50 protein-coding genes (1 of these 50 running past the window's edge) are annotated in these 56333 nt (G+C 66.5%); 15 read left to right on the top strand and 35 right to left on the bottom strand.

Going from position 1 to position 56333, the window contains the following annotated elements; translation table 11 throughout:
* Positions 1–264 precede the first annotated feature (264 nt).
* Positions 265–2685: a penicillin-binding protein 1A gene (locus AB5S05_RS04830; protein WP_369286352.1), complete on the bottom strand. Its 2421-nt coding sequence runs from the start codon at positions 2683–2685 to the stop codon at positions 265–267.
* A 181-nt stretch (positions 2686–2866) separates the two neighbouring features.
* On the opposite strand from AB5S05_RS04830, the gene AB5S05_RS04835 reads away from it, so the two are divergent.
* The 11 genes from AB5S05_RS04835 (at position 2867) to hemE (ending at position 18491) form a co-directional block, all read left to right on the top strand.
* Complete coding sequence (locus AB5S05_RS04835; protein ID WP_369286353.1) at positions 2867–3931, top strand: pilus assembly protein PilM; 1065 nt, start codon at positions 2867–2869, stop codon at positions 3929–3931.
* Complete coding sequence (pilN, locus tag AB5S05_RS04840; RefSeq protein WP_369286354.1) at positions 3931–4506, top strand: type 4a pilus biogenesis protein PilN; 576 nt, start codon at positions 3931–3933, stop codon at positions 4504–4506. The genes AB5S05_RS04835 and pilN overlap by 1 nt, the downstream gene beginning before the upstream one ends.
* The gene (gene pilO, locus AB5S05_RS04845) at positions 4503–5126 is read left to right on the top strand and encodes a type 4a pilus biogenesis protein PilO (RefSeq protein ID WP_369286355.1); all 624 of its coding nucleotides are present in this window, start codon (positions 4503–4505) and stop codon (positions 5124–5126) included. Before pilN ends, pilO begins: the two co-directional genes overlap by 4 nt.
* Complete coding sequence (pilP, locus tag AB5S05_RS04850) at positions 5123–5650, top strand: type 4a pilus biogenesis lipoprotein PilP (protein ID WP_369286356.1); 528 nt, start codon at positions 5123–5125, stop codon at positions 5648–5650. The genes pilO and pilP overlap by 4 nt, the downstream gene beginning before the upstream one ends.
* A 54-nt stretch (positions 5651–5704) precedes the next feature.
* On the top strand, positions 5705–7816 hold the full coding sequence (locus tag AB5S05_RS04855; RefSeq protein ID WP_369286357.1) for a type IV pilus secretin PilQ: 2112 nt from the start codon (positions 5705–5707) through the stop codon (positions 7814–7816).
* Positions 7817–7820: 4 nt separating this feature from the next.
* Positions 7821–8339, top strand: a complete 519-nt coding sequence (gene aroK / locus AB5S05_RS04860) for a shikimate kinase AroK (protein ID WP_369286358.1) — start codon at positions 7821–7823, stop codon at positions 8337–8339.
* Between the two features lie 51 nt (positions 8340–8390).
* Complete coding sequence (gene aroB / locus AB5S05_RS04865) at positions 8391–9497, top strand: 3-dehydroquinate synthase (protein WP_369286359.1); 1107 nt, start codon at positions 8391–8393, stop codon at positions 9495–9497.
* Positions 9498–9504: 7 nt separating this feature from the next.
* The gene (locus AB5S05_RS04870) at positions 9505–11043 is read left to right on the top strand and encodes an AAA family ATPase (protein ID WP_369286360.1); all 1539 of its coding nucleotides are present in this window, start codon (positions 9505–9507) and stop codon (positions 11041–11043) included.
* 235 nt (positions 11044–11278) lie between these two features.
* The gene (gene gltB / locus AB5S05_RS04875; RefSeq protein WP_369286361.1) at positions 11279–15727 is read left to right on the top strand and encodes a glutamate synthase large subunit; all 4449 of its coding nucleotides are present in this window, start codon (positions 11279–11281) and stop codon (positions 15725–15727) included.
* Positions 15728–15843: 116 nt separating this feature from the next.
* Complete coding sequence (locus tag AB5S05_RS04880; protein WP_369286362.1) at positions 15844–17262, top strand: FAD-dependent oxidoreductase; 1419 nt, start codon at positions 15844–15846, stop codon at positions 17260–17262.
* A 155-nt stretch (positions 17263–17417) separates the two neighbouring features.
* On the top strand, positions 17418–18491 hold the full coding sequence (gene hemE, locus AB5S05_RS04885) for a uroporphyrinogen decarboxylase (RefSeq protein ID WP_369286363.1): 1074 nt from the start codon (positions 17418–17420) through the stop codon (positions 18489–18491).
* 57 nt (positions 18492–18548) lie between these two features.
* Here the strand turns inward: hemE and AB5S05_RS04890 are convergent, their stop codons facing one another.
* Genes AB5S05_RS04890 through AB5S05_RS04995 form a run of 22 tightly spaced genes read right to left on the bottom strand, consistent with a single transcriptional unit; the run spans position 18549 to position 36815 of the window.
* Complete coding sequence (locus AB5S05_RS04890; RefSeq protein ID WP_369286364.1) at positions 18549–18875, bottom strand: c-type cytochrome; 327 nt, start codon at positions 18873–18875, stop codon at positions 18549–18551.
* Entirely contained in the window at positions 18865–19305 is a 441-nt protein-coding gene (locus tag AB5S05_RS04895) for an excinuclease (protein WP_369286365.1), read from the bottom strand. The genes AB5S05_RS04890 and AB5S05_RS04895 overlap by 11 nt, the downstream gene beginning before the upstream one ends.
* Positions 19306–19331: 26 nt before the next feature.
* The gene (locus AB5S05_RS04900) at positions 19332–19733 is read right to left on the bottom strand and encodes a hypothetical protein (protein WP_369286366.1); all 402 of its coding nucleotides are present in this window, start codon (positions 19731–19733) and stop codon (positions 19332–19334) included.
* Positions 19734–19750: 17 nt separating this feature from the next.
* Complete coding sequence (locus tag AB5S05_RS04905) at positions 19751–20977, bottom strand: beta-ketoacyl-ACP synthase (RefSeq protein ID WP_369286367.1); 1227 nt, start codon at positions 20975–20977, stop codon at positions 19751–19753.
* Positions 20977–21705: a 3-oxoacyl-ACP reductase FabG gene (fabG, locus tag AB5S05_RS04910; RefSeq protein ID WP_369286368.1), complete on the bottom strand. Its 729-nt coding sequence runs from the start codon at positions 21703–21705 to the stop codon at positions 20977–20979. The genes AB5S05_RS04905 and fabG overlap by 1 nt, the downstream gene beginning before the upstream one ends.
* Positions 21702–22166, bottom strand: a complete 465-nt coding sequence (locus tag AB5S05_RS04915; protein WP_369286369.1) for a hotdog family protein — start codon at positions 22164–22166, stop codon at positions 21702–21704. The genes fabG and AB5S05_RS04915 overlap by 4 nt, the downstream gene beginning before the upstream one ends.
* Positions 22163–23440 carry a beta-ketoacyl-ACP synthase gene (locus AB5S05_RS04920; protein ID WP_369286770.1) on the bottom strand — a complete coding sequence of 426 codons (1278 nt, stop codon included), beginning with the start codon at positions 23438–23440 and terminating at the stop codon, positions 22163–22165. The genes AB5S05_RS04915 and AB5S05_RS04920 overlap by 4 nt, the downstream gene beginning before the upstream one ends.
* Entirely contained in the window at positions 23440–23940 is a 501-nt protein-coding gene (locus AB5S05_RS04925; protein ID WP_369286371.1) for a DUF3261 domain-containing protein, read from the bottom strand. The genes AB5S05_RS04920 and AB5S05_RS04925 overlap by 1 nt, the downstream gene beginning before the upstream one ends.
* The gene (locus tag AB5S05_RS04930; RefSeq protein WP_369286372.1) at positions 23937–24659 is read right to left on the bottom strand and encodes a class I SAM-dependent methyltransferase; all 723 of its coding nucleotides are present in this window, start codon (positions 24657–24659) and stop codon (positions 23937–23939) included. Before AB5S05_RS04930 ends, AB5S05_RS04925 begins: the two co-directional genes overlap by 4 nt.
* Positions 24660–24668: 9 nt before the next feature.
* On the bottom strand, positions 24669–25931 hold the full coding sequence (locus AB5S05_RS04935; protein WP_369286373.1) for an NAD(P)/FAD-dependent oxidoreductase: 1263 nt from the start codon (positions 25929–25931) through the stop codon (positions 24669–24671).
* Entirely contained in the window at positions 25918–28272 is a 2355-nt protein-coding gene (locus tag AB5S05_RS04940; protein ID WP_369286374.1) for an MMPL family transporter, read from the bottom strand. The genes AB5S05_RS04935 and AB5S05_RS04940 overlap by 14 nt, the downstream gene beginning before the upstream one ends.
* Positions 28262–28855, bottom strand: a complete 594-nt coding sequence (locus tag AB5S05_RS04945; protein WP_369286375.1) for an outer membrane lipoprotein carrier protein LolA — start codon at positions 28853–28855, stop codon at positions 28262–28264. Before AB5S05_RS04945 ends, AB5S05_RS04940 begins: the two co-directional genes overlap by 11 nt.
* Positions 28852–29277: an acyl-CoA thioesterase gene (locus AB5S05_RS04950; RefSeq protein ID WP_369286376.1), complete on the bottom strand. Its 426-nt coding sequence runs from the start codon at positions 29275–29277 to the stop codon at positions 28852–28854. The genes AB5S05_RS04945 and AB5S05_RS04950 overlap by 4 nt, the downstream gene beginning before the upstream one ends.
* The gene (locus AB5S05_RS04955) at positions 29270–30811 is read right to left on the bottom strand and encodes an HAL/PAL/TAL family ammonia-lyase (RefSeq protein ID WP_369286377.1); all 1542 of its coding nucleotides are present in this window, start codon (positions 30809–30811) and stop codon (positions 29270–29272) included. The genes AB5S05_RS04950 and AB5S05_RS04955 overlap by 8 nt, the downstream gene beginning before the upstream one ends.
* Positions 30792–31736 carry a lysophospholipid acyltransferase family protein gene (locus AB5S05_RS04960; protein WP_369286378.1) on the bottom strand — a complete coding sequence of 315 codons (945 nt, stop codon included), beginning with the start codon at positions 31734–31736 and terminating at the stop codon, positions 30792–30794. The genes AB5S05_RS04955 and AB5S05_RS04960 overlap by 20 nt, the downstream gene beginning before the upstream one ends.
* Positions 31733–32467: a glycosyltransferase family 2 protein gene (locus AB5S05_RS04965; protein ID WP_369286379.1), complete on the bottom strand. Its 735-nt coding sequence runs from the start codon at positions 32465–32467 to the stop codon at positions 31733–31735. The genes AB5S05_RS04960 and AB5S05_RS04965 overlap by 4 nt, the downstream gene beginning before the upstream one ends.
* Complete coding sequence (locus AB5S05_RS04970; RefSeq protein ID WP_369286380.1) at positions 32460–34259, bottom strand: ApeI family dehydratase; 1800 nt, start codon at positions 34257–34259, stop codon at positions 32460–32462. The genes AB5S05_RS04965 and AB5S05_RS04970 overlap by 8 nt, the downstream gene beginning before the upstream one ends.
* A complete protein-coding gene (locus AB5S05_RS04975; RefSeq protein WP_369286381.1) occupies positions 34256–34801 on the bottom strand; it encodes a COG4648 family protein in 546 nt (181 codons plus the stop codon). Before AB5S05_RS04975 ends, AB5S05_RS04970 begins: the two co-directional genes overlap by 4 nt.
* Positions 34802–34811: 10 nt before the next feature.
* The gene (locus tag AB5S05_RS04980) at positions 34812–35069 is read right to left on the bottom strand and encodes an acyl carrier protein (protein WP_369286382.1); all 258 of its coding nucleotides are present in this window, start codon (positions 35067–35069) and stop codon (positions 34812–34814) included.
* A 12-nt stretch (positions 35070–35081) separates the two neighbouring features.
* Positions 35082–35342 carry a phosphopantetheine-binding protein gene (locus AB5S05_RS04985; RefSeq protein WP_369286383.1) on the bottom strand — a complete coding sequence of 87 codons (261 nt, stop codon included), beginning with the start codon at positions 35340–35342 and terminating at the stop codon, positions 35082–35084.
* The gene (locus tag AB5S05_RS04990; protein ID WP_369286384.1) at positions 35317–36129 is read right to left on the bottom strand and encodes a lysophospholipid acyltransferase family protein; all 813 of its coding nucleotides are present in this window, start codon (positions 36127–36129) and stop codon (positions 35317–35319) included. The genes AB5S05_RS04985 and AB5S05_RS04990 overlap by 26 nt, the downstream gene beginning before the upstream one ends.
* Complete coding sequence (locus AB5S05_RS04995) at positions 36099–36815, bottom strand: beta-ketoacyl synthase chain length factor (RefSeq protein WP_369286771.1); 717 nt, start codon at positions 36813–36815, stop codon at positions 36099–36101. Before AB5S05_RS04995 ends, AB5S05_RS04990 begins: the two co-directional genes overlap by 31 nt.
* Positions 36816–37054: 239 nt before the next feature.
* On the opposite strand from AB5S05_RS04995, the gene AB5S05_RS05000 reads away from it, so the two are divergent.
* Positions 37055–37828: a ParA family protein gene (locus tag AB5S05_RS05000; protein ID WP_369286385.1), complete on the top strand. Its 774-nt coding sequence runs from the start codon at positions 37055–37057 to the stop codon at positions 37826–37828.
* A 73-nt stretch (positions 37829–37901) separates the two neighbouring features.
* Here AB5S05_RS05000 and AB5S05_RS05005 read toward each other — a convergent pair whose 3' ends face one another.
* The 5 genes from AB5S05_RS05005 to AB5S05_RS05025 all read right to left on the bottom strand — a co-directional run bounded on the left by AB5S05_RS05005 (position 37902) and on the right by AB5S05_RS05025 (position 42987).
* Positions 37902–38699 carry a universal stress protein gene (locus tag AB5S05_RS05005; RefSeq protein ID WP_369286386.1) on the bottom strand — a complete coding sequence of 266 codons (798 nt, stop codon included), beginning with the start codon at positions 38697–38699 and terminating at the stop codon, positions 37902–37904.
* An 84-nt stretch (positions 38700–38783) separates the two neighbouring features.
* Positions 38784–39227, bottom strand: a complete 444-nt coding sequence (locus AB5S05_RS05010) for a YiiD C-terminal domain-containing protein (protein ID WP_369286387.1) — start codon at positions 39225–39227, stop codon at positions 38784–38786.
* A gap of 94 nt (positions 39228–39321) precedes the next feature.
* Complete coding sequence (trxC, locus tag AB5S05_RS05015) at positions 39322–39756, bottom strand: thioredoxin TrxC (protein WP_369286388.1); 435 nt, start codon at positions 39754–39756, stop codon at positions 39322–39324.
* 55 nt (positions 39757–39811) lie between these two features.
* Entirely contained in the window at positions 39812–41089 is a 1278-nt protein-coding gene (locus AB5S05_RS05020; protein WP_369286389.1) for a bifunctional O-acetylhomoserine aminocarboxypropyltransferase/cysteine synthase, read from the bottom strand.
* 107 nt (positions 41090–41196) lie between these two features.
* Positions 41197–42987, bottom strand: a complete 1791-nt coding sequence (locus tag AB5S05_RS05025; RefSeq protein WP_369286390.1) for an SLC13 family permease — start codon at positions 42985–42987, stop codon at positions 41197–41199.
* Between the two features lie 242 nt (positions 42988–43229).
* Between AB5S05_RS05025 and AB5S05_RS05030 the strand changes: the two genes are divergently transcribed.
* A complete protein-coding gene (locus AB5S05_RS05030) occupies positions 43230–43928 on the top strand; it encodes an aspartate/glutamate racemase family protein (protein WP_369286391.1) in 699 nt (232 codons plus the stop codon).
* A gap of 48 nt (positions 43929–43976) precedes the next feature.
* Here the strand turns inward: AB5S05_RS05030 and selO are convergent, their stop codons facing one another.
* The 6 genes from selO to AB5S05_RS05060 all read right to left on the bottom strand — a co-directional run bounded on the left by selO (position 43977) and on the right by AB5S05_RS05060 (position 54099).
* Positions 43977–45437, bottom strand: coding sequence for a protein adenylyltransferase SelO (selO, locus tag AB5S05_RS05035; protein ID WP_369286392.1), 1461 nt, complete (start codon positions 45435–45437; stop codon positions 43977–43979).
* Positions 45438–45509: 72 nt separating this feature from the next.
* On the bottom strand, positions 45510–48860 hold the full coding sequence (gene mscK, locus AB5S05_RS05040; protein WP_369286393.1) for a mechanosensitive channel MscK: 3351 nt from the start codon (positions 48858–48860) through the stop codon (positions 45510–45512).
* Positions 48861–48893: 33 nt separating this feature from the next.
* Positions 48894–50639: a potassium/proton antiporter gene (locus tag AB5S05_RS05045; RefSeq protein WP_369286394.1), complete on the bottom strand. Its 1746-nt coding sequence runs from the start codon at positions 50637–50639 to the stop codon at positions 48894–48896.
* A 131-nt stretch (positions 50640–50770) separates the two neighbouring features.
* Positions 50771–52588, bottom strand: coding sequence for an acyl-CoA dehydrogenase (locus AB5S05_RS05050; protein WP_369286395.1), 1818 nt, complete (start codon positions 52586–52588; stop codon positions 50771–50773).
* Between the two features lie 111 nt (positions 52589–52699).
* Positions 52700–52915, bottom strand: a complete 216-nt coding sequence (locus AB5S05_RS05055; protein WP_369286396.1) for a 2-hydroxymuconate tautomerase family protein — start codon at positions 52913–52915, stop codon at positions 52700–52702.
* A complete protein-coding gene (locus AB5S05_RS05060) occupies positions 52903–54099 on the bottom strand; it encodes a YbfB/YjiJ family MFS transporter (protein WP_369286397.1) in 1197 nt (398 codons plus the stop codon). Before AB5S05_RS05060 ends, AB5S05_RS05055 begins: the two co-directional genes overlap by 13 nt.
* A 123-nt stretch (positions 54100–54222) precedes the next feature.
* Here AB5S05_RS05060 and AB5S05_RS05065 point away from each other — a divergent pair, with 123 nt between their 5' ends.
* Together AB5S05_RS05065 and AB5S05_RS05070 are read left to right on the top strand one after the other, a co-directional pair.
* Positions 54223–55101, top strand: a complete 879-nt coding sequence (locus AB5S05_RS05065; protein ID WP_369286398.1) for a LysR substrate-binding domain-containing protein — start codon at positions 54223–54225, stop codon at positions 55099–55101.
* Positions 55102–55155: 54 nt separating this feature from the next.
* Entirely contained in the window at positions 55156–55992 is an 837-nt protein-coding gene (locus AB5S05_RS05070) for a 23S rRNA (adenine(2030)-N(6))-methyltransferase RlmJ (protein WP_369286399.1), read from the top strand.
* Positions 55993–56001: 9 nt separating this feature from the next.
* On the opposite strand, the gene AB5S05_RS05075 is transcribed toward AB5S05_RS05070, so the two are convergent.
* Positions 56002–56333 carry the 3' portion of an HD-GYP domain-containing protein gene (locus AB5S05_RS05075; protein ID WP_369286400.1) on the bottom strand. The gene runs 919 nt beyond the window's last position, so 332 of the gene's 1251 nt are visible here — the last part of the coding sequence; the start codon falls outside the window, past its right edge; its stop codon occupies positions 56002–56004.

The following is a 56333-nucleotide window of genomic DNA, read 5'->3' on the forward strand; positions in this document are numbered from 1 at the left end:
GTCGGCAGGTCATCAAGCACCGCTGTTGTGGGTGGGCTCTGCAGGGCTTGATGAAGCGTGGATTTCTGCTGGGGGCTGAGCTGGCCTAGTTGAGCCAGCCAGTGGTGAAAGGCTTGAGTATCCATGAGCGGCAGACCTCCCGAGCGGATGCCTGCCTTTCAGATTAGTTCTTGCAACACATCATTGGGACATAGCCTAAAAAAACCCGCTTCGGCGGGTTTTTTTTGGGCTTAGCACTGGCTGCTTTTTGCTCTGGTCGTCGCTCTAGAACAGGTCGATTGGCGCGGCTTCGTCGACGGGCAGAGGGCTGCCAGGAATTGCCAGGCTGGGGTCCAGCTCGCTCATTGGCGGCGGCGAGTCTTCGCTCTTGAACAGCTCGAAATAGGCATCCGCTGTGCCCGGGGTTGCGATGCGGCCGCTGTACGGGTCGATACGCAGGGTCAAGAGTCCTGGCGGCTCCGAAGGCGGATGGCTGGCCTTGCCGTTCAGGGCGCTGGCCATGAACTTCATCCAGATCGGGAGTGCTACTGTGCCGCCATATTCATGGCGACCCAGGCTTTCCGGTTGATCGAAACCGGCCCACACCGTGGTGACATAGTCGGCGTTATAGCCCGAGAACCAGCTGTCCTTGGAGTCGTTGGTGGTGCCGGTTTTGCCGGCCAGGTCGTCACGTCCCAGGGCAAGTGCGCGGCGGCCGGTTCCGCGCTTGATAACGTCCTGCAGCATGCTGGTCATGATGTAGGCGGTGCGTTCGTCGATGATGCGCTCGGCGGCGATTGGGCCGGCGGCCTGGGCGCCGGCTTGCTCGCTGCTGGCAAGCAGCGAGCCGTTTGCACTCACGGGCGAGGCCCCGTCGGTGGGGACGGTGGGCGGGTTGGCGACGTACAACGGCTCGCCGTGGCGGCTGTCGATTCGTTCGATCAGGTAGGGTTGGGTCTTGTAGCCGCCGTTGGCGAATGCGGTCCAGCCGGTCGCCACTTCCAGTGGGGTCAGGTTGGCGGTGCCCAGGGCGAGGGACAGGTTGCGCGGCAGTTCCTGCTTGTCGAATCCGAAGCGGCTGACATAGTCCAGCGCATACTCGATGCCGATGGCTTGCAGCAGGCGGATGGACACCAGGTTGCGCGATTTGTACAAGGCTTCGCGCAGGCGGATGGGGCCGAGGAAGGTATTGTTGTCATTCTTCGGGCGCCAGACCTGATCGAGGTAATCGTCGACGAAGACGATCGGCGCATCGTTGACCAGGGTCGCGGCGGTGTAGCCGCTGTCCAGGGCAGCGCTGTAAATGAAGGGCTTGAAGCTTGAGCCTGGCTGCCTTTTCGCCTGGGCGGCGCGGTTGTAGTTACTCTGCTCGAAGGAAAAACCACCGACCAGGGCGCGGATAGCGCCGTTTTGCGGGTCGAGAGAAATCAGGGCGCTCTGAGCCATGGGGCGCTGGGAGAAGTGCAGGCTGCCATCGTCCTGGCGCTGGACACGGATCAGATCGCCGACCTGCGCCACATCGGCCGGTTTCTGTGGGCGAGGCCCAAGGCTGTTGGTATTGAGGAAGGGGCGCGCCCACTTCATGCTGTCCCAGGCGATGGCCTGTTCTTCACCGTTGCGGGTCAAGGCGAGGATGCCGCTCTTCTCGACCTGGGTGACTATCGCAGGCTCCAGTCCGCCGAGGGATTGCCGCTTGCTTAGCTCGCTGAGCCAGGCTTCGCGGTTCAGCCCGGGCAGTCGGCTCTCGGGGCCGCGGTAGCCATGGCGCTGGTCGTAGGCGATGAGTCCCTCGCGCACGGCATTGTTGGCCGCGTCCTGCAGGTCGCTGGGCACCGTGGTGGTAACGTTGAAACCTTCCGTGTAGGCGTCGCTGCCGTAGCGTCCCACCATCTCGGCGCGGACCATTTCCGCGACATAGGGGGCGACGACCTCCGGGCTGGGTACGTGGTAGCTGGCGTCAACCGGCTCTGCCAGGGCGGTTTCATAGCGCTGGCGGTCGATCCGGCCCAGCAGGTGCATGCGCCCTAGAATCCAGTCACGTCGCTCCTTGGCACGGGTCGGATTGATCAGCGGATTGAAGCGCGATGGCGCCTTGGGCAGGCCGGCGATCATGGCCATCTGCGCCAGGCTGAGCTCTGCGATTGGCTTGCCGTAGTAGACCTGCGAGGCGGCCTCGATGCCGTAGGCGCGGTTGCCGAGGTAGATCTTGTTGACGTAGAGCTCAAGGATTTCATTCTTGCTGAGCTCGCGCTCGATCTGCAGGGCAAGCAGGATTTCGTTGATCTTGCGGGAGAAGCTTCGTTCGTTGGAGAGAAAGAAATTCTTCGCCACCTGCATGGTGATGGTGCTGCCGCCCGACTGGATCTGCCCGCTTTTCAATATTTGCGTGGCAGCGCGCATCAGGCTGCTAAGGTCGACGCCATAATGGTGAGCAAAATTGTCGTCTTCGGCCGCCAGCAGGGCGTTGATGAAGTCGTCCGGAATGTCGCTGAAGGCGATCGGCGAACGGCGCATCTCGCCAAACTCGGCAATGAGCTTGGCGTCATTGCTGTAGACGCGCAGGGGGATTTGCAGCTGAATGCTGCGAAGTGACTCGACGGAGGGTAGGCTGGGGCTGAGGTAGAGAAATGCGCCGCTGAAACTGAGTAGCAGCCCGCAAAAAACAGCGACACAAGACCAGCAGAAAAACTTCAGCAGACGCATCAAGATGTTTGGATTTCCAAGTAAAAGAATGAGTTAAGCGGAAGGCAAAGCCGAAAGATAAAAGCTGATCACATTATAAGCGTTTTTTTTCCCGGGGAGCCATTTGCGCTTCTGTCAAGACTGTTATTTAATGTGAAAAAACATAAATAGTCCGTAAGTCGCGGATGCCAATAGGAAATCGGTCGTGCTAGGGCTCTTCAACAAGAAAGCGAATACGCTGCTGGGGATCGATATCAGTTCGACCTCCGTCAAGCTCCTCGAATTGAGTCGCTCAGGAAGCCGCTACCGGGTAGAGGCTTACGCTGTCGAGCCGCTCCCAGCCAACGCAGTGGTGGAGAAGAATATTGCCGAGCTCGAAGGCGTCGGGCAGGCCCTGTCGCGCGTCCTGGCCAAGGCCAAGACCGGCGTCAAGGCGGCCTCCGTTGCAGTAGCCGGTTCTGCAGTGATTACCAAGACCATAGAGATGGAGGCTGGCCTTTCTGACGATGAGCTTGAGAATCAGCTGAAGATCGAGGCCGATCAATACATTCCCTATCCGCTGGAAGAGGTCGCCATCGACTTCGAGGTGCAGGGTCCATCATCGCGAAATCCGGAGCGTGTCGAGGTGCTGCTTGCTGCCTGTCGCAAGGAAAACGTCGAGGTGCGCGAAGCTGCGTTGGCGTTGGCCGGACTGACAGCCAAGGTGGTCGATGTCGAGGCCTATGCGCTGGAGCGTGCCTACGGCTTGCTCGGCGAACAGCTGGCGGGTGGGCAGGACGAGCTGACCGTGGCAGTGGTCGATATCGGTGCGACCATGACCACGCTCAGTGTTTTGCACAACGGGCGCACCATCTACACGCGCGAACAGTTGTTCGGTGGCAGGCAGTTGACCGAGGAAATCCAGCGGCGGTATGGGTTGTCCGTGGAGGAAGCCGGTCTGGCCAAGAAGCAGGGGGGGCTCCCGGATGACTACGAGAGCGAGGTCCTGCTGCCGTTCAAGGAGGCCGTCGTTCAGCAGGTCTCCCGTTCCCTGCAGTTCTTCTTTGCCGCGGGGCAGTTCAACGATGTCGACTACATCCTTCTCGCCGGTGGCACGGCGTCCATTCCCGACCTCGACCGCCTGATCCAGCAGAAGATTGGCACGCAAACCCTGGTGGCCAATCCTTTTGCAGACATGGCCTTGAGTAGCAAGGTCAATGCCGGGGCGCTGGCCAGCGATGCTCCTGCCTTGATGATTGCCTGTGGTCTGGCGATGAGGAGTTTCGACTAATGGCGCGGATTAACCTTCTTCCCTGGCGCGAACAGCTGCGCGAGGAGCGTAAGCAGCGCTTCTTGGTCACCCTTGCCGGTGTTCTGGTGGTCGCAGCCGGCACGGTGTTCCTCGGTGATCAGTACCTGAGCGGGGCGATCGAGCATCAGGATGCGCGCAACGGCTTTGTGCGCAAGGAGATAGCCCTGCTGGACGCGCGTATCAAGGAGATCAGCGAGCTCAAGACTCGTCGTCAGCAGCTTCTGGAGCGGATGAAGATCATCCAGGATCTGCAGGGCAACCGGCCGATCATCGGCAGGGTCTTCGATCAATTGGTCAGAACCTTGCCGGACGGCGTCTATTTCACCAGCGTGAAAATGAAGGGAAAGAGCATCGCGATCGTGGGGGCGGCCGAGTCCAACAACCGGGTGTCGAACCTGATGCGTAATCTGGATGCATCCGATTGGCTCGAGGCGCCTAACCTGACCCAGGTCAAGGCGACTACGGCCGGTGCTCTGGATCAGGCGAACGTGTTTCAGTTGACCGTTCAACAAACGCAGCCTGCTGCCGAGCCGGAAGAGGGTGGTAAAAAATGAGTCTGGCCGAATCCATTGAAAACTTGCGCAAGGTTGACCTGAGCGATCTGGACCTGAACAACATCGGCTCATGGCCGGCGATCATCAAGGGCATTGTCTTTGTGTTGTTCTTCATAATAGTGCTAGCGCTCGGCTACAACTTTCACCTGAAGGATTTGCAGGCCAGTTTGGAGCGCTCCGAGGCTGAAGAGCAAACGCTCAAGCAGCAGTTCACATCCAAGGCATTTCAGGCGGCCAACCTGGAGGCCTATAAGGAACAGATGAAGGAAATGGAAGTTTCCTTCGGTGCGTTGTTGCGACAGCTGCCAAGTGATACTGAGGTGCCTGGCCTGCTTGAGGATGTAACGCGCACTGGGTTGGGTAGCGGTCTGGAATTTGAAGAGATCAAGTTGCTGCCGGAGGTCGCTCAGCAGTTTTATATCGAGTTGCCGATCCAGATTAGTGTTGTGGGCGGCTACCATGATCTGGCTACCTTTGTCAGTGGTGTGGCCAGTCTTCCACGTATTGTCACATTGCACGATTTCGAACTTAAACCTGTCGATGCTGAGAACTCTTCCGTTATCCGCATGAGCGTTATGGCGAAGACATATCGGTATAACGATAAAGGGTTGGAAAAATGAAGTCTGTTCGTTGGCTGGTAGCCGCTTGTTCACTGGTGGTTTTGCAGGGCTGTAGTTCGGACAGCGACTTTTCCGACTTGCAGGCGTTTATGGACGAGGTGCGTGCTCGGCCCAAGGGGGCGATAGAGCCGCTGCCGAAGTTCATGCCCTATGAGGCCTTTACCTATGGGGCATCTTCGCTGCGCAGCCCCTTCCAGCCGCCAATCAAGATCGAGGTGGCCGGCCGACAAAAGGGCTCTAAGGAAATAAAGCCGGATGAAACCCGGGTGAAACAGTTCCTCGAGGGCTTCAATATCGAAGCCTTCGAGATGGTCGGCACGCTGGCCAACAAAGACGGCGTGTTCGCCCTGGTTAGCGGGGCGGGCGGTGTGCATCGCGTCAAGGTGGGCGACTACCTGGGGCGCAACTATGGTCGTATCCAGGCCATCGATGAATCCAAGATCGATGTGATTGAAATCGTTCCAGATGGTGAAGGTGGCTGGCTCGAGCGTCCGCGTAGCCTCTCTCTCAAGGAGCGCTCTTAAGAGAGCGGAGTGAAGATGAAAAAAAATAACCGGTCTGCCCAACGGAACCCAAGCATGAACAGCTCCTCGTCGCGTCTAGGTGTCTCTCTGTTAGCGCTGCTGCTGTCGCCAGCACTCCTGGCGGCTAACCTGCAGAAGCTCGACGTCGCCGCCTTGCCGGGTGACCGGGTTGAGTTGAAATTGTCCTTTGATGAGCCTGTGCTGGCACCGCGCGGCTACACCATCGAGCAGCCGGCACGCATTGCCCTCGACTTTCCAGGGGTGTCCAGTGAGCTGGGGGAGAAGAATCGCGAGCTGGGTGTCGGAAATGCCCGTAGCGTCACGGTCGTCGAGGCAAAGGACCGGACTCGGCTGATCATTAATTTGACCAATCTGGCGCCCTACAACACCCGGGTAGAAGGCAATAACCTGTATGTGGTCGTAGGCGAGAATGCAGGAGCTGCCGCGCCTGTGCGCTCAGCGGCGGCCGTTGCGCCTGCTGCGCCGGCTCAGGCGAAGCCCAAGGTTTATGGCGCGAGCAGTCGCGCTATCAGTGCTGTCGATTTTCAGCGCGGCGAGCAGGGTGAGGGTAACGTTGTGATTACCCTGTCCGATTCGTCGGTTAGCCCCAATATCCAGGAGCAGGGCGGCAAGATTCGCCTGGACTTTGCCAAGACGCAGTTGCCCGAGGCGCTGCGTGTTCGCCTGGACGTGAAGGATTTCGCCACGCCCGTGCAGTTTGTCAGTGCAACTGGCTCGGCGGACAAGGCGAGCATCGTGATTGAGCCCACGGGCTTTTATGACTACCTCGCCTATCAGACCGATAATAAGCTGACCTTGAGCATCAAACCGCTGGCTGAAAGCGAGGTCGAGAAGCGCAAAGCTGAGCGTTTCGCTTACACGGGGGAGAAACTGTCGCTAAATTTCCAGGATATCGATGTCCGTTCGGTGTTGCAGTTGATCGCGGACTTTACCGACTTGAATCTGGTGGCCAGCGATACCGTGAGTGGCAACATCACCCTGCGGTTGCAGAACGTACCTTGGGACCAAGCCCTTGATTTGGTGCTGAAGACCAAGGGCTTGGACAAGCGCAAGGTCGGTAACGTGTTGCTCGTGGCTCCGGCCGATGAAATCGCCGCGCGCGAGCGGCAGGAGCTTGAGTCGCAGAAACAGATTGCCGAATTGGCGCCGTTGCGCCGTGAACTGATTCAGGTCAACTATGCCAAGGCCGCCGACATGGCCAAACTATTTCAGTCAGTCACGAGCGCCGAGGGCGGCGGCGATGAACGCGGGTCCATCACCGTCGACGATCGGACCAATAGCATCATTGCCTACCAGACCCAGGTTCGCCTCGACGAGTTGCGTCGAATAGTGGCGCAGTTGGATGTGGCGGTGCGTCAGGTCATGATCGAGGCGCGCATCGTCGAGGCCAACGTCGACTACGATAAGGCGCTGGGTGTTCGCTGGGGGGGGAACTTCTGGTCAGGTGATAAGTGGAATGCCTGGGGTAAAAATGGGAACCTTGGTGTTGAAGATGGGGATGAGGGAAATGTTGGGCGTTTTCCCGGCCTTCGAACCTCGCCAGTAAACTCTCCGTTTGTGGACCTCGGTGTCGCCGGTACTTCGGGGATCGGTATTGGCTTTGTAACGGACAACGTAATTCTCGATTTGCAATTGAGTGCAATGGAGAAAACGGGCGCTGGCGAGGTGGTCTCTCAGCCGAAAGTGGTGACCGCTGACAAGGAAACCGCGAAAATCCTGAAGGGTACTGAGGTGCCTTATCAAGAGGCGAGTTCCAGTGGTGCGACCACCACTTCCTTCAAGGAGGCAGCGCTATCTTTGGAAGTGACACCGCAGATCACTCCTGATAACCGGATCATCATGGAGGTGAAGGTGACCAAGGATGCCCCGGATTTCTCGGTCACGGCCTCGACTGGCGGGGTCCCTGCGATTCAGAAGAATGAAGTCAACGCCAAGGTGCTGGTAGCCGATGGAGAAACCATCGTAATCGGTGGTGTGTTCACCAATACTCAGTCTAAGTCGGTAGATAAGGTTCCCTTCCTGGGTGACTTGCCTTTCTTGGGGCGCGTGTTTAGACGTGACGTGGTGCAGGACAAGAAGTCGGAGCTGCTGATCTTCCTCACCCCGCGTATCATGAACAACCAGGCCATTGCTGTGAGCCGTTGATTCTGTGCGTAACGTGATCCTCGTGGGCCCGATGGGAGCTGGCAAGAGCACCATCGGGCGCTTGCTTGCCAAAGAGTTGCACCTGCCGTTCAGGGACTCCGACAAGGAGATCGAGCATCGGACAGGGGCGGATATCCCTTGGATCTTCGATGTCGAGGGCGAGCAAGGCTTTCGCGAGCGCGAGCAGGCGGTGATTGCCGAGCTGTGCGAAGCGGCAGGCATGGTTCTGGCTACGGGTGGCGGAGCGGTCATGCGCTCCGAGAATCGCGCGGCGCTCAGGCGTGGTGGTCGAGTCGTGTACCTGCATGCTTCAGTCGAGCAGCAGATCGACCGCACCTCCCGAGACCGTAATCGTCCTCTGCTGCAGACTGCTGACCCGGGCAAGGTGCTCGCCGAGTTGCTGGCCGTTCGCGACCCTCTCTATCGCGAGATCGCCGATGTTGTGGTGGAGACCGATGAGCGCCCGCCTCGGCTGGTCGTTCAGGAAATACTAGAGCGTCTCGAGGCGCTGCCTTCCCGTTAAAGCGTGAGCTGAACTGCGCTATCCTAGGGCCCTTTTGAATTCGGGGGCTTCATGCAAACTCTTCAGGTCGATCTCGGCGAGCGTAGCTATCCCATTTACATCGGTGCCGGCCTGTTCGGACGTCCCGAATTGTTGGTGCCACATATCGTTGGGCGCCAGGTGGCCATTGTTACCAACGAGACCATTGCGCCGCTGTACCTGGAGGAGGTCAAGGCGGCGCTTGCCGGCTATGCCGTGACCTCAATCGTCTTGCCGGATGGCGAGTCTTTCAAGAATTGGCAGACCCTGCAGCAGATATTCGATGGTTTGCTCGAGGCGCGTCATGATCGCAAGACCACGGTCATCGCGCTGGGGGGAGGCGTTGTTGGCGATATGGCTGGCTTCGCCGCCGCCTGTTACCAGCGCGGTGTCAACTTTATTCAGGTGCCCACCACGCTCTTGTCGCAGGTCGACTCCTCGGTGGGGGGGAAGACGGGGATCAACCATCCGCTGGGCAAGAATATGGTCGGCGCGTTCTATCAGCCGCAGGCCGTGTTGATCGATACTGCGAGCCTGGTGACCTTGCCGGCGCGGGAGCTGTCGGCAGGCCTGGCGGAGGTGATCAAGTATGGCTTGATCTGCGATGCGCCATTCCTGGCTTGGCTCGAGGAGAACATGCAGGCGTTGCGCGCGCTGGATCAGGCCGCGCTTACGGCGGCAATCGCACGTTCCTGTGCCGCCAAGGCGCGGGTAGTGGGGGCGGATGAGCGCGAATCGGGCGTCCGTGCCACGCTCAACCTGGGGCACACCTTTGGTCACGCCATCGAGACTCATCAGGGCTACGGTGTCTGGCTGCATGGCGAGGCGGTGGCGGCTGGCACGGTGATGGCATTGGAGATGTCGCATCGTCTCGGTTGGATCTCCAGCGCCGAGCGTGATCGGGCGATTCGCCTGTTTCAGGCGGCAGGACTGCCCGTGGCGCCGCCGGCAAATATGGCACCAGAAGACTTCCTCGAACATATGGCCGTCGACAAGAAGGTGATCGACGGGCGTCTGCGCTTGGTGTTGTTGCGCCACATCGGTGAAGCTGTCGTCACCAGCGAGTTTTCTCGCGAGATTTTGAATGCCACGCTCAGTGCAGATTATGCCGCGCTGGTGGATAGGCTTAACCATCAATGAGTGCTCCATGACCAGTTTGCATGCTGACGAGGCTTTCCTCGATCACTACGGTTTCAGTCACGACCCTTTTGCGGCGCGTGTGCCCGGCTTCAAGTTTTTTGCCGCCCAGCGCAAGCCGGTGCTGGGGCAGTTGCATCACCTGGCCCGCTACAGTCAGTTGTTGCTGGTGGTCACCGGTCCGCTTGGCAGTGGCAAGACCTTGCTGCGCCAGGCGCTGGTCGCCAGTACCAACAAACAGGCGGTGCAGAGTGTGATTTTCTCGGCGCGCGGTGCTGCCGAGCCAGACGCCGTGCTGCGGCAAATTGCCCAGGGCCTGCAGATGCAGCAAGCCGAGTCGGCGGCCATTCTGGCCCAAGTGGGGCAGCTGGCGCTCACCGGGCAGGAGGTCTACCTGCTGGTCGACGATGCGGAGCAGTTGAGCGACGCTGCGCTGGACGTTTTGTTACGACTGGCAGCCGGTAGCGTCGACGGGCGGCCGCACGTCTTCCTGTTCGCCGAACCGCAACTGCTCTCGCGACTGGAGCGGCTGGCCGACGGTGAGGAGTGCTTCCACGCCATCGACCTGCAGCCCTATGGTGACGAGGAGACGCAGGAATATCTTGCCCAGCGGCTGGAGGGCGCCGGTCGCGGGCTTGAGGTCTTCACCGGTGCGCAGCTTGCGACTATCCATGAGCAGTCGCAGGGCTGGCCCGGGGCGATCAATCGGCTGGCGCGGGACGTCTTGGTCGAGGCCATGCTTGCGCAGCAGGGGGCGGCCAGGCGTGCCGGGCTTACTTTCAGTCTGCCGAAGAAGCATCTGCTGGCATTGCTGGTCGTGGGCGTTGGTGTCGTGGCGGCCTGGTTGATGCAGGGGTTGCCGTCTGGCGATCCGCTGCCGTCGTCAGCGCCACTGCCCCTGGCCCAGGTCGAGCAATCGGCGTCGGTGGCGGTTGCTCCTGATGTGTCGGTCGAGGAGGGGACGCCGCCGATAGAATTTGCCGGCGCCAGTCAGCCGTTGCCCCTGCCGTTGGTGGGGGAGGCCCAGCCGGTTATTCGAGAACCGGTGACGAATGCGCTGGGTATGTCGGCGGAACGTGCGGAAGAGCCGGCTGCCCCTGTTGGTCAGGCCGTGGCTGCTACACAGCCAAAGCAGGTCGATGCATTGCCGGTCGCGGCCCCCGTGGTCCCACCGGCGCCTGTTGCGCCTGTGACTCCCGAGGTGGCGCCTGCCGTCAAGCCTGCGCCCGCGCAGCCTGTAGCGCCGGCCAAGCCGGCATCCGCTGCCGACTGGTATAGCGCTCAGCCCGCATCGCGTTTTACCCTGCAAATTCTAGGGTCGCGAGCCGAGGCAAGTGCTCAGGCTTTCGTCCGTCAGCACGGGGCGGACTATCACTACTTCAAGAAGCGCCACAAGGGGCAGCCGTTGTATGTGGTGACCTACGGCAGCTTCGCCACGCGCGAGGCGGCTCAGGCTGCATTGAGGCAATTGCCCGCGAAGGTGCTGGCGGGGCAGCCTTGGCCGCGCGCTTTTGCCGGCATTCAGCAGGAAATTGCCCAGGCCCGTTAGGCCGAACCGGGGGAGTTGACCGGCAAGTCGGTAACACGACCTGCTGGTCCGTTCCTTCGTTTTCGCGACATAAGGTTTCAGCGGTTCGCCACGAAGATTTGTGACGATCTGGGTGGGTATGTACAATGACCTCCCTTTTGCCTGCGCAAAGCTGGGGTATAGCCCTGGCTGCATGGTAAGTGTTTGAATTAGAAAGCAATTAGCCTCTTCGAGAGGTAGCCTGGTGAGAGTCCCTATGAAAGCAGGTTTGTACCGTCCTGATGAGTTCAAGGATAACTGCGGCTTCGGCCTGATCGCCCATATGCAAGGCGAGGCGAGCCATCACCTGCTGCAGACCGCTATCGAAGCGCTGACATGCATGACCCACCGCGGTGGGATCAATGCCGATGGCAAGACCGGCGACGGCTGTGGCCTGCTGATTCAGAAGCCCGATGCATTCCTGCGCGCCGTGGCCCAGGAGCAGTTCGGCGTCCAGCTGTCCAGCCAGTACGCGGTAGGCATGGTGTTCTTCAACCAGGACCCCGCCAAGGCCGAGGCGGCGCGTGAGAACATGAACCGCGAGATCCTGGCTGCCGGCTTGAAGCTGGTCGGTTGGCGCAAGGTGCCGATCGATACCAGCGTGCTCGGCCGCCTGGCCCTGGAGCGCCTGCCACAGATCGAGCAGGTCTTCGTCGATGGCGAGGGGCTCAGCGACCAGGAGTTCGCCATCAAGCTGTTCAGCGCCCGGCGCCGTTCCTCGGTGAGCAATGCCGAGGACGTCGACCACTACATCTGCAGCTTCTCGCACAAGACCATCATCTACAAAGGTCTGATGATGCCGGCCGATCTGCAGCAGTTCTACCCGGACCTGGGTGACGAGCGCCTGCAGACCGCGATCTGCGTGTTCCACCAGCGTTTCTCCACCAACACCCTGCCGAAGTGGCCGCTGGCGCAGCCGTTCCGCTTCCTCGCCCACAACGGCGAGATCAACACCATCACCGGCAACCGCAACTGGGCCCAGGCTCGTCGCACCAAGTTCGCCAACGAGCTGATCGGCGATCTGGACGAGCTGGGCCCGCTGGTCAACCGCGTGGGTTCCGACTCCTCGAGCATGGACAACATGCTCGAATTGATGGTCACCGGCGGCATCGACCTGTTCCGCGGCGTGCGCATGATCATTCCGCCGGCCTGGCAGAACGTCGAGACCATGGACGCCGACCTGCGCGCGTTCTACGAGTACAACTCCATGCACATGGAGCCCTGGGATGGTCCGGCCGGCGTGGTCTTGACCGATGGCCGCCATGCCGTCTGCCTGCTCGACCGCAATGGCCTGCGCCCGGCACGCTGGGTGACCACCAAGAACGGCTACATCACCCTGGCCTCGGAAATCGGCGTGTGGGACTACCAGCCCGAAGACGTGATCGCCAAGGGCCGCGTCGGTCCGGGACAGATCCTCGCGGTCGACACCGAGACCGGCCAGGTGCTGGCCACCGATGACATCGACAACCGTCTGAAGTCACGCCACCCCTACAAGCAGTGGCTGCGCAAGCACGCCCAGCGCATCCAGGCGACCCTGGAAGACCGCGACCACGGTTCGGCCTTCTACGACACCGACCAGCTCAAGCAGTACATGAAGATGTACCAGGTCACCTTCGAGGAGCGCGACCAGGTGCTGCGTCCCCTGGCGGAGCAGGGCCAGGAAGCGGTCGGCTCCATGGGCGACGACACGCCTATGGCGGTGTTGTCGCAGCGCGTGCGCTCGACCTACGACTATTTCCGCCAGCAGTTCGCTCAGGTCACCAACCCGCCGATCGACCCGCTGCGTGAAGCCATCGTCATGTCGCTGGAGGTCTGCCTCGGCGCCGAGCGCAACATCTTCAGCGAGTCGCCGGAGCATGCGGCGCGGGTGATTCTCAGCTCGCCGGTGATCTCGCCGGCCAAGTGGCGCGCGCTGATGAGTCTGGAGCGTCCGGGTTTCGATCGCCAGCTGATCGACATGAACTATGACGAGACCCTCGGGCTCGAGGCGGCCGTGCGCAACATGGCCGACCAGGCCGAGGAAGCGGTGCGCAGCGGCAAGGTGCTGCTGGTGCTGTCCGACCGCCATATCGCCCCGGGCAAACTGCCGGCGCACGCCGCGCTGGTCACCGGCGCGGTGCATCATCGCCTGACCGAGAAGGGCCTGCGTTGCGACTGCAACATCCTGGTCGAGACGGCAACCGCGCGCGACCCGCATCACTATGCGGTGTTGGTCGGCTTCGGTGCCTCAGCGGTCTATCCGTTCCTGGCCTACGAAGTGCTTGGCGATCTGATCCGCACCGGCGAAGTGCTGGGTGATCTGTACGAGGTGTTCAAGTACTACCGCAAGGGCATCTCCAAGGGCCTGCTGAAGATCCTGTCGAAGATGGGTATCTCCACTATCGCCTCCTACCGCGGCGCTCAGCTGTTCGAGGCCGTCGGCCTGGCCGATGAGGTCACAGAGCTGTGCTTCCGTGGCGTCGCCAGCCGGATCAAGGGCGCGCGCTTCGTCGACATCGAGGCCGAGCAGAAGCTGCTGGCGGGCGAGGCCTGGAACAACCGCAAGGCGATCCAGCAGGGTGGCCTGCTCAAGTTCGTCTACGGCGGCGAGTACCACGCCTACAACCCGGACGTGGTCAGCACCCTGCAGGCCGCCGTGCAGCAAGGCAACTACGAGAAGTACAAGGAATACAGCACCCTGGTGGATACCCGCCCGGTATCGATGATCCGCGACCTGCTCAAGCTCAAGCTGGCCGAGCAACCGCTGGAACTGGACCAGGTCGAGCCGCTCGAGGCCATCTTCAAGCGCTTCGACTCGGCCGGCATTTCCCTCGGCGCCCTGTCGCCGGAGGCCCACGAGGCCATTGCCGAGGCCATGAACCGCCTGGGCGCGCGCTCCAACTCCGGCGAGGGCGGCGAAGACCCGGCCCGCTATGGCACCACGCGCAGCTCGAAGATCAAGCAGGTGGCCACCGGCCGCTTCGGTGTGACTCCGGAATATCTGGTCAACGCCGAGGTGTTGCAGATCAAGGTGGCCCAGGGCGCCAAGCCCGGTGAGGGCGGCCAGCTGCCAGGCGGCAAGGTCAACGGCCTGATCGCCCGTCTGCGCTACGCGGTACCGGGGGTCACCCTGATTTCGCCGCCGCCGCACCACGACATCTACTCGATCGAGGATCTGGCGCAGCTGATCTATGACCTCAAGCAGGTCAACCCGGCGGCCCTGGTGTCGGTCAAGCTGGTGGCCGAGGCGGGCGTCGGCACCATCGCCGCCGGCGTGGCCAAGGCCTATGCCGACCTGATCACCATCTCCGGCTACGACGGCGGTACCGGCGCTTCGCCGCTGACCTCGATCCGCTATGCCGGCGCGCCTTGGGAACTTGGCCTGGCCGAGACCCACCAGACCCTGCGCGGCAACGACCTGCGCGGCAAGGTGCGGGTGCAGACCGACGGCGGCCTGAAGACCGGTTTGGACGTGATCAAGGCGGCCATTCTCGGCGCCGAGAGCTTCGGCTTCGGCACCGCGCCCATGATCGCCCTGGGCTGCAAGTACCTGCGCATCTGCCACCTGAACAACTGCGCCACCGGCGTGGCCACGCAGAACGACAAGCTGCGCAAGGATCATTTCATCGGCACGGTCGAGATGGTGATGAACTTCTTCACCTACGTCGCCGAGGAAACCCGCGAGTGGCTGGCCAAGCTGGGCGTGCGGAGCCTGGAAGAGCTGATCGGCCGCACCGACCTGCTGGAAGTGTTGCCGGGGCAGACCGAGAAACAGCAGCATCTGGACCTGAGCCCGCTGCTTGGCAGCGAGCACATCCCGGCGGACAAGCCGCAGTTCTGTCTGGTCGAGAAGAACCCGCCATTCGACCAGGGCCTGCTGGCCGAGAAGATGGTCGAACTGGCCAAGCCGGCGATCGATGCCGCCAGCGGCGGCGAGTTCGAACTGGATGTGTGCAACTGCGACCGTTCCATCGGTGCCCGCGTCTCCGGCGAAATCGCTCGGGTCCACGGTAACCAGGGCATGGCCAAGGCGCCGATCACCTTCCGCTTCAAGGGCACCGCCGGGCAGAGCTTCGGCGTGTGGAACGCCGGTGGCCTCAACCTGTATCTGCAGGGCGACGCCAACGACTACGTGGGCAAGGGCATGACCGGCGGCAAGCTGGTGATCACCCCACCGGCCGGCAGCCCGTTCGCCACCCAGGACAGCGCCATCATCGGCAACACCTGTCTGTACGGCGCCACCGGCGGCAAACTGCTGGCGGCCGGCACCGCAGGCGAGCGTTTCGCCGTGCGCAACTCCGGTGCTCACGCGGTAGTCGAGGGCACGGGCGATCATTGCTGCGAATACATGACTGGCGGTTTCGTCTGCGTGCTCGGCAAGACCGGCTACAACTTCGGTTCCGGCATGACCGGCGGTTTCGCCTATGTCCTCGACCTGGACAACAGCTTCTACGACCGGGTCAACCACGAACTAGTGGAGATCCAGCGGATCAACAGCGAGGCGATGGAGGCCTACCGCAGCCACCTGCAGCGTGTACTCGCCGAGTACGTCGAGGAGACGGGCAGTGCCTGGGGCGCCAACTTGCTGGAGAACCTGGACGACTACCTGCGCAAGTTCTGGTTGGTCAAGCCCAAGGCCGCAAGCCTGAAGTCGCTGCTCACCAGCACCCGCGCCAACCCGCAATAAAGCAGCTTCAAGCAGTCAGTCGCCTACCCGAGCGGGGTGGCGGCTGGCAAACTTGCCCTGATGTGTCATGCAGCTTGCCGCCGAGAGTGTGCAGTTGCTGTTAAGAGGTTTTTGAAATGACTGAACGTCTGAATAACGACTTCCAGTTCATCGAGGTCGGGCGCAAAGACCCGAAGAAGAAGCTGTTGCGCCAGCGCAAGAAAGAGTTCGTCGAGATCTACGACAACTTCAAGCCTGCCCAGGCCTGCGAGCAGGCGCACCGTTGCCTGGGCTGCGGCAACCCCTATTGCGAATGGAAGTGCCCGGTGCACAACTACATTCCCAACTGGCTGAAGCTGGTCTCCGAAGGCAACATCCTGGCCGCCGCCGAGCTCAGCCATCAGACCAACACCCTGCCGGAGGTCTGCGGCCGGGTGTGCCCGCAGGATCGTCTGTGTGAAGGTGCCTGTACCCTCAACGACGGTTTCGGCGCCGTGACCATCGGCTCGGTGGAGAAGTACATCACCGATACCGCCTTCGCCATGGGCTGGCGCCCGGACATGTCCAAGGTCAAGCCCACCGGCAAGCGCGTCGCGGTGATCGGCGCGGGTCCCGCAGGGCTGGGTTGCGCCGACGTCTTGGTGCGCAACGGCGTGACCCCGGTGGTGTTCGACAAGAACCCGGAAATCGGCGGCCTGCTGACCTTCGGCATCCCCGAGTTCAAGCTGGAGAAGACCGTGCTGAGCAACCGCCGCGAGGTCTTCGGCGGCATGGGCATCGAGTTCCGCCTGAATACCGAGGTGGGCAAGGACGTGACCATGGATCAGCTGCTCGACGAGTACGACGCCGTGTTCATGGGCATGGGCACCTACACCTACATGAAGGGCGGCTTCGCCGGCGAGGATCTGCCGGGCGTCTATGACGCGCTGGACTTCCTGGTCGCCAACGTCAACCGCAACCTCGGCTTCGAGAGGGCGCCGGAAGACTTCATCGACATGAAGGGCAAGCGCATCGTCGTGCTCGGTGGCGGTGACACCGCCATGGACTGCAACCGCACCTCGATTCGCCAGGGCGCCAAGAGCGTGACCTGTGCCTACCGTCGCGACGAAGAGAACATGCCGGGCTCGCGCAAGGAAGTAAAGAACGCCAAGGAAGAGGGCGTGAAGTTCCTGTTCAACCGTCAACCGATCGCCATCGTCGGCGAGGACAAGGTCGAAGGCGTCAAGGTGGTCGAGACCCGTCTCGGCGAGCCGGATGCTCGCGGTCGCCGCAGTCCCGAGCCGATCCCCGGCTCCGAGGAGATCATCCCGGCCGAAGCCGTGCTGATCGCCTTCGGCTTCCGCCCGAGCCCGGCGCCCTGGTTCGAGCAGTTCGCCATCGAGATCGACAGCCAGGGCCGCGTAGTCGCCCCTGAGAAGAACCAGTTCAAGCACCAGACCAGCAACCCGAAGATCTTCGCCGGTGGCGACATGGTCCGCGGTTCCGACCTGGTGGTGACGGCGATCTTCGAGGGCCGCAACGCCGCCGAAGGCATCCTCGACTACCTCGGGGTGTGAAACGCCGGATGGCTTGGTCGAAGACCTAAACGCGTCTGCGGCCGAGACAAATCGTCGCAATGGATAAAAGGCACGGCACCCGCCGTGCCTTTTGTTTTGCGGTCTGCGAAAATGCCCGCACTTTTTTGTAGACGACTTATTGCACGGGAATAGCCATGACCGCCCTGAAGAACGACCGTTTCCTGCGTGCCCTGCTCAAGCAACCCGTGGACGTCACCCCGGTGTGGATGATGCGCCAGGCCGGTCGTTACCTGCCGGAGTATCGCGCCACCCGGGCCAAGGCCGGCAACTTCGTCAACCTGATGAAGAACCCCGAGCTGGCCTGCGAGGTCACCCTCCAGCCGCTGGACCGATACCCGCAGCTGGATGCGGCCATCCTCTTCTCCGACATCCTGACCATCCCCGATGCCATGGGCCAGGGCCTGTACTTCGAGACCGGCGAAGGCCCGCGCTTCAAGAAGGTCATTGCCAGCGCCGCCGATATCGACGCCCTGGCGATTCCCGACCCAGAGCAGGACCTGGGCTACGTGATGGACGCAGTGCGCACCATTCGCCGCGAGCTCAATGGCCGCGTGCCCTTGATCGGCTTCTCCGGCAGCCCCTGGACCCTGGCCACCTACATGGTCGAAGGCGGATCGAGCAAGGACTTCCGCAAGTCCAAGGCGATGCTCTACGACAATCCGCAGGCCATGCACGCGCTGCTCGACAAGCTGGCGCAATCGGTAACGGCCTACCTCAACGGGCAGATAAAGGCTGGCGCCCAGGCCGTACAGATCTTCGACTCCTGGGGCGGCAGCCTGTCGGCGGCGGCCTATCAGGAGTTCAGCCTGGCCTATATGCAGAAGATCGTCGATGGCCTGATCCGCGAGCACGACGGCCGCCAGGTGCCGGTGATCCTGTTCACCAAGGGCGGCGGCCTGTGGCTGGAGTCCATGGCCGCCACCGGCGCCGAGGCCCTGGGCCTGGACTGGACCTGCGACATCGGCGACGCCCGTCGCCGCGTCGGCGACAAGGTCGCGCTGCAGGGCAACATGGACCCGAGCGTGCTCTATGCCAAGCCGACGGCGATCCGCGCCGAGGTGGCCCGCATTCTGGCAGCCTATGGCAGCGGCAGCGGCCATGTATTCAACCTCGGCCACGGCATCACCCCGGAAGTCGATCCGGCCCATGCCGGCGCCTTCTTCGAGGCGGTGCATGAGCTGTCGGCGCAATACCACGACGAGGCCTAGGGCCCGTTCAAGAAAAAGGCCGCTTGTTCAAGCGGCCTTTTTTGTTTCGCAACCCGTTCAGGGCTGACGCAATTCACGCACCACCTGGACCAGCGCCTGCTGCTGCTCGGCACTGAGCTTGCCGGCATAGCCGGACATCATCCGCGCGCCGTTGCGGATGGCGGCGAGGATCTGCTCATCGCTGGTGCGCGCCTGCCAGTCGGCATCGGCCAGGTCCTGGGCGAAGAACATCTTGCCGCGCAGGTTGTCGGCGCGACCGTCGTCGCCATGGCACTTGGCGCAATGCTGCTGATACAGCGCCGCACCGTCCACTTCGGCCAGGGCCGGGCATGCCGCCACCAGGGCGAGGCCGGCGAGCAGGACGACATAGGCGTTATTTGACATTGGCGATTTTTCCCTTGAGGGCGACGCCGGCCACGAAGGCCCCAGCGTGGCATTCGTAGTTCTGCGGGTCGCGGTACTCGTTGCGCTTGTAGTAGCTGACGATGTCCACCACGGCATTGGCGCCGGCGCGCTTGGCGGCATCCTGCAGGGTGATCAGGGCCGATTGCAGGACCCAGGCGCAGGCTTCCTCGTCGCTCTTGTTGAAGGCGTTGGTCTTCTTGTTGGTGACCGCGTCGTTGAGCGGCGCGACCTTGCCGGGCACCTGTTCGCCCGCCAGGTAGAACTTCACGCTACCGTCCAGGCGCCCGGCCTGGGTGGCCTGCTGGACCACCGCGTCGAAATCCAGGTGCAGGGTGGTGTCGCGGGCCTGGCTTACGCCGGGCAGGGTGCAGAGCGCGATCAGTGCGCCGATCCAGGTTGCCTTGTTCATCTTGCTAGCTCCTTGCGGGGGTGGGATCAGTCTTGCCGCGTCTGGGCCAGTTGCAGCTCCTTGAGGATGCTCTGGCTCAGGTTGTTGACCCAGCGGTTGTAGTTGCGGTGGATCTTGCCGTCCTTGTAATCGAGGGCGCGGCTGTCGCGGTAGCGGATCAGGTAGGTGGAGGGGTTGTAGACGACGTCGATCTCGGCATGGTGCCTGCCGCGCACGGTGATCGAAGCGCTGACGGTGCAGGGCTTGATCTGGTCGACCGTCCAGCCGCGCTGGCTCAGGGCGGCGAGAATGGCGCGCTGGAGCTGGGCGTCGCTGTATGGCTGGCTATGGGGCACCATCTGCTGCGGAGTGAGAACCGGCTTGGAGGTACAGGCCGCCAGGCCGAGGGCGAGCAGGCTGATCAGCAGGGTGCGTAGCATAGGGGGCATGGATTCGTCCTTAGGGCTCAATGCCAGCGGCGGAAGATCAGCGAGGTGTTGACCCCACCGAAGGCGAAGTTGTTGCTCATCACGTGGTCGTTGTGCATCGCACGGAACTCGCCGCGCAGGTAGTCGAGTTCGCCGCAGGCCGGGTCCACTTCGTCCAGGTTGAGGGTGTGCACGTAGCTGTCGCGGTTCATCATCTCGATGCTGAACCAGGCCTCCAGTGCGCCGCAGGCGCCGAGGGTGTGGCCGAAGAAGCTCTTCTGCGAGCTGATCGGCAGCCGTGGGCCGAACAGGCTGCTGGTGGCCTGGCTCTCGGCGACATCACCCTGCTCGGTGGCAGTGCCGTGGCCGTTGACGTAGCCGATGGACTCGGGCGCCAGGCCGGCATCCTCCAGGGCCAGCTCCATGGCCCGGCGCATGGTCGCCTGTTCCGGCTTGGTGGTGTGCTGGCCGTCGGCGTTGCTGCCGAAGCCAACGATCTCGGCGTGGATCCGTGCACCGCGCGCCAGGGCGTGTTCCAGCTCCTCGAGCACCAGGATGCCGGCGCCTTCGCCGATCACCAGGCCGTCGCGGCCACTGTCATAGGGGCGTGGCGAGGTCTGCGGCGCGTCGTTCTTCAGGCTGGTGGCGTAGAGCGCGTCGAACACCATGGCCTCGGTCGGGCACAGCTCCTCGGCGCCGCCGGCGAGCATCAGCGGCAGGCGGCCGAACTTGATCGCCTCGTAGGCGTAGCCGATGCCCTGGCTGCCGCTGGTGCAGGCGCTGGAGGTGGGGATGACCCGGCCCTTGAGGCCGAAGAAGATGCTGATATTGGCCGCGGTGGTGTGCGGCATCATGCGCACGTAGGAGTTGGCGTTGAGGCCATCGGCCACCGAGTTGAGCAGCATGTTGCCGAACGCCTTGATCTCCTCGGTGCTGCCGGTGGAGGAGCCACAGGCCACGCCCATGCGCCCGTCCTGGATGCAGGCGTCGCCGAGCAGGCCGGCATCTGCCAGGGCCCGCTCGGCGGCGAACACCGCCAGCTTGGACACCCGGCCCATGCTGCGCAGCTGCTTGCGGGTCCAGTGCCTGGGCACGGCGAAGTCGTCGATCGGCCCGCCCAGGCGGGTGTTCAGCTCGCTGTAGCGGTCCCACTCGTGCATGCGGCGGATGCCACTGCGGTTGTCGCGAAAGTTCGCCTCGATGCTCGCCCAGTCGCTGCCCAGCGAGGTGGTGCCGGCCATGCCGGTGACGACGACCCGTTTCATCAACACAGCCCTCCATTGACTGCGAGGACCTGGCGGGTGATGTAGGCCGCCTCCTCGGACATCAGAAAATTCACCGCCCCGGCCACTTCTTCGGGGGTGCCCAGGCGCTGCGCCGGAATCATCTTGAGCAGTTCCTCGACCGGTACCTGCTCGTCGAGCATGTCGGTGTCGATCAGCCCCGGGGCCACGCAGTTGACCGTGATCCTGCGCTTGCCCAGTTCGATCGCCAGGGCCTTGGCGGCGCCGATCACGCCGGCCTTGGAGGCGCTGTAGTTGACCTGGCCGCGATTGCCGATCAGCCCGGAGACCGAGGTGATGCAGACGATGCGACCCGGCTGGCGGCGGCGGATCATCGGCATGGTAAGTGGATGCAGGACGTTATAGAAGCCGTCCAGGTTGGTGCGCAGCACCTGGTCCCAGTCGTCCTCGCTCAGCGCCGGGAAGGCACCGTCGCGGGTCAGGCCGGCGTTGCACACCACCCCGTAGTAGGCGCCGTGGGCCTCGACGTCGGCTTCCAGCACCTCGCGGCAGGCGGCGCGGTCGGCCACGTCGAACTGGAGGATGCGCGCTTGGCGGCCGAGCGCCCGGATCTGCGTCTGCACCGCCTCGGCCTCGTCACGGCGCGAGCGGCAGTGCAGGACGATATCGAAGCCGGCCTGGGCCAGGCGCAGGGCGATGGCCCGGCCGATGCCGCGGCTGGAGCCGGTGACCAGGATGGGATCGGTCATGGAGTGGTTTCCTGAGGTTGTTCGGCGAGATAACTGGCCACCTGGGGCGGACGGAATACGTTGAGGCGGGCGAAGGCCTCGATGCCGGGGCCGGACAGCCGGCACTCGAACACGCCCATGCCGTTGTCGTCCTGCAGCGTGCGGGTCGCGTGGATATGCAGCTCGGCCCCGGCCGGGAAGCGCTCGACGTTGCACTGGAAGCTACGGGTGCCGAGGAGGAAGCCCAGCTCCACCGGCGCCCCGGCCTGGCGCGCCTGGCAGCCGGCGTAGGCGGCGATGCTCTGGGCCATCAGCTCGACGCCGAGCCAGGCCGGCAGGCTGCCGTCGGCCTGGTTGAACAAGCCGGCGGGGCGTACCTGCAGGCGGGTTTCCACATCCTCCTCGCCGTAGCGCAGCACTTCATCGAGCAGGATCATGTCGCCGGCATGGGGCAGCAGTTCGGCGATCGGCCACAGGCTCATGGGGCGTCTCCGAGGATCAGCGAGAGGTTGTTGCCGCCGAAGGCGAAGGAGTTGCTCATCAACCGCCGGCGGGGCTTGTCGGTCAGGCGCGCGCCCTGGGGCGTCAGTTGTAGGCGCGGCAATGCCGGGTCCGCCTGGCCATCCCACAGGTGCGGCGGCAGCAGGCCGTCGCGGTTGTGTTCACTCAGGGTCAGCCAGCAGAACGCCGCCTCCAGCGCGCCGGCGGCGCCCAGGCAGTGGCCGCTCAGCGGCTTGCTCGACGAGCAGGGCACGCCCTGGGGGAACAGCGCGGCCACCGCCAGGCTTTCCATGGCGTCGTTGTGCGCGGTGGCGGTGCCATGCAGGTTGAGGTAGTCGATGTCCGCGGCGTCGATGCCGGCGGCGGCCAGGGCCTTGCCCATCGCCGCCTGGGCGCCCAGGCCCTCGGGCTGGGGCGCGGAGATATGGTAGGCGTCGGAACTGGCGCCGCCGCCGAGCAGGGCGATCGATACGGCGCCCCGGGGTACGGCATTCCGGGATACGGCGCCCCGGGGTCCGGCGCTCCGGGATAGGGCGCTGCGGTGGCCGGCATCCCGGGGGGCGGCCTCACGGGTCATCAGGAAGAGCGCCGCGCCCTCGCCGATATTGATGCCCCGGCGGTTGGCCGAGAACGGGTTGCAGCGTTCGGCGGCGACCGCCTCCAGGGCGGAGAAGCCATTGAGGGTCAGCCCGCACAGGCTGTCGACGCCGCCGCACAGCACCGCGTCGCAGACGCCCTGCTGCAGCAAGCGGTGGGCGCTGAGCAGGGCGCGGGCGCTGGAGGTGCAGGCGGTCGACAGGCAATAGGCCGGGCCCGCCAGGCCCAGCCAGTCGGCGAGGAAGCTGGCCGGCGCGGCCATCTCCTGCTGGGCGTAGGCGTAGTCGTCGGGCAGGGCGCCGCTGCTCAGGTACTGGGCGATACCCTGGCTGGCTTCGTGGATGCCCGAGGTGCTGGTGCCGATCACCACACCGATGCGGCCTGGGCCGTACTGGGCGATGGCGGCGCCAATCTGCGCTTCGATCTCCAGGGCGGCGGCCAGCAGCAGCTGGTTGTTGCGGCTGTGCGAGGCCTCCAGGCCCGCGGGCATGGCCGGCAGTGCGCCACGTACCGCGCCGACGGTCAGGCGGCGTTCGCCGACCCAGCCGTCTTCGCCGCGCATGCCGCCGGCGTCGCCGGCGAACAGGGCGTCGGCGACGGCCTGCTTGCCCTGGCCGAGGGCGCAGATGAGCCCGAGGGCGTTGAGGTAACTGGGCATCATGAGCCTTCTTCGGCGGCCAGGGCGCTGACCCGGTAGGTCAGCTCCGCGGCCTGGTACAAAGTGAAATCCAGCGGCGCACGGTAGCGGATTCGCCACGCCGGGTTAAGTCGGCGCTGACCATCGGCCAGCAGTTGCCAGCTGCCTGGCGCATAGCGGCTTGCCAGCGCCTGTTCCGGGGTTAGGGCGAACAGCAGCGCGGCGAACAGCTGGCGCGCCTCGTCATTGGGCGGCAGCAGGCCATCGGCCAGCCAGGCGCCTCGCTGCAGGCGCTGGCGCGCCAGGGGCACGCCGAAGGGGTCGAACAGCGACCAGCGCAGCTCGTCGCCCTGTGCCTGCACCACCAGCAGCCAGTCGCGGCGCGCGCCGGCCTGCTCGCGCTGGATATGCAGCGACAGCGGCAGCGCCGCGTTCAAGGGCGGCGTCTCGGCGGGCAGTGGCGTCTGCGTTGCGCAGGCGGCGAGCAGCAGGCCCAGGCTCACGATCAGCGCCCGGATCATCGGCTGCTGTGCTCCGGTTTGCGCGCCACCACGTTGACCAGGGTCTCGTTGCGCTGGCCGAACGGCTTGGGCTGGCGCAGGCCCCAGCGCTCGAGCAGGCCGAAATCGCTGGCGCGGCTCCACCACAGGTAGGGGTAGGAAACGTTGGCCTCGGTGAACGCGAAGCCCTGCTCGCGCAGCATGGCCAGGTACTGCTCGGCGCTCTTCTGCACCTGCATGGGGTGGCGGAACAGCCAGCGGATCACCCAGGTGTCGATGTAGTACTTGGTCGACTCGGCGAACAGCAGCAGGCCGCCGGGCTTGAGTACCCGCCAGAACTCGGCGAGCGCCTTTTCCTGCTCGACCAAGTGGTGGAAGGTCTGGTGGCAGAACAGCAGATCGACGCTGGCGTCGGCCAGCTGGATGGCCGCGCAGTCGCTGGCGATCAGCTGCACCTCAAGGCCCAGCCTGGCGGCCTCGGCGCGGGAGCAGTCGAGGCTGTGCGGGTCGGCGTCCAGACCGATCAGCCGGCTGGGCTGCAGGGCCTGGTCGAGCAGGGCGAACGACTTGCCCTGGCCGCAGCCGGCGTCGAGCACCACTGGCGCGGTGGGCAGCTGATTGCCGGCCAGGCGCTTGAGGTCGGCGATCGCCACGCGCAGCACATGGTGCTGCCAGACATGGCTCTGCAGGAACCAGAAGCCGAAACCGGTTTCTTCTACGTAGCTGGAGGCGGGGTTCATGGGCACTCCTTATCCGTTGCTGGCGCAGAGTTCGGCCAGCACCCGCAGACGTCGCTTGGGCTCGGCGACATAGGGGTTGCGTGGGTCCCAGGCGTAGCCGGCGAGGATCGAGCTGATCATTCGGCGGATATCGACGCTGGCGTTCTGGTAGAAGATCACGTCCTGGAAACTGCCGTCGTACCAGCCCTCGACGTAGGCGCGGAAGCAGTCGACGCCGCGCTTGAGCGGCAGGGCGAACTCGGCCTGCCAGTCCACCGCCTCACCGCCGAGCTGGCGGTGCAGCACGCCGGCGGCCATGCTCGCCGAGCGCATGGCGATGGTCACCCCCGAGGAGAACACCGGGTCGAGGAATTCGGCGGCATTGCCCAGCAGGGCGAAGCCGGGGCCGTGCAGGCGTTTGACGTTGGCCGAGTAGCCGCCGATGGCGCGCGCCGGGGTGTCCCACACGGCATTGCCCAGCACCCGCGCCAGCGACGGGGTTTCCTCGACGAAACCGCGCAGGCAGGCGTCGAGGTCGGCGTCTCGATCTTGGAAGCGCTCGGCCGCGGCGACCACCCCCAGCGAGCAGCGGCCGTCGCTGAAGGGGATGGTCCAGAACCAGACGTCGCGCAGAGTCGGGTGGGTGGTGATGAGGATCTTCTCGCGGTCGAAGCCCCGGCCGGCGCAGCCGGACGTTTCGATGCGGTCCTCGATATGGGTGAACAGCGCCTGGCGCACCGGGAAACTCGACGGCAGCTCCAGCTCGAGCAGGCGCGGCAGGACCCGGCCGTAGCCGCTGGCATCGAGGACGAAGGCGCACTCGATCGCATACTCATGGCCGTCGCTCAGGCGCCTGACCGTCAGGCGCGGGCAGTCGCCGCTGAAGTCGGCGGCGACTATCTCCTGCTCGTAGCGGATCTCCACGCCCTGGCGTGCGGCCTCGTCGGCCAGCAGCTGGTCGAAGCGCGCGCGCTGGACCTGGAAGGTCGAGCCCTGGCCCGGGGTGAAGGTGTCGCGGAAGTCGAACTCGCTGTACTGCTCGCCCCAGGCGAAGGCGGCGCCGTGCTTGGTCTGGAAGCCGGCGGCGCGCACGGCCTCGAGCATGCCCGCCTCCTCGACGAAGTCGAGGCAATGCGACAGCAGGCTTTCGCCGATCGAGAAGCGCGGGAAGCGCTGGCGTTCCAGCACCAGCACGTCATGGCCGTTGCGCTGGAGCAGGGCGCTGGCGATGGCCCCCGAGGGGCCGGCGCCGATCACCACGACCCGGCGTTGTTCGACTTCAAGAGACTGCATGGGGGCTTCGTGCCTCGTTGGAATTGGCGACTGAGGGGGCGGGCTTGGTGGCCCAGGGCGAGAGGAGAAAGCTGAACAGCAGGCCGAGGCTCAGGGTCAGGCCGAAGTTGGCGATCACCGGGGTCTGGCTGACCAGCAGCAGGCCGAACGACAGCCAGCTGGTCAGGGCCGAGAGCAGCACGCCGAGCAGGCACACGGCGGGGCCGCCGACGGACTCGCGCATGAGGATGCTGTAGTCGACGCCGATGGCGGTCACCAGCAGCAGGCCGAACAGGCTGAACAGGGTCAGCGGCTGGCCCAGCCAGCCGAGGCAGGCCAGCGCCGCCAGCGCCGCCAGCAGCGGCAGGCAGACCACCCGCAGGGCGCCGGCCAGGCCGAAGGGCAGGCACAGCAGGGCGAGGATGGCGGCGCAGGACAGCAGCTTGAGTTCGGCGGCGCTGAGCTGGGTGGCGCTGAACTGGGCGTTCAGCTCGCCGAGGCGATCGACCAGGCGTACCCCCTCCAGGCCCTCGGCCGCCGCGCGCAAGGCCGCGGTGCTGGCCTGGCCCTGCAGGCTGACCAGGCCGGCCGGCTCGCCCTGGGCATCGCGGCCCAGCCACAGCGGGCGCCAGGCCTCGCCGAGCGGGCCGGCCAGGGCCTGCTCCAGCGTCGGCCGGGGGCTGTCGAGCAGCCGCCGCAGTTCGTCCTGCAGTGCTTCTGGCGGCACGCCCAGTTGCAGCAGCGGCTGCCAGTGCGCCGGTAGCCGCTGCAGGGCCTCGCCCAGGGCCTGCTGCGCGGCGGCGGGGGCGAGCAGCTGGCTGAGGGCGCGGTAGCCGCGTAGCTGGCCGTCGGCGAGTAACGCATCGAGGCGCGCAGCCAGATCGGCCTGGCGCTGCAGCAGCTGGTCCTCGTCGCGCGCGCTGACCAGGAAAAACTGGCTGGTCGGTTGCTGGCCGGTCAACTCGGCGATGCGCCGGGCATCGGCCTGCAGCCGCGGTTCCTGGCCGAGCCACTGGCGCAACTCGTTGTGCGCCTGCACCTGCCACAGGCCGCCGGCGCAGAACAGCAGCAACAGGCCGAGCAACCAGCCGCTGCCGATGCGCCCGAGCAGGCGGGCGCGCTGCTGCAGCAGGCCGGCGGCGAAGCCGTACAGGGACGCCGGCGGGCGCAGGCGCAGACCGGCGAACCAGGCCGGCAGCAGGCACACCGCGCACAGGTAGGCGGCGATCAGGCCGGCGGAGGAAAACACGGCGACCTGGGTCAGCGCCGGGAAGGGGGTGAAGGCCAGGGCCAGGTAGCCGATCAGGTTGGTCGTCAGGCTCAGGCTGAGCCCCGGCAGGGTGGCGCGCAGGGCGTCCCAGCTGCGCCAGGCGCCCGCGCCCCAGCTCTTGCTCAGGTAGTGCTGGGGGAAGTCGACGGTGACGCCGATCAGGCTGGCGCCGAGCACCAGGGTCAGCGCATTGATCTGGCCGAACAGCAACACGCAGGCGGCGCTGCCGGCGAGCAGGGCGACGCCGACCGGCAGCAGGCCGAGCAGCACCCGCGGGCGGCGATAGGCCAGCAGCAACAGCAGCAGGGTGCCGAGCAGGGCGCCACCGCCGATCCAGCCGATCTCGCGGGCGGCGCGGGCCTGGCCGGCAGCGGCATGCAGCAGGCCGCTGCCGGCGAGCAGCTGGCCGCCCTCGGCGCTCACCCGCTCGCGCAATTGCTGCACGGCGGCGGCGATGGCCGGCGGCGCCTGCAGGTCGAAGGCATCCTCGCCGGTGCGCGCACGCAGCAGGGCCCAGCTCAGGCCATTGTCCTGCACCAGCAGGGCGCCGCTGGCCAGGTCCGCCTGGACCGCGCCGGACGGGCTCAGCACTTGCTGGGCGCGGACGCCCAGGCCCAGCCAGTCCTCTGCGGTGGGCAGCAGGCCGACGCCGGCGAAGGGGTCGAACAGCTGCGCCGCGCGTTGCGTGATGTAGCTGTCGGGGTGCTCGATCAGCAGCCGGCGGTCCGCCTCCGGCAGCAGGCTCAGGCGGCTGCCGCGCAGCTGTTCGCGCAGCGCGGCGAGGTTGGCGTCCAGGCGCCACTGCACCCGCTCGAACCGGCCGCTGGCCTGCCAGTCCGTGGCGGCGTCCCGGGCCAGGGCGATGGCCTGTTCGCGCCGGGGGTGGCCGATCAGCACCAGCAGCTCGCGGTTGAGCGGCTCCTGCATGCGCCGCTCGGCCTGCTGCAGGCGCGCGTCGCCGCTGCCGGCCGGCAGCAGGTCGAGCAGGCTGGCCGACACCGGCGGACCCTGGCGCCACTGCCAGGTGGTCAGGGCCAGCAGCGCCAGCAGCAGGATCAGGAACAGCCTGGGCAGGCTTCGCTCAATCGGCAAAGGCGTGGCGCTCCTGCTCGTCGAGGGCGGCGCCCGCCTGGCTCTGCGGCAGGCGCAGCAGGGTACGGTCGCCCTGGGTCTCCACCAGCTCGATGCGCTCGACCAGGGCGCTCCCCTGGACATGGATGGCCGTGAAGATCTGCTGGAGCAGCAGCGAGCGCGGGGTCAGGGTCAGCGTCCAGGCCTCGGCGCTGCCCTCGAGCTGCAGCTCGAAGTCCCGCGCCAGGCCGCTGTGCTCGCCGCGCAGCACGGCCAGGAACAGCCGGCTCTGCTGGGCGGCCATGTTTTGGCCGGGTTGCGCCTGCCAGCCTTCGGCACTGCGCCGGGCGATGCCCTGCTCGTCGATGCGGTAATCGAGCTGCAGCGGGCTGCTCAGCTGCCAGAGCAGGCCCTGTTCGCGTGACAGGACGAACTGGCCGCGGCTGGTCAGCGGTTGCGCCAGGGCGCGCAGGTGCTTCTCCTGGACGAAGGGGCCGCGCACCACCGCCGGGTGGGCCAGCTGGGCACCCAGTTGCTCGAGGTCGAAGGCCTGGGCCGCAGACGCGGCGAGCAGCAGGGCGGCCAGCAGCAGGCGGCGGATCATGCCAGGGCCCGCTCCACCGCCGCGACGAACACCTTGGGCGAGGCCAGCAGCATCTCGCGGCTGGCGATCTCCACCGCCACCTGCACGCTGCTGCCGCGGGTCATCCGTTCGCCGCTGGCGGCATCGCTGATCAGGTAGTGGATCTTCAGGCGGTTCTCCCACTCGACCAGGTCGGCGCGCACGCGGATACGCTGGCCGAACTGGGCGCCGCGAATGTAGCGGGCCTGCAGGTCGATCACCGGCCAGGCGTAGCCGGCCTCGCGCATGTCGCGGTAGTTGTGGCCGATTCTGTCGAGCAGGGCGCAGCGCGCCTGCTCGAAGTATTTGATGTAGTGGCCGTGCCAGACCACGTCCATCGAGTCGACGTCGAAGAAGGGCACCAGCAGTTCGATCTCGGCCTGCAGTACACCGGCGCTACGCATAGAGCCTCCAGTGCTGGGCACGGATGCGCGCCAGGCACAGGCGCAGTTCGCCTTCCAGGGCGCGGTCCTCGATCACCGGGGGGAAGTCCGCGGCCAGTTGTTCGCGCATGGCGGCGATTGGCGCGGGGATGTCGGCCTTGCCGTCGCGCTGGCGCAGCCAGATGCCTTGGTTGGCGGCCAGCAGGGTGGCGGCGGCGACCTGTTCGGCCAGCTCCAGGCTGCGCAGGGCGTCACGGGCGGCGATGGTGCCCATGCTCACCTTGTCCTGGTTGTGGCACTCGGTGGAGCGCGAGAACACGCTGGCCGGCAGGGTGTTCTTCAGGGCTTCGGCGGTCCAGGCGCTGGCGCCGATCTGCACCGCCTTGAAACCGTGGTTGATCATCGCGGTGACCGCCGGGGCGCCGGACAGGTTGCTCGGCAGGCCGTGGTTGTAGCGCGCGTCGACCAGCAGGGCGAGCTGGCGGTCGAGCAGGTCGGCGACGTTGCCCACCAGGTTCTTCAGGCTGTCCATGGCGAAGGCGATATGGCCGCCGTAGAAGTGCCCGCCGTGCAGCACGCGCTCGGCTTCGGCGTCGATCAGCGGATTGTCGTTGGCGCTGTTCAGTTCGGTCTCGATGAACCGGCGCAGCAGGCCCAGGCTGTCGGCCAGCACCCCGAGCACGTGCGGCGCGCAGCGCAGCGAGTAGCGGTCCTGCAGGCGGTGCAGCGGCGCGGTCGGCGCGTCTATGGCCAGGTCCTGGCGCAGCCAGGCGGCCACCTGCATCTGTCCCGGGTGCGGCTTGGCGGCGAACAGGCGTTCGTCGAAGTGCTCCGGGTTGCCTTCCAGGGCCACCACGTTGAGCGCGGTGATGCGCGTGGCCAGCTTGAGCAGGTAGTCGGCGCGGGCATAGGCCAGGCAGGCCAGGGCGGTCATCACCGCGGTGCCGTTCATCAGCGCCAGCGCCTCCTTGGGCCGCAGCACCAGCGGCGTCCAGCCCAGCTCGGCGTGCACCTCGGCGGCGCTGCGGCGCTCGCCCTTGTACAGGACCTCACGCTCGCCGCTGAGGGCGGCGGCGACGTAGGACAGCGGGGTCAGGTCGCCGCTGGCGCCGACCGAGCCTTCCTCGGGGATCAGCGGCAGCACATCGTGGTCGAGGAACGCCTGCAGCCGCTCGAGCAGTTCCACCCGCACCCCGGACACGCCCTGGCACAGCGACTGCAGGCGCGCGGCCAGTACCGCCCGGGTGCTGGCCTCGTCGAGCAGCTTGCCCAGGCCGCAGCCGTGGAAGGTATAGAGGTGACGCGGCAGGGCCTCGACCTGGTGCAGCGGCACCGCCACCACGCAGGAGTCGCCGTAGCCGGTGGTGATGCCGTAGATCCCGCCTTCCTGGTCCAGCAGGCTGTCGACGAAGCGCGCGCCCTTGGCGATCTTCTCGCGGTAGCCGGCATCGTCCTGCAGCAGCGCCTGGACGCGGCGCTGGGCCAGGCCGACCAGCTGTTCGATGGTCAGGGGGAGTTCGCCGAAGATCACCGGCTCAGGCTGATGGGTCGTCATGTGCTTTCCAGAACGGGTAGAAGTTGAACCATTGGTAGGGCGCCTCCAGGCAGCGCTGGCCGAGGCGCTCGGCATAGCGCTGGGCCCAGGCGCGGATCACCGCGTCGCGTTCGCCGCGCTTCCACTGCACCTGCTCGGCGAAGGGCTCCAGCGCCACCTGGTAGCGACCGTCGATCTTCAGGCAGCTGAGCAGGTTGAGCGGGCAGCGCAGCAGGCCGGCCAGCAGCCAGGGGCCCTGGGGAAAGGCCGCGGGCTGGCCGAGGAAGTCGACGCTGACGTTGCGCCCGCCATGCAGCGGCACGCGGTCGCCGGCGATCGCCAGCCACTCGCCGCGCTCCAGGCGCTCGGACAGCTGCAGCATGATCGCCGGGTCCAGCTCGCTGACCTGGATCAGGCGCAGGTGGCTGGCGCCGGCCTCACCGAGCAGGCGGTTGAACTGCTCGGCGTGCTTGGTGTGCACCAGCACGTTCATCCGCACCTTCTCGCCGAGTTCGGCCAGGGCGCGGCACACCTCGAGGTTGCCCAGGTGGGCGCCGACCAGCAGCTGCCCGCGCGCGCCGCGCAATTGCTGGCGCAGGCCATGGGCGTCGTGCAGGCTGATCTGCTCCAGGCCCAGGTCGCCGCGCCAGATGTCCAGCTTGTCGAGCAGGGCGTCGGCGAAGGCCATGAACTGGCGGAACACCGAGCGCCGGCTCGGGCGCAGGTCGGCGCGGCCGCTCCAGGTCGCCAGCCGCTGCTGGTAGTCGCGGATGCTGCCCCGCGCCTGGCCGCCGAACAGGAAGAAATACAACACGATCAGGTACAGCAGCGGGGCGAGCGCGCGCCGGCCCAGGTGGCGCACGGCCAGGGCGGTGAACTTCATCAGCAGGAAGCTGCCGCGCTCACGCTGGCCGGCCCAGTGTCCGCTGTTGGCCCGTTGGTTCATCCGCGCCTCCGGCGCCAGAGGATCAGCGGCGCGCGCAGCAACATGCCGAAGAACAGCTTGGCGTGCATCTTGGAGATCAGCGCGTTGTCGTGCAGCAGGCGAAAGTGCGAGAGGCCGTCCAGCGGGTAGTGCACCCGGGTCGGCAGCCAGTGCATCGGCTGGTTGCGCCAGGCCAGGCGCACCAGGATTTCCGGGTCGAAATCCATGCGCCGGCCGAGCCGGCTCGAGTCGATCAGCGCCACCGTGGCCGCCAGCGGGTAGACGCGAAAGCCGCACATGGCGTCGCGGATCGACAGCGACAGGCTGTTGATCCACACCCAGACGTGGGTCATGTAGCGGGCATAGAGGCGGCCCTTGGGCACGCTGGCGTCGTATTGCGGGTAGCCGCAGATCAGCGCCTGGGGACGGCCTCGGGAGTGGTCGAGGAAGGTCGCCACATCGGCCAGGTCATGCTGGCCGTCGGCGTCCACCTGCAGCGCGTGGGAAAAGCCCAGGCGCGCCGCCTCGCGCAGCCCGGCCATGACCGCGCCGCCCTTGCCTTGGTTGACTGGCAGGCGCACCAGGAAACACTTGGGCTGTTGGGCCAGCCGGTCCATCACCGCCGCGCAGGCCGCGCTGGAGGCATCGTCGACCAGCACGCAGGGCAGGCCGGCGTCGCGCAGGGCGGCGACCACCTGGGGCAGTGCGTGCTCGTGGTTGTAGACCGGGATCACCGCACAGGGCCTATGCATGGGCGGCCTCCAGCAGGATGCGCCCCGAGGAGCAGGCCGCCTCGCGATTGCGCATGGCGAAATACAGCTTGCCGCGCTCGGCGTCGAAGCGCAGCGACAGTTGCACACGGTCGCCGGGGCGCACCAGCTGCTGGAACTTGAGCACCTCCATGCCGGCGAAGCGAGGCGGCAGCCCGGGGATCAGCTGGCGGGCCAGCTGCTGGGCCCAGTCGATCTGCACCACGCCGGGCAGCACCGGGGTCTGCGGGAAGTGGCCGCTGAAATGCGCCAGGTCCAGCGGCACCTCCAGCTCCAGGCGCCACTCGCCGTCCTGCTCGATAGCGCTCAGTGGTTCGACCCGGGTCGGTCGCGGCGCTGCCAGCAGCGCCTCGACCTGCGCCTGGGCCAGCTTGCCCTGGCTGCTGTAGGGCAGCTCGGGCAGCAAGCGCCAGCGGCGCGGCAGGGCGATGGCGTCACACTGCCCGACCAGCTGCCGACGCAGGCCGTCGGTGAGGGCGCGGCGGCCCTGGTTGCGCAGCGCATGTATGCCGGCCGGGCTCAGGGCGACCAGCGCGCCGAGGAAGGCGCGGCCCTGCTGGATCACGCCGAAACGGGCATCGCTGACCCACTCATGGCCGACGAGCAGCTGCTCGAGGCTGGGCAGGGCGATGCGCTTCTCTTCCAGTTTGACGATGCGATCCAGGCGCCCGCGCAGGAGCAGGCGGCCGTCGGCCAGCAGCTCGGCGGCATCGGCGGTCTGCTCGACATGCCCGGCCGGCAGGTAGGGCGAGGCGATGCGCAGGGCGCCGGCTTCGTCCAGGCTCGGCGTCACGCCGGGGAACGGCTGCCAGGGCTGCGGGCCCTGGCGCCAGGCGATGCCGCCGGTTTCGGAGCTGCCGTAGATTTCCGTCGGCCACTGGCCGAGGCACTGCTGCAGATGTTCGGCGGCCTCGGTCGGCAGGACACCCCCGGAGGAAAAGACCCGGCGCACCGCGCTAAGGGCGGGCCAGTCGAGGTTGTCGCCCATGCGCTTGAGCAAAGCCGGGCTGGCCACCCAGGCGAAGCCAGGGGCACTGGAAGCTACTGCGCTCGATGCTGCTGCGTTGACAAGCGGCTCGGCCTGCTCATTTACCGCCTGTAAACTCCGCGGCCTCGCCTCTTGTCGCCTTGCATCCTCTTCGCTCGCTACGCTTCCAGTACCCCTGGTAATTGCCAGGCTGGCGCGCTGCAGGTCCTCGGGGAACGGCTGGGCACGGCGCAGGAATGGCCGGCCGGCGCACAGCGGCCAGAGCACGCGAAACAGCAGGCCGTAGATGTGCTGGGCGGCAACGCTGCCGATCACGGTCGCCGCACCGAGGCTGGCGCCCCAGAGCTGCTCCAGCGCCTCGACCTCGTTGGCCAGCTGGCGCAGCGACTTGTCGATCAGCTTGGCCTCGCCGCTGGAGCCGGAGGTGCACAGGGTCAGCCGGCACTGGTCGAGGTCCAATGCCACGGCGACGAGGGGGACGGCCTCGACGGGGGGCTCCAGGGCATCCAGCCACAGGTCGACCTGGCCGGATAGGCGTTGGCGGGTCTGCGCCTGGGCATCGGCGGGCAGCAGCACCTGGGCGCCGGCCTGCCAGGCGGCGAGCAGGGCGATGGCCAGTTCGCCGGCGTCCTCCAGATGGAGGGCGATGCGGCCGATGCCGCGGCTGCGCCACTGGCCGGCCAGGGCTAGGGCCTGGCGGCACAACTCGGCGTGGCTGAGGTCGGGGGTGACCAGGCGGCTAGCATCCGGATTCAGCAGCAGGCGGTCGAGGGCGATCCAGTTCATCCGGCCCTCCGCACGCGCTGGCGCAGCAGCCATTCGCCGGCGAACAGCAGGCCCATCAGGGCGTAGGCGATCAGGCCGTTGTACAGGGTCCACCAGGCCAGCGGCGCCCACAGGGTCAGGGCCGCGGCGATCAGCCCGTTGACCAGGAAGAACAGCGCCCAGACCCGGGTCACCTGGCGTGTATAGCGCACCGCCACCGCCGGCAGGTCCGGTTCGCGCAGGCGCGCAAGGCGCTCGACCAGTGGCGGCCCGACCCTCAGGCTGAAGCCGAACAGGCCGAGCAGCATGGCGCTGAGCAGCACCGGGTACCAGCGCAGCAGGGCCGGCTCAGCGGCCAGGCCGAGCAGCAGGCAGAAGGCCAGGGCGGCCAGGGCCATCCAGCGATCACCCGGGCGTCGCTCGCCGAGCAGCAGGCGCGCCAGCCACAGGCCGCCGAGCAGCGCGGCGAAGACGCGCGGCGACAGGTGCTCGATGCCGAAGTACACGGCAAAGGGGTAGGCCAGGCCGACCAGCACCAGCAGCAGGGCGAGCAGGCGTTTCATCGGCGCGGCTTCATTCGGCGGTTGCACTGACCAAGTTGTGCACCGCCTCGACCACGTCTCCGACGGTACGCACCGACTTGAACTCCTCGGCGGCGATCTTCTTGCCGGTCTGGCGCTTGATGTGGTCGATCAGGTCGACCGCGTCGATGCTATCGATCTCCAGGTCCTGGTACAGGTTGGCCTCGAGGCTGATGCGCTCGGCATCCAGTTCGAACAGCTCGACCAGGGCGTCGCGCAGGGTGGCGAAGATCTCATCACGGTTTTGCATGGCGGGCTCCCCTCAGGCGACCTGGTGCGACGACACGAAGGCCGCGAGGCTGGCCACGTTGGCGAAATGGCTGCGGGTGTCCTTGGCGTCGGCGTCGATCTTGATGCCGAAGCGCTTCTGGATCGCCAGGCCCAGTTCCAGGGCGTCGACCGAGTCGAGGCCGAGGCCCTCGCCGAACAGGGTCATGTCGGCGGTGATGTCGTCGGCGGTCATGTCTTCGAGGCCGAGGGACTCGATGATCAGCTGTTTAATCTCGGTGTGCAGATTGCTCATCTTCGGCGAGCTCCTTAATGAAATGTTGATGCAGGTGTTCGTTGAGTTTGCGCGAGGCCACCGGGGCCGGGCCCTGGAACTGTTGCGGATCGATATCCTGGCCGACGCGCAGGCGGAAGTGGAAGCGCCGCGCCGGGATGCTGTACCAGGGTTCGGCCTTGGTCAGGGTGGTGGGGGTGACGCTGATCACCACCGGGGTGACGACGCGTGCGCCGCGCACGGCGATGGCGGCGGCGCCACGATGGAATTCGGGCGGCTGCCCCGGGGTGGTGCGGGTGCCCTCGGGGAAGACGATCAGGGTTTGGCCCTGCTGCAGCGCGCCGGCGGCTTCGTCGAGCATGTCCAGGCTGCCGCTGTTGCTGATGAACTCGGCGGCGCGGATCGGCCCGCGCATGCAGGGGTTGTCCCACAGGCTCTGCTTGACCACGCAGTTGGCGTCGCGGATGAAGGCGATCAGCACCACCACGTCGATCAGCGACGGGTGGTTGGCGATCACCATCTGCCCCGGGCGGCCGAGGCGTTCGGCGCCCTCGACCTCGTAGGTCAGCACGCCTGTGCGGAACATGAACTGGACGAAGCGGCGGAAGGTCCAGCTGACCACCGCACGGGCCCGACGGCGGCGGGTCAGGGCGTCGCCCGGCAGCAGCCCGAGCAGCGGGAACACCAGCACGCGCAGCAGCACGCCGCCGATGCCGAACAGGGCGAAACTCAGTGCGGTGGCGATCAGGCGCCAGGCATAGGGCGCGCTGTAGCGGCTCAAGCCGTGCTGTTGGCTGACCAGGTCCATTGCCGATTCTTCCAGTGATGTTCGAGGACGGGCTGCTCGCCGCACAGGGCGCGCAGCAGGTTGAGCGGGTGCGGCCAGGGCGCCCTGGGGCCGCTGGCTCTCGCGAGGGTCAGTTGCCAGTTGGTGCCTGGGCTCAGCAGCAGGGCGACCGCGTAAGGGAAGGGCACGTCGTCGACATAGGCGGTGTAGATCGGCGGCGGCATCTCCTCGGCGATCACCAGCAACACCGCCGGGGCACCTTCGGCGAGCAGCCCGCTGGCTTCCAGCATGGCCTGCTCGAGGCCGTCGCCTTCGGCGGCCAGGGCGGTCATCTCGCTGGTGTCGCCGCGCAGGATCGACCACTGGCCGATGATCGCGTTGTGCACCGAGAGGCTGAACTGGGTGGGCGAAAGCGGTTCGCCGCGGGCCAGGTCGCCGAGAATGGCCAGGGTGCGCGGGGTTTCGCCATGGCGCGAGGCGAACACCAGGGGCAGGGCCGCATGGCCCTCGGCCAGCGGCCAGGCGACCTGGAACATCATTCGCGCCAGGCGGCTGAGACGGCGCCGCTGCATGGCCGGGAGGAAACCGACATCAGGCTGCTGCTGGGCGTCCGGCACGCGCACAGGCGCGCGACACCAAGCACGCCAGTCCTCGGTGCTGTCCAGGCCGGGGGCCCAGGCACGCCATTGATCGATCCTGAAATGCATCACGCGGAGAGTTTTCCCTGCCCTTGCGGGCTTCCTTGTCGACTGCGGCCGTGCTACGCGACAGGTATTCTGTCGAGGCTGCCCTGGCGAAGTGCTGGCATTATCTAGATCGCATGCCTGCTGCGCAAACGTTGCAAGATCGCGGCTGATGGATGGAACGGTGATTTGTGCAACTGTCCTCGCCCTTGTCATGGGCTTTGCATAGAATCCCAGACCAATCGGAATCAGGGAGGTGTGCGATGCGGCGTGTGGTATTCAATCAGAAGGGCGGGGTGGGCAAGTCGAGTATCGCCTGCAACCTGGCGGCGGTCAGTGCCTCGCAGGGTTATCGCACCCTGTTGGTCGACCTCGACGCCCAGGCCAACTCCACCCATTACCTGACCGGATTGAGCGGCGAGGATATTCCCACGGGTATCGCCGACTTCTTCAAGCAGACCCTGTCCAGTGGCCCCTTCGGCAAGAAGGGCAAGGTCGATATCTACGAGACCCCGTTCGACAACCTGCACGTGGTCACGGCCACCGCGGAGCTGGCCGACCTGCAGCCCAAGCTCGAGGCCAAGCACAAGATCAACAAGCTGCGCAAACTGCTCGACGAGTTGAGCGAGGACTACGAGCGGATCTACCTGGATACCCCGCCGGCGCTGAATTTCTACACGGTTTCCGCGTTGATAGCCGCCGATCGCTGCCTGATCCCCTTCGACTGCGACAGCTTCTCCCGCAATGCGCTCTATGGCCTGCTGCAGGAGATCGAGGAGCTGCGCGAAGACCACAACGAAGCGCTGGAGGTCGAGGGCATCGTGGTCAACCAGTTCCAGCCGCGCGCGTCATTGCCGCAGCAAATGCTCGACGAGTTGCTGGCCGAGGGCCTGCCGGTGCTGCCGGTCAATCTGATGAGCTCGGTGCGCATGCGCGAGTCGCACCAGGTCTGCACCCCGCTGATCTATATGGATGCGCGGCACAAGCTGACCCAGCAGTTCGTCGAACTGCACGACCTGCTCAATGGCGCGGGCTAGCTCGACGGATTGAACGACAACGGCGCCCGCGGGCGCCGTTGTCGTTCAGGAGGCCGTAACGGGTGCCGACTGCTTAGCGCACCACCAGGACATCGCAGGGCGCCCGGTGCAGGAAGTGCTGGGCCAGGCTGCCGAGCAGGGCCTGGGACAGGGCACTGCGGCCGTGGCTGCCGAGCACCAGCAGTTCAGTGCGACGGGTCTTCAGTTGTTCCTGCAGGCAGCGCAGGATGCCGCCCTGGCGAACCTCATGACTCAGGCTGGGGCCGTCGCAGGGCAGGTTCTTGGCCTCATCGAGAAGCAGCTGGTCGATCAGCGCCTGCTGGATCTGCAGCTGGGCCTCGACCTGCTTGGGCGAGCCCTTGTCCGGTTCGAACACGTGCAAGGCATGCAGTTCGGCGCTGGCGGGTAGCAGGTGGGAGGCCTGGGCCAAGGCGCTGCAGGCGCACAGGGAGAAGTCGATGGCGGCCAGGGCGCGCTGGTAGGGCTGGAAATCGTTGCGCGCCACCAGCAGCAGCGGCACCGGGCACTGGCGGGCGATACGGTCGAGGCTGGTGCCGGAAAAGAAGTCATGGCGCTGGTGGTGGGCGCCGAGTACCAGCAGGTCGCAACCGAGTTCCTGCACCTGTTGCAGCACTACTTCCGAGGGCTTGCCCTCGAGCAGCAGCAGGTCGCTGTCGGCTGGGGCGTAGCGGGTCAGGCTGCGGTCCAGGGCCTGGTGGGCCTGGTCGTGTTGCTGGCTGCTGTGGCTGGGGTCGAGCACATGCAGGATGGTCAGCCTGGCCTTGTGCTGGCGCGCCAGCTGGGTGGCGCGGCACAGGGCCATATCGGCGGTGTCGCGCAGATCGTGGGCAATGAGGATATGGGTGAACATCAATCAGTTCTCCGGCCGACGGGGGCGGCGATTTATTATCCCCCAAGCAATAGTCTTTCTTTTGACCTAAGGCAAGGCCAGGCGTCAGTGGGCGCGTAATTGATAGAGGCCCTGGCTCTCGGCCACCACCTCGCCGCTCTCGTCGGTCAGTCGCAGATCCAGCTGGTAGTCGGCCTTGCCGTGCTGTTGCGCCTGTTCCTGCAGCTGTGCGATCTGCTCGGCGGCGAGCCGCGCCTCGACCCGGATGTCGCCGGTGGCCGGGCGAAGGAAGCGCAGCTGCATCTGCTTGACGATGGGGTAGAAGCGCTGGCTGTCGAAGCTGGTGAGGAACAGGGCACCGCCGGGAATCTCCGCCAGGGTGAACAGGGCGCCGGCGTACATGCTGCCGATATGGTTCTGGTTGCCGGCCAGGGGCATGCGCAAGCGCACGTGGCCCGGCTCCAGCACCTCGGCCTTGAGCCCGCTGCGCCTGACGAAGGCGATCTGCTCTTCGGTGAGCTGGCGGACGATCTCGACGGGTAGCAGCATGGCGGGCGACCTCAGGCTGGGTGGGGTCATCAGGCTAAGCCGGCGGCGCGCTGTCGCCACTGACCGTATCGGCCGCTGCGCTTGACCCTTTCGCTCAGACGGCCTGGCCGGCGAGCCAGGCCAGCAGTTGCGCCAGCGGCAGGGCGCCGCTCTGGCGGGCGATCTCCCGGCCATCCTTGAACAGGATCAGCGAGGGGATCGAACGGATGCCCAGTTGTGCAGACAGTTGCGGGTTGGCTTCGCTGTCCAGCTTGCCCAGGCGGCAGCGCCCTTGCAGCTGGCCGGCCGCCTGGTAGAAGGTAGGGGCAAAGGCCTTGCAGGGGCCGCACCAGTCGGCCCAGACATCCACCAGCAGGGGCAGGTCGCCCTTGAGCTGGCTGGCGAAGTTGGCCTGGGTCAGTTCGATCGGCGCGCCCGGCAGCACCTCTTGCTTGCAGCGTCCACAGCGCGGCTGGTCGCCCAGGCGCGCGGCGGGGATGCGGTTGAGGCCGTTGCAGTGGGGGCAGGGTATCAGTCGCGGGTCGCTCATGGCGGGCTCCAGTGGGGGATAGTCCTAATCTGGAGCCGCCGCGGCGAATATCAAGTCAGCGGCTGGCTGCCGCCAGCGCCTGCTGCAGGTCGGCGATGATGTCGTCGCTGTGCTCGATGCCGATCGACAGACGAATCATGTCGCGCGGTACCCCGGCCTTGGCCAGTTCCTCGTCGTTGAGCTGACGGTGGGTGGTCGAGGCCGGATGGCAGGCCAGCGACTTGGCATCGCCGATATTGACCAGGCGCACCACCAGCTGCAGCGCGTCGATAAAGCGCGCGCCGGCTTCAGCGCCGCCGACGATGCCGAACGAGAGGATCGAGGCCGGCTTGCCGCCGCAGTAGCGCCGGGCCAGTTCATGCTCGGGGTGGTCGAGCAGGCCGGCGTATTTCACCCAGGCCACCTGCGGGTGGCTTTGCAGGAACTCGGCCACCTTGAGGGCGTTCTCGCAGTGGCGCTCCATGCGCAGGGCCAGGGTTTCCAGGCCTTGCAGGATCAGGAAGGAATTGAACGGCGAGATCGCCGCGCCCATGTTGCGCAGCGGCACCACCCGGCAGCGGCCGATGAAGGCGGCCGGGCCGAAGGCCTCGGTGTAGGTCACGCCGTGGTAGGAGACATCCGGGGTGTTGAGCAGGGCGAAGCGCTCGGGGTGCTGCGCCCAGGGGAAGCGGCCGGAGTCGACCACGATGCCGCCGATGCTGGTGCCGTGGCCGCCCATGTACTTGGTCAGCGAGTGCACGACGATGTCGGCGCCGTGTTCGAACGGCCGGCAGAGCATCGGCGTGGCCACGGTGTTGTCGACGATCAGCGGCACGCCATGGCGGTGGGCGGCATCGGCCAGGGCCTGGATGTCGATGATATTGCCCGCCGGGTTGCCGATCGACTCGCAGAACACCGCCTTGGTCTTGTCGTCGATCAGGGCTTCCAGGGCGGCGATGTCGTCGTGCGCGGCGAAGCGCACCTGCAGGCCCTGGCGCGGCAGGGTATGGGCGAACAGGTTGTAGGTGCCGCCATACAGCTTGGCCACCGAGACGATATTGTCGCCGGCCTCGGCGATGGTCTGGATGGCATAGGTGATCGCCGCCATGCCGGAGGCTACGGCGAGGGCGCCGACGCCGCCTTCCAGCGCCGCCACGCGCTGCTCCAGCACGTCGGTGGTCGGGTTCATGATGCGCGTGTAGATGTTGCCGGCGACCTTGAGGTCGAACAGGTCGGCACCATGCTGGGTGTCGTCGAAGGCGTAGGAGGTGGTCTGGTAGATCGGTACCGCCACCGCCTTGGTGGTCGGGTCGGGGCTGTAGCCGGCGTGCACGGCCAGGGTTTCCAGTTTCATGCGTGCGAATCCTTCTCGGGGATTGGAAAGTTCGCAGCATGGCGACAGTCGGCGACCGGGGTCAATGTCCCCGGTCAAGCGAGTGGTCGATTGCTATGCCGCCGGGGTCACAGCGGGGTCAGTGGCCAGAATAGCGGGATCACCACCGACGCCACCGCCCAGAGCAGCAGGTTGAGCGGGATGCCGACCTTCATGAAGTCGCCGAAGCGGTAGCCGCCGGCGTTGTAGACGAAGGTGTTGGTCTGGTAGCCGATCGGTGTGGCGAAGCTGGCGCTGGCGGCGAACATCACCGCCACCACGAACGGCCGTGGATCGACGCCCAGGTGCTGGGCCAGGCCGATGGCGATGGGGGTGACCAGCACCGCCACGGCGTTGTTCGAGAGCATCTCGGTGAGGACCGAGGTGAACAGGTAGATGAACGACAGCATCAACAGCGGGCCGGCCCAGGGCAGCCAGCCCATGACGTTCTCCACCAGCAGCTTGACCAGGCCGACCTTGTCCATGGCGATGCTGATCGCCAGCATGCCGAAGATCAGGCTGAGGATCTTCCAGTCCACCGCCTTGTAGGCGTCCTCCACGTCGAGGCAGCGGGTCGCCAGCACGGTCACCGCGCCGATGATCGCCAGGCCCTCGATGGGCATCAGGCCGAAAGCGGCGAGGAGCATCACCGCCAGGGTGGCGCCGATCGCGATCGGCGCCTTGTCGCGGCGGAAGGCGCGCTCCTGCACGGCGTTGAGGCTGATCAGCTCGCCGTTGTCGGCGAAGCGCTTGATCTGCGCCGGAGTACCCTCGACCAGCATGACGTCGCCGAACTGCAGCTCGAAGTCGTCGAGGTTGCCCTGGATGTTCTCGTCCTGGCGGTGCACGGCGAGCACGGCGATGCCGTAGCGCGCGGTCAGGTCGAGGTCGCGCATGGGGCGGTGGCTGTAGCGTGAATTGCGCCCGACGATGGCCTCGGCGAGGATCACGTCGTGGCTGCTGATGGTCTCGAAGGCATCGCCGCGGTTGAAGCTCAGGTGGCCGCTCTCGCGCAGCTCGACCACGTTCTTCACCTGGCCGTGCAGCACCAGGCGGTCGCCGCTGGCCAGCAGGGTGTCGTGGCCCGGCTCGGTGAGTTCCAGTTCCTCGCGAAACAGCTTGAGCACCTGCAGGCCGCTGCCGCCGTTGAGGTTGGCCTCGGCCAGGGTCTTGCCGATCACCGGCGACTCCTGCGGCACCAGCAGTTCGGTCATGAAGGTGCGGTCCAGGTCCGGCCGCAGCTGGCGCGACAGGGTGTCGCGCTCGGGTAGCAGGTGACGGCCGATGGTCAGTAGGTAGAGCATGCCGACGCTGGCGAGGATCAGCCCGGCGCCGGTGATCTCGAAGATGCCGAAGGGTTCCAGGCCGGCCTTGCGCGCCACGCCGTCGACCAGGATGTTGGTCGAGGTACCGATCATGGTTAGGGTGCCGCCGAGGATGGTGGCGTAGGACAGCGGGATCAGCAGCTTGGACGGCAGGGTGCCGGCGCGGCGCGCCAGGGAGATCGCCACCGGGGTGAGGATGGCCACCACCGGGGTGTTGTTCAGGCAGGCGGAAATCACCAGGGCGGTCAGGGTCAGGCCGGTGAGCACGCGAATCGGGCTGGTGCCGACCAGGTCGCCCAGCCAGTTGCCCAGGGCGTCGATGCAGCCGGTGCGTTCCAGCGCCGCGGACAGCACGAACATGCAGGCGATGGTCACCGGTGCCGAATTGCTCAGTACGCTGAGGACTTCCTTGGGCTCGAGCAACTGGGTGACCAGCAGCGCGGCCACGCCGATGGCGGCGACTATGTCCGGGCTCCACTTTTCGCGGACGAAGGCCACCAGCAGCCAGACCAGCAGTGCGCCTACGAACAATAGCGGCAGTGAGTCCCAGAACATAAGCGTCCCTAGCGTGCAAATCTTGGGTGGGCGGTAGACGCGGCACGGGAGCCGCGCAAGGTCGCCAAGATAGTGGGCTTCGCTTAGATAGTCTAAGAATGTTTGAGAAGGTTTATATGCCTTTTCGGTTTAATGAATATGGTCCCGCGACCGCGCTGTACCGCCTGTTCCAGGTTCCGCTGTAGCTGTCCTTGGGCGGGCGCCGGCGCTAGGCTCGAGGCTTCTCGTCAGGAGGGCCTCATATGAATCAGCTCGGCATTCTCGGCGGCATGAGCTGGGAGTCCACGGCCAGTTATTACCGTCTGCTCAACCAGGGTGTCCGCCAGTCTCTGGGTGGCCTGCACTCGGCGCCGCTGCTGCTGCACTCGGTGGACTTCGCCGGCATCGCCGCCCTGCAGAAGGCGGGCGACTGGGAGGCGGCCGGTCGCCTGCTGGCCGAGGCGGCCCAGGGCCTGCAGCGGGCCGGCGCCGGTGCGCTGCTGCTGGCCACCAACACCATGCACAAGGTCGCCCCGGCGATCGAGGCGGCGGTGGAGATCCCCTTGCTGCATATCGGCGATGCGGTCGGCCAGGCCCTGCAGCGCCGGGGCGTGCGCAAGGCGGCGCTGCTCGGCACGCGCTTCACTTTGCTCGAGGACTTCTACCGCGGGCGCCTGGCCGAACGCTTCGGCATCGAGGTGCTGATACAGCCGCTGGCGCAGATCGAGGAGATCGATCGGGTGATCTTCGCCGAGCTCTGTCAGGGGCGCTTCCAGGCCGATGCCCGTGCCTTCTACCTGGAGTGCCTGGAGCAGCTGCGCGCGCGCGGCGCCGAGGTGGCGATTCTCGGCTGTACCGAGATCGGCTTGCTGCTGGAAAACGTCGCCGCGCCCCTGGCGCTGCTCGACAGTACCGAGTTGCATGTGGCCATGGGCCTGGAGTGGCTGCTGGCCGATGCCTAGGGTGGATGGCGCATTCCCCATCCACCCTTCAGGAAGGCCCGGCGCGGACTAGGACGAGCAGCTGATGGCCAGGTGCTTGCCCCACTCCGGCGGACGCTCGGCGTAGCGCTCCTTGCCCGGTTGCTCGTCGAAGGGGCGGCTGAGTACCGCGTGCAGTTCGCGCACCGGGGCGTAGTCGCCCTGTTCGGCGGCCTCGATGGCTTGCTGGGCCAGGTAGTTGCGCAGGATGTACCTGGGATTGGCGGCGTGCATGCGTGCGCGGCGTTGCTCCTGGCTGTCCTCTGCTTGGCCGCAGCGCGCCTGGTAGCTGGCGCTCCAGGCGTCGAAGCCGGCCAGGTCGGTGAAGTCGTTGCGCAGGCGGGCGAGAGCCTGCTCGGGGGCGCTGTCACCCAGTTCGCGGAAGAAATGGGTGTAGTCCACCGCACTGCTCTGCATCAGGTGCAGCAGGCGCTGGATCAGCGCCTCGTCGCCGTCATCGGCGTCGCGCAGGCCCAGGCGGCGGCGCATCAGGTCGAGGTAGTGGGCCTGGTACAGCGGCAGGAACAGGCCGAGGGTTTCGCGCAGGGCATCCAGTTCGACGAAGGGGGTCAGCGCCTGGCCGAGGGCGGCGAGGTTCCACTGGGCGATCGGTACCTGGTTGCTGAAGCTGTAGCGACCCGTGTCGTCGGAGTGGTTGCAGATGTGGTTGGCATCGAAGTCGTCGAGGAAGGCGTAGGGGCCATAGTCGAAGGTGATGCCGAGGATCGACATGTTGTCGCTGTTCATCACCCCGTGGCAGAAGCCGTAGGCCTGCCAGCGGGCGATCAGCTCGGCGTTGCGTTCGACCACCTCGCGGAACATCGCCAGGTAGGGCTGTTCCTGCTCCAGGCACTCGGCGAAGTGACATCTCAGCACGTGCTCGCCGAGCTGGCGCAGCAGGTCGTGCTGGCGGGTGTAGTAGAAGTATTCGAAGTGACCGAAGCGCACATGGCTTCTGGCCAGACGCAGGAGCATGGCCGCGCTTTCCTGCTTCTCGCGCCATACCGGGGTGCTGGAGGCGGTCACGCACAAGGCCCGCGAGGTGGGAATGCCGAGGGCATGCAGATGCTCGCTGGCGAGGAACTCGCGGATCGAGCTGCGCAGCACCGCGCGGCCGTCGCCCATGCGCGAGTAGGGGGTCTGGCCCGCGCCCTTCAGGTGCAGGTCCCAATGCTCGCCGGCGTCGTTGACCACCTCGCCGAGGAGCAGGCCGCGACCATCGCCCAGGCGCGGGTTGTAGCTGCCGAACTGATGCCCGGAATAGACCATCGCCCGTGGCTCTGCCTCGCTCCACAGCTTGTGCCCGGCAAACAGCTGGGCGAACAGCTCGCTGTCGGCCTCGCCGGGGTCGAGGTCGAGCAGGGCCATGGCCGCTGGGCTGGCGATCACCAGGCGGGGCTCGGCGATCGGCTCGGGCAGCACCTCGGTGGAAAAGGCATCGCCCAGGCGGGCGAAGCGATTGTCGAAGATCAGGTCGGTCAGGCTTTTCAAAGGCAACTCCTGCAATTCCGAGCATTTTGCTAGGAATTGCAGGGCAGGGGAAGGGGCTGGCGGGTAACCGGCCTAGGTCGGGTCGGCTGCCGTGGGCGGTGTCCGATCGCTGCTGGCGCCTGCGGCGGCGGCCTGCACGACCACCTTGTGCTGCAACTGCTGCTCGGCTTGCTCCAGGTTCTTCACGTAGACATCCACCTGGCGGAAGGCGATCTCGATGCCATGCTCGCGGAACATGCGATCGATGCTGCGGTTGATCTCGTCGGTGGCGGTGTTGCGGTCGCCCAGTTCGCGCACATGCACGCGCAACTCATGGTCCAGGGTGCTTTCGCCGAAGTTCAGGAAGAACAGCTGCGGTTCGGGATCGCGCAGCACCCGCGCGTTCTGCGTGGCGGCCTGCAGCAGCAGCCTGCGCACCAGCTCCAGATCCGAGCCGTAGGCCACGCCGATGCGCAGGGTGATGCGGGTGATGGTGTCGTGCAGCGACCAGTTGATCAGCTGGTCGGTGACGAAGGTCTTGTTCGGCACGATGATTTCTTTGCGGTCGAAATCGGTGATGGTGGTGGCGCGGATGCGGATCCGGCTGACCGTACCGGACAGGTTGCCGATGGTCACCACGTCGCCGATGCGCACCGGTCGCTCGAACAGGATGATCAGGCCGGAGATGAAGTTGGCGAAGATCTCCTGCAGGCCGAAGCCCAGGCCCACCGAGAGGGCCGCCACCAGCCATTGCAGCTTGTCCCAGCTGACGCCGAGGGTCGACAGGGTGACCACGAAGCCGATCCCGACGATCGCGTAGGACAGCAGCGTGGTGGTGGCATAGGAACTGCCCTGGGCCAGCTTCAGCCGCGACAGCACCAGCACTTCCAGCAGGCCGGGGAGGTTGCGTGCCAGGGCAATGGTGATAGCGACGATGATCAGCGCGCCGAGCACATCGCGCAGGCTGATCGGCATCATCATGGCGGCGTCGCCGCTGCCGCTGCTGTATTCGTAGAGGGTGACGTTGTCGAGGTAGGCGAACACCGAGATCAGGTCGGACCAGACCAGGTACAGGGCGCCGATGAAGGCGCCGAGCAGGGCCAGGCGGATCAGTCGCAGCGACTGCTGGTTGACCTGCTCGATGTCCAGCGCCGGTTGCTCGACCAGCGTCTCGGCGCCTTCGACCCCTTCCTTGGCCTGGGCCTGGCGCTTGGCCAGGGCGCGCTGATAGGCCAGGCGCCGGGCGGCCACGCCCAGGCCGCGGACGAAGGCGGCCTCGACGAACAGCCAGGCCATCAGCAGGTAGAGGGTGTCGATCAAGCGGTCGCTGAGCTTCAGGGCGGTGTAGTAGTAGCCGAAACCGACCGCCAGGATCAGCGCCAGCGGCAACAGGCTGAACAGCACGCCGACCAGGGTGCGGAAGGTCGAGAACTGTTCGCGTGCCGGGCCGCTGAGCAGCAGCTGGTGCAGCAGCCAGGCCATCAGGCCGTAGCAGGCCAGCACCACGCCGATGCCGATGACGTCGTCGGCCAGGCTGGCCGGTTGCTGCTCGGCGATGGTCACCACCGCCACCAGGGCCATCACCACCAGGCCAAGCCAGCGAATCTTGCGGTGCAGAAAGCCCACTTGCGCATGGGGCCAGCGGAAGTGCAGTTCGGCCAGGCCACCGGGGGTGAGGATCCGGTACACCGTGTAGAACACCAGCCAGGCCTCGGCCATGCCGAACAGGGCCGAGCCCAGGCTGACGTTCTGGCCGCGGGCGTCGATCTGCAGGGCCAGGCCGCAGAGGGCCAGGAACAGGGTGCCGGGCAAAGCCAGGAGGACGTTGAGGAGGATCGCCAGAGGCGTATGCAGCTGGCTGTCGTGTTTGAAATGGCCGACGTCCTGGTGCAGTTCGCCGAGCTTGCGGTACAGGTAGCTGCGCTTCCACAGCAGCACGCCGATCAACAGCAGCAGGGGCAGGAACAGCAGCGGGCGTTCGCCCAGGCCGGCCAGCAGCGCGCGCAGGTTGGCGCCCCAGGGCAACTCGGCGATCTGCCGCTCGAGCAGGCGTGGCGAGGCGCTGAACCAGTCGAGGTCCAGGGGCTTGTTGCTGGGGATCCAGAACATCTGCTCGTCCAGGGTCGCCCGTACCGTGCGCGCGGTGCTTTGCAGCTGCTTCTGGTTCAGCTGCAAGGTGATCGATTCGTTGAGCAGTGCGTTGAGTTCGCGGTTGAGGCTGTCGAGCAGTTCGCGGCGCGAGGCGATCAGGTCGAGCAGGCTGCTGCGCAGCTCGTCCGTCACCGTCTGCGCGGGCTGCTTGGCCAGCAGCTGGTCGACGTAGGCGGTCGGGTTGCTGATCTGCTCGCGCAACTGATTGAGCTCGAACTGATACAGGCGCAGGTCGGCTATCTGGTTGGCCAGGTCGCTGTCCAGCTGCAGGGTGGGCAGCGCCTGTTTCTGCTGGTAGAGGATCTTCGACAGCAGCAGGCTACCCTGCAGCACATCGATCTGCTCCTCCAGGGCCTGGCTGCTCTGGTTCAGGGCGTCGAGCTTCTGCTGGGTCTGCAGGTTCTGCTGGGTCAGCTGGCTGCGTCTGTCGGTGGCGCGCAGCAGGTAGTCGGAGAGCTTGAGGTTGAGTGCACTTTCGCTGGACAGCAGCTTGTCCGAACCGGCCTTTTCGGCCTCGCGCGACTGCTCGGCGACGGTCTGCTCGGACTGCGCCCGGCGCTTGTCGTTGATCAGGGTCTGCAGGTCGAGCAGTTCCTTTTCCAGGCGCTTGGTGCGCTCCTCGAGCAGGTCGCGCTGGCTGTTGCCCAGGTCCTGCAGCAGGTTGTTGCCGGCCAGCTCCTGGCGGCGCAGCTCGGTCTGGGCGTTGAGCAGCGCCAGTTCGGCGTTGAGCAGGTCGCGGCGTTCGGGGCTCAGCGGCTTGCCGCTGTCCTTGCCGAGCTTGAGCATGTTGCTGATTTCCAGGCTGCGCGCCTGGTTGCTGCTGATCTCGGCCTGGGCGCGCTCGGGGCGGGTTTGCGCGGTGATGATCAGGCGGTTGGCATCGCCAAGCTGCTTCTGCCAGTCGCTCAGCTGGCTGGTGCGCTCGCCGAGCATCTGCTCCAGCTGCGGCACCTGGGTGTCGGCATAGCGTTGGGCGACCTGGGTCGGGGTCCCCGCTTTCAGGCGGTTGAGCTCGCGCTGGGCCTCGCCGATCAGGCGCGGCGCCTGCTCCAGCTGCTGCTTGAGATCCTTCAGGCGTTGTTCGCTGGCGGAGCGCTCGGCGAGCAGGCTCAGGGTCTTTTCCAGGGTCTGCTTGAGCGTCTGCAGCTCGGCTTCCGGCAGCTTGCGCTCGGCCAGGCTGTCGAGCTTGCGCTTGATCTCGGCGCTCTGCGTCGAGTCGGCGGCCTGGGTCAGGGGGGCGCCCAGGCAGAGCCCGAGCAGTGCGATGGCAAGGCAGGTACGAAGAGAAGGCATGGTCGCGATCGTGCGGCTCGGGAGAGGCTGAGTTTAGAGGAACAGGGCTGGCCCAGGGCGCGCACCGTCGGGAAATTTTACCCCGACCTTGCGGATCCGGTGGCCGTCCATCGCCGCCACCGTCCAGGTCAGGTTCTGCCATTCGACCTGGTCGCCGATCACCGGTTCACCGCCGATCTCGTGGGCGATGAAGCGTCCCAGGGTCTGCTGGCCATCGACACCGTCCAGCTTCAGGCCATAGAGCGCCGCCACCGCGCTGAGCTGGGCATCGCCTTCGAGCACGAAGTCGCCGAAGAAACGCAGGTCCTGGCCGCGCTGCGGTGCCTGGCTGAACAGCTTGCCCAGGGCCGGCAGGTCATGGGCGTGGCCGATCACGCAGAGCAGGTCGCCGGCCTCCAGGCGCGTGCTGCCCCTGGGGTGGAGCAGCTGATTATGGCGGAACAGGGCGGCGATGCGGGTGCCCTCGGGCATCTTCAGCTCGCGCAGGGCCGCGCCTATGCACCATTTCTCGGCGCCCAGACGATAGAGGAACAGCTCCCACTGGCTGGTCGGGTGCACCTCCAGGCCTGCGCGCGACACCGGCGCCGGCTCGGGCGGTACCGTGACCCGCAGCCACTTGGCCACCCAGGGCAGGCTGGTGCCCTGCAGCAGCAGCGAGACCAGGACGATGAAAAAGGCCAGGTTGAAGAACAGCTGGGCGTTATCCAGGCCGGCCATCAGCGGGAACACGGCGAGGATGATCGGCACCGCGCCACGCAGGCCGACCCAGGCGATGAACAGCTTCTCGCGGTCGTGGAAGGCGCGAAACGGCAGCAGGCCGAGGTAGACCGACAGCGGCCGGGCGATCAGGATCATCCACAGGGCCAGGCCCAGCGCCGGCAGGGCGATGGGCAGCAGCTCGCGGGGGGTGACCAGCAGGCCGAGGACCAGGAACATGCCGATCTGGCTCAGCCAGGCCAGGCCATCGAGCATGTGCAGGATGCCGTGGCGCGAACGAATCGGCCGGTTGCCCAGCAGCAGGCCGCACAGGTAGATGGCCAGGAAGCCGCTGCCGCCGACCGCGTTGGTCAGGGCGAAGATGATCAGCCCGCCGCTGACCACCAGCAGCGGATAGAGGCCATTGGCCAGGCTCATGCGGTTGACCAGGTTGAGCAGCAGCCAGCCCGCGCCCAGGCCGAGGATGGCGCCGAGACCGAACTGCAGCACCAGCTGCACCGGCAGGTCCCAGCTGAAACCGCTCTGCCCCTTGGCCAGCATGGCGATCAGGGTAACGGTGAGAAACACCGCCATCGGGTCGTTGCTGCCGGACTCGATCTCCAGCGAGGCGCTGACCCGTTCGTTGAGGCCGCGTCCGCCCAGCAGGTTGAACACCGCGGCGGCATCGGTGGAGCCGACGATGGCGCCGATCAGCAGGCCCTCGATCAGACTCAGGTCGAACAGCCAGGCGGCGGCCAGGCCGGTCAGCCCGGCGGTGACCAGCACCCCGGCGGTGGCCAGCGACAGCGACGGCCAGAGCGCCACGCGAAAGCTGGAGACGCGGGTGCGCATGCCGCCATCGAGGAGGATTACCGCCAGGGCCAGGTTGCCGACCAGGTAGGCCAGCGGGTAGTTGTCGAAGACGATGCCGCCGGGACCGTCGGTGCCGGCGAGCATGCCGACGGCGAGGAAGATCACCAGGATGGGGATGCCGAAGCGCGAGCCGAAGGCGCTGACCAGGATGCTCAGGGCCACCAGCACTGCGCCGATCATAAACAGGCTGTTGATGGCGCTGGCGTCCAAGGCTTACTCCGGGAGAAGGGGCTGGCGACGCCGCGAGGCAGGCGTCTTGGCGGATTCTAACCCGCGGCTTTGCCGGCCTGTCAAAAAAACGCCCCGCACTGGGCGGGGCGTCTTGGGCGCTGTGGCAAGGCTCAGAACCAGCCGTCCTGCATGGCCAGGCAGCAGTCGTCGCGGGCCTCGAGCAGGGCCAGCTCGTGGTGGCAGGCCGGCACTTCCCAGGTCAGGAAATAGCGCGCGGCCTGCAGCTTGCCCTGGTAGAAGTCGCGGTCGGCGGCGTTGTCCGCACCGCCGTCGAGGCGCGCCAGGCCCTGTTCGGCGCGGATCGCCTGCTCCAGCCAGCGCCAGCCGATGACCAGATGGCCGAACACCTTGAGGTACAGCGCCGAGTTGGCCAGGCCCTGATTGACCTTGCCGGCCATCAGGTCGCCCAGCAGGGCCAGGGTCACCGCCGACAGGCGGGCCAGCAACTGCTCCAGCGGCTGGCGCAGGGCGCTCAGCGACTCGAACTGGCTGGCGCGCTGGCAGCAGTCCTGGATCAGCCTGACCAGCTGCTTGAGCGCCGCGCCGCCGTTCATCGACACCTTGCGCCCGAGCAGGTCGAGCGATTGGATACCGTGGGTGCCTTCGTGGATCGGGTTGAGGCGGTTGTCGCGGTAGTACTGCTCCACCGGGTAGTCGCGGGTGTAGCCGTGGCCGCCGAGGATCTGGATCGCCAGCTCGTTGGCCTTGAGGCAGAACTCGGAGGGCCAGGACTTGACGATCGGGGTGAGCAGGTCGAGCAGCTCCAGGGCGCTCTGGCGCTCCTCGGCAGTGGCCAGGGTCTGGGTGTCGTCGAACAGTCGCGCGGCGTACAGGCCGAGGTCGAAGGCCCCTTCGACGTAGGCCTTCTGGGTCAGCAGCATGCGCCGCACGTCGGCGTGCTCGATGATCGCCACCTGGCTCGAGGTCGGGTCCTTGCCATCCGGCAGGCGGCCCTGCGGGCGCTGGCGGGCATAGTCCAGCGAGTACAGGTAGCCGGCATAGCCGAGCATCACCGCGCCCATGCCGACGCCGATGCGCGCCTCGTTCATCATCTGGAACATGTAGGACAGACCGGCGTGCGGCTTGCCCACCAGGTAGCCGACGCACTCGCCGTTGTCGCCGAAGTTGAGCGCGGTGGAGGTGGTGCCGCGCCAGCCCATCTTGTGGAACAGGCCGGCCAGGGCCACGTCGTTGCGCGCCCCCAGGCTGCCATCGTCGTTGACATGGTATTTCGGCACGATAAACAGGCTGATGCCCTTCACCCCGGGCGGCGCGTCCGGCAGCTTGGCCAGGACCATGTGCACGATGTTCTCGCTCAACGGGTGGTCGCCGCCGGAGATGAAGATCTTGTTGCCGCGGATGCGGTAGCTGCCGTCGGCGGCCGGCTCGGCCTTGGTGCGGATGTCCGACAGCGAGGAGCCGGCGTGCGGCTCGGTCAGCGCCATGGTGCCGAAGAAGCGGCCCTCGATCATCGGCTGGAGGAAGCGCTGCTTCTGCGCCTCGCTGCCGAACGCCTCGATCAGGTTGGCCGCCCCCATGGTCAGCATGGCGTAGGAACTGGTCGCCGCGTTGGCCGACTGGAAGTGGGCGAAGCAGGCCTGCGACAGCAGGTTGGGCAGCTGCATGCCGCCCACCTCGAACTCGCGGGTGGCGTTGAGGAAGCCGGCCTCGAGGAAGGCGTCGACCGCCGGCTTGACCTCGGGTATCAGCACCGCGGCGCCGTCGACGAACTCGGGCTCATGCTCGTCGTTCTTGCGGTTGTGCGGGGCGAACAGCTTCTCGGCGATGCTGCGCGCGGTGTCGATGGCCGCATCGAAGGTCTCGCGGCTGTGGTCGGCGAAGCGCTCGCGCTGGGTCAGGGCTCCGGCATCCAGCACTTCATAGAGTTCGAAGGCCAGGTTGCGGGAGCTGAGCAGGGTCTCGGACATGGACGTTCCTCCAATGGGATGACGCCAGTCTAGGGTGGTGAATTATCCTCGCCTAGCATCATCCATTGGCGTGATAAAAGCGCCAAACCCCTGGCCTTGTGCGCGCTGGCCTCAGCCTTCGCCCTGGGCCTCGCGGTGCCGGCGCTCGGTCACCGGGATGCCGGCGATGCCCCAGTTGTCGGTGTCCACTTCGTCGATCACCACCACGGTGGTCGCCGGGTTCTTGCCCAGGACCTCGACCAGCAATTGGGTGGCGCCTTCGATCAGTTGGCGCTTCTGCTCGGCGCTGGCGCCTTCGCGGGTAATCTTGATGTTCACGTAGGGCATTGCAGTGCTTCCTGGGTGGTGGAGGGAAGGGGGACCCGGTACGACCAGGCCAGGGCCCAGAGCAGGGCGCCGAGGCCGAGGGCGAAACTCTGGGTGAGGCTGCCGCCATGGGCCAGCCACAGCTCGGCCAGCCAGGGGCCGGCCAGCTGGCTGCCGCCGTACAGGGCGATCAGCGCGGCCGAGAGGCGCGGGCCCTGGTGTGGGTGCAGGCTGCGCGCCAGGCGCTGGGTGAGAAACACGCTGCCGATGAAGCTGCCGCCGACCAGCAGCGCGCACAGGCAGACGCCAAGCGGCCCCGGCCAGAACAGCGGCGCGGCCACGCCCAGGGCCTGGGCGGCGTAGTTGAGCAGCAGCGTGCGGCGATCGCCGAGGCGCGCGCCGAGCCGGTTCCACAGGCCGATCGACAGCAGGCTGGCGGCGGCCGTCCACCACCAGGCGCCACTGAGCAGGCTGGAGTCCGCGGGCAGTTGCTCCTGGGCCAGGGCCGGCAGGAAGGTCATCGGCAGGATATAGCCGAGGCCGGCGCCGGCGTAGGCGAGAAACAGCGGGGTGCTGGCGCGATCGAACAGCGCCGTGGACGGGCGCCGGGCCGCCGGCGCGGGGGCCTGCACCCTGAGACGGCTCAGCAGCCAGGCGCTGAGCAGGGCCAGCGGCAGGGCCAGGGCCGCCGCCGGCCACCAGCGCTGGGCGCCGACCAGCCAGGTGGCCGGCCAGTCCGCGACGGCGCTGGAAAGCAGCAGGCCGCCGCCCAGGCCGAGGTAGATCAGGCCGCTGAGGCGGGTGCGCCGGTGCTGCGCCAGCCACTCCAGCACCAGCGCCGGCGCCTGGACGAAGACCAAGCCGTTGCTGATGCCATTGGCCAGGCGCAGCCAGAGCAGGGCGCTGTAGTCCTCGCTGGCACCCTGGGCCAGGGTCAGCAAGGCGTTCAGCAGCAGCGCCAGGGGCAGGGCCACGCGCATCTTCGCCGGGCTGTGCAGGGCCAGGGCGAGCAGGGCGCCGAGCAGGTAGCCGACGTAGTTCCAGGTGGCCAGGCGGGCACCCTGCTCGAGGCTGAGCAGGCCATCGTCGATCAGGTGCGGCAGCAGCGGGGTGAAGGCGAAGCGGCCGAGGCCATGCACCACCACCAGCGCGCCGGCGCCGGCCAGCAGGGCGAGGAAGAGGGCGCGGGGAGTCGCGTGGGGCATCGGCATTCGCTCGGCTGGAAACAGTGGCGTCACCTTAGCGATTGTGCCGAAACGACTGTTAGTGAAAAATACTGCGCATGGTTTTCACTTTTAGTGAGTTTTTCGCGTCGGAGGAGTCCTGTCATGTCGCCCTGGGAACGTCTCAGCCCGCAACTGCTTCGGCACTTTCTCGCGGTCAGCCGCACCGGTTCGCTCAGCGGCGCGGCCGAGCTGTTGCATTGCGTGCCGTCCAACGTCTCGGCGCGCCTGCGCCAGTTGCAGGAGCAACTGGGCGTCGCCCTGTTCCAGCGCCAGGCCCAGCGCCTGCACCTGACCCCGGCCGGCGAGCGCCTGCTGCCCCACGCCAAGCAGCTGGAACAGTTGTGCCTGGCCGCCTGGCGCAGCGTGCAGGAGGATGCCTGGGCCGGCGAGTTGCGCCTGGGCTCGATGGAAACCACCGCCGCGGTGCGCCTGCCCGAGGTGCTGGCGGCCTTTCACCGCGATGCGCCGCGGGTCGACCTGAGCCTGCTGACCGGCACCAGCCGCCACCTGATCGACGAGGTGCTGGCCGGGCGCCTGGACGCCGCCTTGATCGGCGGGCCCTTCGAACACCCGCACCTGCAGGGCGAGGTGCTCTGGCGCGAGGAGCTGGTGCTGGTGCTGCCGGCCGGGCGCGACCCCGAGCAGCTGTTGCGCCAGCCGCTGAGCCTGCTGGGCTTTCCCACCGGCTGCCATTACCGCGAACGCCTGGAGCGCTGGAGCGAGCGTCATGCGCTGCAGGTGATCGCCCGGCAGAGTTACGGCTCGATCGATGCGATCCTCGGCGGGATTGCCGCCGGCATGGGCGTCGGCCTGCTGCCGCGCAGCCTGCTGCAGTCGCACCCGCGCGGCCAGCTGGTGGCCTGGCAAAGCATCGAGGCGGACCTGGCGGCGGCACCGACCCTGCTGATGCGCCGCCGCGATGCGCCCGAGCATGCGCCGCTGGAGCGCCTGCTGGAACTGCTGCGGGCGCCATCGGCTTAGCGCGCCAAGCCCGGGTCGCCTGTTAAACTGTGCGACCCGAGGAGCCCCGTCACCATGAACTACCGTCACGCCTTCCATGCCGGCAACCACGCCGACGTGCTCAAACACCTGGTCCTGAGCCGCCTGATCGCCTTGCTGTCGCGCAAGGAGGCGCCCTTCGCCTATCTCGACAGCCATGCCGGCGTCGGCCTGTACGACTTGGCCGGCGACCAGGCCAGCCGCACCGGCGAATGGCAGCAGGGCATCGCCCGCCTGTGGCAGGCCAAGGACGTGCCGGACCAGTTGGTCGACTACCTGGAAGTGGTCCGCGCCATGAACCCCGACGGCGTGCTGCGCCACTACCCCGGGTCGCCGGAGCTGGCGCGCCTGCTGAGCCGCGAGCAGGACCGCCTGCAGCTCAACGAGAAACACCCGGAAGACGGCCGCCTGCTCAAGGAGAACATGGCCGGCGACCGCCGCGTGGCGGTGCACCTGGGCGAGGGCTGGCACGTGCCGCGGGCCCTGCTGCCGACCCGGGAGAAGCGCGTGCTGCTGCTGATCGACCCGCCGTTCGAGAAGGCCGATGAACTGGAGCGCTGCGTGCAGTCGCTGAACGAGGCGATCGGCCGCATGCGCCAGGCGATAGTGGCGATCTGGTACCCGATCAAGGGCCTCGATCAGCTGCGGCGCTTCTACCGTGATCTGGAGCAGAGCGCCGCGCCCAAGCTGCTGCGGGTGGAGCTCTATGTCCAGGCCACCGACGACGCGCAGCGCCTGAATGGTTCCGGCCTGGTGATCAGCAACCCGCCCTGGGGCCTGGAAGACGAACTGCGCCAGCTGCTGCCTTGGCTGGCCGAGCGCCTGGCCCAGGGCGAGAGTGGCTGGCGCCTGGACTGGCTGATTGCGGAGTGAGCCGGGGCCTCAGCGGCCCGGCGCCTGTGGCTCCACGTAGTAGCTCAGCTGCTGGCGTGGGCTGAGGTAGTCCAGCACCGCGGCCGGCAGTTCGCCGGGGCGCAGGCTGCGGGCGATCGCCAGGCCGGGCTCGTGCAGCAGGTCGAGAATCGCTGCCTCGTTCTTGGGCAGTCGCTCGTCATGCAGGATCAGCGTGGGGCGCAGCGGTTGTCCGGGGTTCATCCCCAGCACCAGGCCGTAGCGGCCGTCATCCAGTTGCACCAGGCTGCCCGGCGGGTAGACGCCCATGCAGCGGATGAATGCCTTGAGCGCCACCTCGTCGAAACGTTCGCGCTGCTGGG

This window comes from Pseudomonas zhanjiangensis (genome assembly GCF_041027545.1).
GTDB lineage: Bacteria > Pseudomonadota > Gammaproteobacteria > Pseudomonadales > Pseudomonadaceae > Aquipseudomonas > Aquipseudomonas zhanjiangensis.

Coding starts and splice junctions, on each gene's coding strand:
- pilN (WP_369286354.1), top strand. CDS start 3,931: ATGGCGCGGATTAACCTTCTTCCCTGGCGCGAACAGCTGCGCGAGGAG.
- pilO (WP_369286355.1), top strand. CDS start 4,503: ATGAGTCTGGCCGAATCCATTGAAAACTTGCGCAAGGTTGACCTGAGC.
- pilP (WP_369286356.1), top strand. CDS start 5,123: ATGAAGTCTGTTCGTTGGCTGGTAGCCGCTTGTTCACTGGTGGTTTTG.
- AB5S05_RS04855 (WP_369286357.1), top strand. CDS start 5,705: ATGAACAGCTCCTCGTCGCGTCTAGGTGTCTCTCTGTTAGCGCTGCTG.
- aroB (WP_369286359.1), top strand. CDS start 8,391: ATGCAAACTCTTCAGGTCGATCTCGGCGAGCGTAGCTATCCCATTTAC.
- AB5S05_RS04870 (WP_369286360.1), top strand. CDS start 9,505: ATGACCAGTTTGCATGCTGACGAGGCTTTCCTCGATCACTACGGTTTC.
- gltB (WP_369286361.1), top strand. CDS start 11,279: ATGAAAGCAGGTTTGTACCGTCCTGATGAGTTCAAGGATAACTGCGGC.
- AB5S05_RS04880 (WP_369286362.1), top strand. CDS start 15,844: ATGACTGAACGTCTGAATAACGACTTCCAGTTCATCGAGGTCGGGCGC.
- hemE (WP_369286363.1), top strand. CDS start 17,418: ATGACCGCCCTGAAGAACGACCGTTTCCTGCGTGCCCTGCTCAAGCAA.
- AB5S05_RS04890 (WP_369286364.1), bottom strand. CDS start 18,875: ATGTCAAATAACGCCTATGTCGTCCTGCTCGCCGGCCTCGCCCTGGTG.
- AB5S05_RS04895 (WP_369286365.1), bottom strand. CDS start 19,305: ATGAACAAGGCAACCTGGATCGGCGCACTGATCGCGCTCTGCACCCTG.
- AB5S05_RS04900 (WP_369286366.1), bottom strand. CDS start 19,733: ATGCCCCCTATGCTACGCACCCTGCTGATCAGCCTGCTCGCCCTCGGC.
- AB5S05_RS04905 (WP_369286367.1), bottom strand. CDS start 20,977: ATGAAACGGGTCGTCGTCACCGGCATGGCCGGCACCACCTCGCTGGGC.
- fabG (WP_369286368.1), bottom strand. CDS start 21,705: ATGACCGATCCCATCCTGGTCACCGGCTCCAGCCGCGGCATCGGCCGG.
- AB5S05_RS04915 (WP_369286369.1), bottom strand. CDS start 22,166: ATGAGCCTGTGGCCGATCGCCGAACTGCTGCCCCATGCCGGCGACATG.
- AB5S05_RS04920 (WP_369286770.1), bottom strand. CDS start 23,440: ATGCCCAGTTACCTCAACGCCCTCGGGCTCATCTGCGCCCTCGGCCAG.
- AB5S05_RS04925 (WP_369286371.1), bottom strand. CDS start 23,940: ATGATCCGGGCGCTGATCGTGAGCCTGGGCCTGCTGCTCGCCGCCTGC.
- AB5S05_RS04930 (WP_369286372.1), bottom strand. CDS start 24,659: ATGAACCCCGCCTCCAGCTACGTAGAAGAAACCGGTTTCGGCTTCTGG.
- AB5S05_RS04935 (WP_369286373.1), bottom strand. CDS start 25,931: ATGCAGTCTCTTGAAGTCGAACAACGCCGGGTCGTGGTGATCGGCGCC.
- AB5S05_RS04945 (WP_369286375.1), bottom strand. CDS start 28,855: ATGATCCGCCGCCTGCTGCTGGCCGCCCTGCTGCTCGCCGCGTCTGCG.
- AB5S05_RS04950 (WP_369286376.1), bottom strand. CDS start 29,277: ATGCGTAGCGCCGGTGTACTGCAGGCCGAGATCGAACTGCTGGTGCCC.
- AB5S05_RS04955 (WP_369286377.1), bottom strand. CDS start 30,811: ATGACGACCCATCAGCCTGAGCCGGTGATCTTCGGCGAACTCCCCCTG.
- AB5S05_RS04960 (WP_369286378.1), bottom strand. CDS start 31,736: ATGAACCAACGGGCCAACAGCGGACACTGGGCCGGCCAGCGTGAGCGC.
- AB5S05_RS04965 (WP_369286379.1), bottom strand. CDS start 32,467: ATGCATAGGCCCTGTGCGGTGATCCCGGTCTACAACCACGAGCACGCA.
- AB5S05_RS04970 (WP_369286380.1), bottom strand. CDS start 34,259: ATGAACTGGATCGCCCTCGACCGCCTGCTGCTGAATCCGGATGCTAGC.
- AB5S05_RS04975 (WP_369286381.1), bottom strand. CDS start 34,801: ATGAAACGCCTGCTCGCCCTGCTGCTGGTGCTGGTCGGCCTGGCCTAC.
- AB5S05_RS04980 (WP_369286382.1), bottom strand. CDS start 35,069: ATGCAAAACCGTGATGAGATCTTCGCCACCCTGCGCGACGCCCTGGTC.
- AB5S05_RS04985 (WP_369286383.1), bottom strand. CDS start 35,342: ATGAGCAATCTGCACACCGAGATTAAACAGCTGATCATCGAGTCCCTC.
- AB5S05_RS04990 (WP_369286384.1), bottom strand. CDS start 36,129: ATGGACCTGGTCAGCCAACAGCACGGCTTGAGCCGCTACAGCGCGCCC.
- AB5S05_RS04995 (WP_369286771.1), bottom strand. CDS start 36,815: ATGCATTTCAGGATCGATCAATGGCGTGCCTGGGCCCCCGGCCTGGAC.
- AB5S05_RS05000 (WP_369286385.1), top strand. CDS start 37,055: ATGCGGCGTGTGGTATTCAATCAGAAGGGCGGGGTGGGCAAGTCGAGT.
- AB5S05_RS05005 (WP_369286386.1), bottom strand. CDS start 38,699: ATGTTCACCCATATCCTCATTGCCCACGATCTGCGCGACACCGCCGAT.
- AB5S05_RS05010 (WP_369286387.1), bottom strand. CDS start 39,227: ATGCTGCTACCCGTCGAGATCGTCCGCCAGCTCACCGAAGAGCAGATC.
- trxC (WP_369286388.1), bottom strand. CDS start 39,756: ATGAGCGACCCGCGACTGATACCCTGCCCCCACTGCAACGGCCTCAAC.
- AB5S05_RS05020 (WP_369286389.1), bottom strand. CDS start 41,089: ATGAAACTGGAAACCCTGGCCGTGCACGCCGGCTACAGCCCCGACCCG.
- AB5S05_RS05025 (WP_369286390.1), bottom strand. CDS start 42,987: ATGTTCTGGGACTCACTGCCGCTATTGTTCGTAGGCGCACTGCTGGTC.
- AB5S05_RS05030 (WP_369286391.1), top strand. CDS start 43,230: ATGAATCAGCTCGGCATTCTCGGCGGCATGAGCTGGGAGTCCACGGCC.
- mscK (WP_369286393.1), bottom strand. CDS start 48,860: ATGCCTTCTCTTCGTACCTGCCTTGCCATCGCACTGCTCGGGCTCTGC.
- AB5S05_RS05050 (WP_369286395.1), bottom strand. CDS start 52,588: ATGTCCGAGACCCTGCTCAGCTCCCGCAACCTGGCCTTCGAACTCTAT.
- AB5S05_RS05055 (WP_369286396.1), bottom strand. CDS start 52,915: ATGCCCTACGTGAACATCAAGATTACCCGCGAAGGCGCCAGCGCCGAG.
- AB5S05_RS05060 (WP_369286397.1), bottom strand. CDS start 54,099: ATGCCCCACGCGACTCCCCGCGCCCTCTTCCTCGCCCTGCTGGCCGGC.
- AB5S05_RS05065 (WP_369286398.1), top strand. CDS start 54,223: ATGTCGCCCTGGGAACGTCTCAGCCCGCAACTGCTTCGGCACTTTCTC.
- AB5S05_RS05070 (WP_369286399.1), top strand. CDS start 55,156: ATGAACTACCGTCACGCCTTCCATGCCGGCAACCACGCCGACGTGCTC.